The organism is Streptomyces altiplanensis, assembly GCF_053591575.1.
Genome location: NZ_JBSFUB010000042.1, coordinates 1 through 57,671 on the forward strand (window position 1 = coordinate 1; position 57,671 = coordinate 57,671).

Annotated in this window: 47 protein-coding genes and 2 tRNA genes (1 of these 49 running past the window's edge); 29 read left to right on the top strand and 20 right to left on the bottom strand. The window is 72.1% G+C overall.

Annotation, left to right across the window (positions count from 1 at the left end; genetic code table 11):
• The 7 genes from ACWD0Y_RS19435 to ACWD0Y_RS19465 all read right to left on the bottom strand — a co-directional run.
• The coding region (locus tag ACWD0Y_RS19435; RefSeq protein ID WP_450261565.1) for a hypothetical protein at window positions 1-210 on the bottom strand (210 nt) is incomplete at its 3' end.
• Window positions 207-1,799: an alpha/beta hydrolase gene (locus ACWD0Y_RS19440; protein ID WP_450261566.1), complete on the bottom strand. Its 1,593-nt coding sequence runs from the start codon at window positions 1,797-1,799 to the stop codon at window positions 207-209. The genes ACWD0Y_RS19435 and ACWD0Y_RS19440, both read right to left, overlap by 4 nt.
• A gap of 126 nt (window positions 1,800-1,925) precedes the next feature.
• Window positions 1,926-3,488, bottom strand: coding sequence for an alpha/beta hydrolase (locus ACWD0Y_RS19445; RefSeq protein ID WP_450261567.1), 1,563 nt, complete (start codon window positions 3,486-3,488; stop codon window positions 1,926-1,928).
• A gap of 97 nt (window positions 3,489-3,585) precedes the next feature.
• Window positions 3,586-5,550: an ABC transporter permease gene (locus tag ACWD0Y_RS19450; RefSeq protein WP_450261568.1), complete on the bottom strand. Its 1,965-nt coding sequence runs from the start codon at window positions 5,548-5,550 to the stop codon at window positions 3,586-3,588.
• The gene (modA, locus tag ACWD0Y_RS19455; protein WP_450261569.1) at window positions 5,547-6,323 is read right to left on the bottom strand and encodes a molybdate ABC transporter substrate-binding protein; all 777 of its coding nucleotides are present in this window, start codon (window positions 6,321-6,323) and stop codon (window positions 5,547-5,549) included. Before modA ends, ACWD0Y_RS19450 begins: the two co-directional genes overlap by 4 nt.
• 46 nt (window positions 6,324-6,369) lie before the next feature.
• Window positions 6,370-6,765: a TOBE domain-containing protein gene (locus ACWD0Y_RS19460; RefSeq protein ID WP_450261570.1), complete on the bottom strand. Its 396-nt coding sequence runs from the start codon at window positions 6,763-6,765 to the stop codon at window positions 6,370-6,372.
• A 118-nt stretch (window positions 6,766-6,883) separates the two neighbouring features.
• Window positions 6,884-9,592, bottom strand: coding sequence for a lysylphosphatidylglycerol synthase transmembrane domain-containing protein (locus tag ACWD0Y_RS19465; RefSeq protein ID WP_450261571.1), 2,709 nt, complete (start codon window positions 9,590-9,592; stop codon window positions 6,884-6,886).
• A 152-nt stretch (window positions 9,593-9,744) separates the two neighbouring features.
• Between ACWD0Y_RS19465 and ACWD0Y_RS19470 the strand changes: the two genes are divergently transcribed.
• The 5 genes from ACWD0Y_RS19470 (at window position 9,745) to nudC (ending at window position 20,086) form a co-directional block, all read left to right on the top strand.
• Window positions 9,745-10,146, top strand: coding sequence for an MGMT family protein (locus ACWD0Y_RS19470; protein ID WP_450261572.1), 402 nt, complete (start codon window positions 9,745-9,747; stop codon window positions 10,144-10,146).
• 227 nt (window positions 10,147-10,373) lie between these two features.
• Window positions 10,374-13,901 carry a UvrD-helicase domain-containing protein gene (locus tag ACWD0Y_RS19475; RefSeq protein WP_450261573.1) on the top strand — a complete coding sequence of 1,176 codons (3,528 nt, stop codon included), beginning with the start codon at window positions 10,374-10,376 and terminating at the stop codon, window positions 13,899-13,901.
• 51 nt (window positions 13,902-13,952) lie between these two features.
• The gene (locus ACWD0Y_RS19480; RefSeq protein WP_450261574.1) at window positions 13,953-17,660 is read left to right on the top strand and encodes a UvrD-helicase domain-containing protein; all 3,708 of its coding nucleotides are present in this window, start codon (window positions 13,953-13,955) and stop codon (window positions 17,658-17,660) included.
• Between the two features lie 10 nt (window positions 17,661-17,670).
• Window positions 17,671-19,071, top strand: a complete 1,401-nt coding sequence (locus tag ACWD0Y_RS19485; RefSeq protein WP_450261575.1) for a dipeptidase — start codon at window positions 17,671-17,673, stop codon at window positions 19,069-19,071.
• Between the two features lie 70 nt (window positions 19,072-19,141).
• On the top strand, window positions 19,142-20,086 hold the full coding sequence (gene nudC / locus ACWD0Y_RS19490) for an NAD(+) diphosphatase (protein WP_450261605.1): 945 nt from the start codon (window positions 19,142-19,144) through the stop codon (window positions 20,084-20,086).
• A 134-nt stretch (window positions 20,087-20,220) separates the two neighbouring features.
• Here nudC and ACWD0Y_RS19495 read toward each other — a convergent pair whose 3' ends face one another.
• Window positions 20,221-20,475, bottom strand: a complete 255-nt coding sequence (locus ACWD0Y_RS19495) for a glutaredoxin family protein (protein ID WP_093799160.1) — start codon at window positions 20,473-20,475, stop codon at window positions 20,221-20,223.
• Window positions 20,476-20,648: 173 nt separating this feature from the next.
• On the opposite strand from ACWD0Y_RS19495, the gene ACWD0Y_RS19500 reads away from it, so the two are divergent.
• From ACWD0Y_RS19500 to ACWD0Y_RS19515, 4 genes are all read left to right on the top strand, one after another.
• Window positions 20,649-22,853, top strand: coding sequence for an ATP-dependent DNA helicase UvrD2 (locus ACWD0Y_RS19500; protein WP_450261576.1), 2,205 nt, complete (start codon window positions 20,649-20,651; stop codon window positions 22,851-22,853).
• A gap of 182 nt (window positions 22,854-23,035) precedes the next feature.
• Entirely contained in the window at window positions 23,036-23,329 is a 294-nt protein-coding gene (locus ACWD0Y_RS19505) for a hypothetical protein (protein ID WP_450261606.1), read from the top strand.
• A 157-nt stretch (window positions 23,330-23,486) separates the two neighbouring features.
• Complete coding sequence (locus tag ACWD0Y_RS19510) at window positions 23,487-23,876, top strand: WhiB family transcriptional regulator (protein WP_093799158.1); 390 nt, start codon at window positions 23,487-23,489, stop codon at window positions 23,874-23,876.
• On the top strand, window positions 23,873-24,196 hold the full coding sequence (locus ACWD0Y_RS19515) for a hypothetical protein (protein WP_450261577.1): 324 nt from the start codon (window positions 23,873-23,875) through the stop codon (window positions 24,194-24,196). The genes ACWD0Y_RS19510 and ACWD0Y_RS19515 overlap by 4 nt, the downstream gene beginning before the upstream one ends.
• A gap of 140 nt (window positions 24,197-24,336) precedes the next feature.
• Here ACWD0Y_RS19515 and ACWD0Y_RS19520 read toward each other — a convergent pair whose 3' ends face one another.
• Together ACWD0Y_RS19520 and ACWD0Y_RS19525 are read right to left on the bottom strand one after the other, a co-directional pair.
• Window positions 24,337-25,746 (bottom strand): ABC1 kinase family protein, encoded by a 1,410-nt coding sequence (locus ACWD0Y_RS19520; RefSeq protein ID WP_450261578.1) that lies wholly within the window; start codon window positions 25,744-25,746, stop codon window positions 24,337-24,339.
• A 42-nt stretch (window positions 25,747-25,788) separates the two neighbouring features.
• Complete coding sequence (locus tag ACWD0Y_RS19525; protein WP_450261579.1) at window positions 25,789-26,952, bottom strand: ThiF family adenylyltransferase; 1,164 nt, start codon at window positions 26,950-26,952, stop codon at window positions 25,789-25,791.
• A 231-nt stretch (window positions 26,953-27,183) separates the two neighbouring features.
• Between ACWD0Y_RS19525 and ACWD0Y_RS19530 the strand changes: the two genes are divergently transcribed.
• From ACWD0Y_RS19530 to ACWD0Y_RS19545, 4 genes are all read left to right on the top strand, one after another.
• Entirely contained in the window at window positions 27,184-27,759 is a 576-nt protein-coding gene (locus tag ACWD0Y_RS19530) for a M48 metallopeptidase family protein (RefSeq protein ID WP_450261580.1), read from the top strand.
• 106 nt (window positions 27,760-27,865) lie between these two features.
• Window positions 27,866-29,494, top strand: coding sequence for a TerD family protein (locus ACWD0Y_RS19535; RefSeq protein WP_450261581.1), 1,629 nt, complete (start codon window positions 27,866-27,868; stop codon window positions 29,492-29,494).
• Between the two features lie 11 nt (window positions 29,495-29,505).
• Entirely contained in the window at window positions 29,506-30,186 is a 681-nt protein-coding gene (locus tag ACWD0Y_RS19540; RefSeq protein ID WP_450261582.1) for an AIM24 family protein, read from the top strand.
• Window positions 30,187-30,205: 19 nt separating this feature from the next.
• A complete protein-coding gene (locus ACWD0Y_RS19545) occupies window positions 30,206-30,961 on the top strand; it encodes an AIM24 family protein (protein WP_450261583.1) in 756 nt (251 codons plus the stop codon).
• A gap of 71 nt (window positions 30,962-31,032) precedes the next feature.
• Here ACWD0Y_RS19545 and ACWD0Y_RS19550 read toward each other — a convergent pair whose 3' ends face one another.
• The gene (locus ACWD0Y_RS19550; RefSeq protein ID WP_450261584.1) at window positions 31,033-31,641 is read right to left on the bottom strand and encodes an NUDIX hydrolase; all 609 of its coding nucleotides are present in this window, start codon (window positions 31,639-31,641) and stop codon (window positions 31,033-31,035) included.
• The gene (locus ACWD0Y_RS19555; RefSeq protein WP_450261585.1) at window positions 31,638-33,083 is read right to left on the bottom strand and encodes a zinc-dependent metalloprotease; all 1,446 of its coding nucleotides are present in this window, start codon (window positions 33,081-33,083) and stop codon (window positions 31,638-31,640) included. Before ACWD0Y_RS19555 ends, ACWD0Y_RS19550 begins: the two co-directional genes overlap by 4 nt.
• A gap of 191 nt (window positions 33,084-33,274) precedes the next feature.
• Here ACWD0Y_RS19555 and ACWD0Y_RS19560 point away from each other — a divergent pair, with 191 nt between their 5' ends.
• The 3 genes from ACWD0Y_RS19560 to ACWD0Y_RS19570 all read left to right on the top strand — a co-directional run bounded on the left by ACWD0Y_RS19560 (window position 33,275) and on the right by ACWD0Y_RS19570 (window position 36,447).
• Window positions 33,275-34,408 (top strand): SDR family oxidoreductase, encoded by a 1,134-nt coding sequence (locus tag ACWD0Y_RS19560; protein WP_450261586.1) that lies wholly within the window; start codon window positions 33,275-33,277, stop codon window positions 34,406-34,408.
• Window positions 34,409-34,488: 80 nt separating this feature from the next.
• Window positions 34,489-34,950 (top strand): molybdenum cofactor biosynthesis protein MoaE, encoded by a 462-nt coding sequence (locus ACWD0Y_RS19565; protein WP_450261587.1) that lies wholly within the window; start codon window positions 34,489-34,491, stop codon window positions 34,948-34,950.
• Between the two features lie 408 nt (window positions 34,951-35,358).
• Entirely contained in the window at window positions 35,359-36,447 is a 1,089-nt protein-coding gene (locus ACWD0Y_RS19570) for a YlbL family protein (RefSeq protein ID WP_450261588.1), read from the top strand.
• A 42-nt stretch (window positions 36,448-36,489) separates the two neighbouring features.
• Here ACWD0Y_RS19570 and ACWD0Y_RS19575 read toward each other — a convergent pair whose 3' ends face one another.
• Window positions 36,490-37,056: a PPA1309 family protein gene (locus tag ACWD0Y_RS19575; RefSeq protein ID WP_450261589.1), complete on the bottom strand. Its 567-nt coding sequence runs from the start codon at window positions 37,054-37,056 to the stop codon at window positions 36,490-36,492.
• 127 nt (window positions 37,057-37,183) lie between these two features.
• On the opposite strand from ACWD0Y_RS19575, the gene ACWD0Y_RS19580 reads away from it, so the two are divergent.
• From ACWD0Y_RS19580 to ACWD0Y_RS19595, 4 genes are all read left to right on the top strand, one after another.
• Window positions 37,184-40,123 carry a UPF0182 family membrane protein gene (locus ACWD0Y_RS19580; RefSeq protein ID WP_450261607.1) on the top strand — a complete coding sequence of 980 codons (2,940 nt, stop codon included), beginning with the start codon at window positions 37,184-37,186 and terminating at the stop codon, window positions 40,121-40,123.
• Window positions 40,124-40,165: 42 nt separating this feature from the next.
• Window positions 40,166-40,239 (top strand) — tRNA-Met (locus ACWD0Y_RS19585).
• A 213-nt stretch (window positions 40,240-40,452) separates the two neighbouring features.
• On the top strand, window positions 40,453-42,558 hold the full coding sequence (locus ACWD0Y_RS19590) for a sel1 repeat family protein (RefSeq protein WP_450261590.1): 2,106 nt from the start codon (window positions 40,453-40,455) through the stop codon (window positions 42,556-42,558).
• A gap of 109 nt (window positions 42,559-42,667) precedes the next feature.
• Window positions 42,668-42,741, top strand: a tRNA-Met gene (locus ACWD0Y_RS19595).
• Window positions 42,742-42,892: 151 nt separating this feature from the next.
• Here the strand turns inward: ACWD0Y_RS19595 and ACWD0Y_RS19600 are convergent.
• Window positions 42,893-43,309, bottom strand: coding sequence for a Fur family transcriptional regulator (locus ACWD0Y_RS19600; RefSeq protein ID WP_450261591.1), 417 nt, complete (start codon window positions 43,307-43,309; stop codon window positions 42,893-42,895).
• Between the two features lie 126 nt (window positions 43,310-43,435).
• Here ACWD0Y_RS19600 and ACWD0Y_RS19605 point away from each other — a divergent pair, with 126 nt between their 5' ends.
• Entirely contained in the window at window positions 43,436-44,905 is a 1,470-nt protein-coding gene (locus ACWD0Y_RS19605; protein ID WP_450261592.1) for a catalase, read from the top strand.
• An 80-nt stretch (window positions 44,906-44,985) separates the two neighbouring features.
• Here ACWD0Y_RS19605 and ACWD0Y_RS19610 read toward each other — a convergent pair whose 3' ends face one another.
• From ACWD0Y_RS19610 to ACWD0Y_RS19635, 6 genes are all read right to left on the bottom strand, one after another.
• Window positions 44,986-45,393 (bottom strand): CBS domain-containing protein, encoded by a 408-nt coding sequence (locus ACWD0Y_RS19610; RefSeq protein ID WP_450261593.1) that lies wholly within the window; start codon window positions 45,391-45,393, stop codon window positions 44,986-44,988.
• A 226-nt stretch (window positions 45,394-45,619) separates the two neighbouring features.
• Window positions 45,620-46,414, bottom strand: coding sequence for a histidinol-phosphatase (hisN, locus tag ACWD0Y_RS19615; RefSeq protein ID WP_450261594.1), 795 nt, complete (start codon window positions 46,412-46,414; stop codon window positions 45,620-45,622).
• 134 nt (window positions 46,415-46,548) lie between these two features.
• Complete coding sequence (locus ACWD0Y_RS19620) at window positions 46,549-46,872, bottom strand: DMT family transporter (RefSeq protein ID WP_450261595.1); 324 nt, start codon at window positions 46,870-46,872, stop codon at window positions 46,549-46,551.
• A 93-nt stretch (window positions 46,873-46,965) separates the two neighbouring features.
• The gene (gene rsgA / locus ACWD0Y_RS19625) at window positions 46,966-47,976 is read right to left on the bottom strand and encodes a ribosome small subunit-dependent GTPase A (protein WP_450261596.1); all 1,011 of its coding nucleotides are present in this window, start codon (window positions 47,974-47,976) and stop codon (window positions 46,966-46,968) included.
• A gap of 14 nt (window positions 47,977-47,990) precedes the next feature.
• Window positions 47,991-49,334, bottom strand: a complete 1,344-nt coding sequence (aroA, locus tag ACWD0Y_RS19630) for a 3-phosphoshikimate 1-carboxyvinyltransferase (RefSeq protein WP_450261597.1) — start codon at window positions 49,332-49,334, stop codon at window positions 47,991-47,993.
• A gap of 128 nt (window positions 49,335-49,462) precedes the next feature.
• The gene (locus ACWD0Y_RS19635) at window positions 49,463-50,176 is read right to left on the bottom strand and encodes a M50 family metallopeptidase (RefSeq protein ID WP_450261598.1); all 714 of its coding nucleotides are present in this window, start codon (window positions 50,174-50,176) and stop codon (window positions 49,463-49,465) included.
• Between the two features lie 56 nt (window positions 50,177-50,232).
• Here ACWD0Y_RS19635 and ACWD0Y_RS19640 point away from each other — a divergent pair, with 56 nt between their 5' ends.
• From ACWD0Y_RS19640 to def, 8 genes are all read left to right on the top strand, one after another.
• Entirely contained in the window at window positions 50,233-51,048 is an 816-nt protein-coding gene (locus ACWD0Y_RS19640) for an SOS response-associated peptidase (protein ID WP_450261599.1), read from the top strand.
• A 22-nt stretch (window positions 51,049-51,070) separates the two neighbouring features.
• A complete protein-coding gene (locus ACWD0Y_RS19645; RefSeq protein WP_450261600.1) occupies window positions 51,071-51,715 on the top strand; it encodes an alpha/beta hydrolase family protein in 645 nt (214 codons plus the stop codon).
• Window positions 51,716-51,949: 234 nt separating this feature from the next.
• Complete coding sequence (locus tag ACWD0Y_RS19650; RefSeq protein WP_167518243.1) at window positions 51,950-52,609, top strand: sigma-70 family RNA polymerase sigma factor; 660 nt, start codon at window positions 51,950-51,952, stop codon at window positions 52,607-52,609.
• A complete protein-coding gene (rsrA, locus tag ACWD0Y_RS19655; protein WP_093799134.1) occupies window positions 52,606-52,932 on the top strand; it encodes a mycothiol system anti-sigma-R factor in 327 nt (108 codons plus the stop codon). Before ACWD0Y_RS19650 ends, rsrA begins: the two co-directional genes overlap by 4 nt.
• 160 nt (window positions 52,933-53,092) lie before the next feature.
• Window positions 53,093-54,514, top strand: a complete 1,422-nt coding sequence (locus ACWD0Y_RS19660) for an HD-GYP domain-containing protein (protein ID WP_450261601.1) — start codon at window positions 53,093-53,095, stop codon at window positions 54,512-54,514.
• Window positions 54,515-54,563: 49 nt separating this feature from the next.
• Complete coding sequence (locus ACWD0Y_RS19665) at window positions 54,564-55,856, top strand: HD domain-containing protein (RefSeq protein ID WP_450261602.1); 1,293 nt, start codon at window positions 54,564-54,566, stop codon at window positions 55,854-55,856.
• A gap of 117 nt (window positions 55,857-55,973) precedes the next feature.
• The gene (locus ACWD0Y_RS19670; RefSeq protein WP_093803323.1) at window positions 55,974-56,960 is read left to right on the top strand and encodes a tetratricopeptide repeat protein; all 987 of its coding nucleotides are present in this window, start codon (window positions 55,974-55,976) and stop codon (window positions 56,958-56,960) included.
• Window positions 56,961-57,039: 79 nt separating this feature from the next.
• Window positions 57,040-57,671, top strand: the 5' portion of a protein-coding gene (gene def, locus ACWD0Y_RS19675) for a peptide deformylase (RefSeq protein WP_450261603.1). The gene runs 1 nt beyond the window's last position; only the first 632 of its 633 coding nucleotides appear in the window; its start codon is at window positions 57,040-57,042; only part of the stop codon is in view: it crosses the right edge, with 2 bases visible at window positions 57,670-57,671.

The following is a 57,671-nucleotide window of genomic DNA, read 5'->3' on the forward strand; positions in this document are numbered from 1 at the left end:
GGTCTGCTGCGCGAGGAACTCGGCTACGACGGGCTGATCATCACCGACGGCATGGAGATGCAGGCCATCTCCGCGACGTACGGCATCGAGCTCCGGCCCCTTCCGTTCCTGCCCGTCGGTGCGAGCCGGATCCCGCGCGTCCGCCTCGCCCGCCGCGTCCGCCGCGTCCGTTCCGTACCGGGGCCGGCGCTTCGCGCGGCTGCTGGTCACGCGGCGCAGGTGGTGCCGTCCGCCGGGACCCTGCCGTCCAGGAAGTACGGGTCGACGGCGCGCGCGATGCATCCGTTGGCCGTGAGGTACGCGCCGTGGCCCTCGCCCTCGTACGTGATCTGCACGCCGACGTCCCTGCCCAGCTCCTCGACCATCCGCAGCGAACCCTCGTACGGCGTGGCCGGATCGCCCTTGCCGCCGATGACGAGGACGGGAGCCGCGCCCTCCGCGCCGACCTCCGGGGTCTCGTGCTCCCCGTCGACCGGCCAGGAGGCGCACCAGCCGGCCAGGTCCCAGGCGAGGTACGGGCCGAAGACGGGCGAGACCTTCCGGAAGTCGGCCAGGTGGACCGCCCTGACCCGCTCGCCGCTCACACGGCCCTTGGCGTCGGCGCAGGAGATGGCGCGCTGGGCGTGGTGCGCCGTGCCGTAACGCCCCTCCTCGTCCCGGTCGTTGTACGACTCGGCGAGCGTCAGCAGCGCCGTGCCGTCGCCGTTCTCGGCTTCGCGCAGGGCCTTGGCCAGTGCCGGCCAGCCGTCCTCGCCGTACAGCGGGGCGATGATGCCGGTGACCGCGAGGCTCTGTGTGAGCGGGCGGCCGGTGCCGGTGGTCAGCTGCTCCTTGTCGAGCCGGTCGAGCAGTCGCACGACGCGCGCGGTACCCGCCTCTGCCGTGGTGCCGGTGCTCCTGAAGTAGTTCTCCAGCGCGCGCTGGAAGCCCAGGGCCTGGTTGCGCGCGTGGCGGACGAAGTCCGCGGACGGGTCGACGACCGCGTCCAGCGCCATGCGGCCGACGTTCTCCGGGAACAGGTGGGCGTAGGTGCCGCCCAGCTCCGTGCCGTAGGAGAAGCCGAAGTAGTTCAGCTTCTTGTCACCGAGGACGTGGCGGATCAGGTCCATGTCGCGGGCGGCGCTGCTCGTGCCGACGTACGGCAGGACCTTTCCGGAACGCCTGGCGCAGCCCGCGCCGAAGGCGGCCGAGTCGTCGAGGTAGGCCTTCTCCTCGGCGGGGGTGTCGGGGGTGGAGTCCAGCCGGAAGGATGCTTCGGCCTGCTTGTCGTCCTGGCAGACCACGGCGGAGCTCTCCGCGACGCCGCGCGGGTCGAAACCGACCAGGTCGTAGCGGGTGTGCAGGGTGTCGAACGCCGGTGCCGCGCCGGGCAGCCCCGCCACGCCGGAGCCGCCGGGCCCGCCGAAGTTGAACAGGAGCGAACCGATGCGCCGGTCGCCGTCGGTGGCCTGGGAGCGGATCAGCGCGATGCCGATCGTCCCGCCGTCCGGCTTGCGGTAGTCCAGCGGGGCGGTGAGGGTGGCGCACTGCCAGTCGCCGCCGGGGGCCCGGGCGGCGCTGCCGGCCGCCTTGCGGGGCGCGGCGCACCGCTTCCAGTCGAGCTGCTGGCCGGTGAGCGCGGCGGGGAGGGCGGGCTGCTCGCCGGCGTCGTGGCCGCCCCGCGGGGCGGTGGAGGTGGCCGTCGCGGGCGTGGGGGACTTGTCCCCGCCGCCCGTGGAGCCGCTGCCGCAGCCGGTGGCGGCTCCCGCGGTGAGCAGCGCGGCGGCCGCCAGGGCGACTGCCCGTACAAGATGCGCCACCGCGACCCCCACAGACACCGGTACTCGAAAGCGGATTCGTCATCCTAGGCGGAGCCACTGACAGGACCACTGACAGGGCCACTGGCAGGACTCCGGCCAGGAGCACCGGCAGCACCGGCGGCAGGCTTACGGGCAGACGGTCCCGGACGCCGGGACCCTGCCCCTCAGCAGGTACGCGTCCACCGCTCTCTGCACGCACCGGTCGCCGCTGTTGTACGCGCCGTGGCCCTGTCCCTTGTACGTCAGCTCGATGCCGACGCCTTCGCCCAGCTCGCCGGCCATCCTCTTCGCGCCCTCGTAGGGTGTCGCCGGGTCGCCGGTGTTGCCGATGACGACGATGGGGGCCGAGCCGGGCGCGCTCACGTCGGGGGTGTCCGACTCGCCGGGCACCGGCCACTCGGAGCAGCCCATCAGGCCCCAGCCCAGGAAGTCGCCGAAGACGGGCGAGACCTTGCGGAACTCGGGGAGCTTCGCCTTGGTGTGCGCCATGTCGTGACGCGCCTTGTTGTCCACGCAGCTGATGGCGGCGTTGGCGGCGCCGATATTGCTGTACGAACCGTCGGGGCTGCGGCCGTTCATGGAGTCGGAGAGGGTGAGCAGAAGCTCGCCGCTGCCGCCGTCCGCCTCGTCGAGGCCCTGCTCCAGGTACTTCCAGTACTCCTTGGAGTACAGGGCCTGGAGGATCCCGTTGGCGGCGTGGCTCTGCGTCAGCTCGCGGTCGCCGATGCCCTTGACGGGCTTCTTGTCGAGCCTCTGGAGGAGGCCGGCGACGAAGTCCTCGATCTCCTCCACGGAACCGCCGGGCAGCGCGCACGCGTCACCGCGTTCGACGCAGTCCTCGGCGAAGTTGTCCAGGGCGAGCTGGAACCCCTTGACCTGGCCGAGCAAGCTCTGTTCGGAGGACCGGGTGGGATCGACGACGGCGTCGAAGACCGCCCTGCCGACGTTCTCGGGGAAGAGGTGCGCGTAGACGCCGCCCAGTTCGGTGCCGTACGAGATGCCGAAGTAGTGCAGCTTGTCGTCGCCGAGGACCTGCCTCATCAGGTCCATGTCGCGAGCGGCGTTGGCGGTGCCGACGTACGGGAGCTCGTCGCCCGAGTTCTCCTCGCAGGCGGAGGCGTACGACGCGAGGCTGTCGGTGAAGGCCTTCTCCTCGGCGGCGTCGTCCGGGGTGCCGTCCTGGGCGTAGAACTCGTCGAGTTCCTTGTCGTCCTGGCACTGGATGCCCACACTGCGGCCGACGCCGCGCGGGTCGAAGCTGACGAGGTCGTAACGGGAGCGCAGCCGCTCGTAGTTCGAGGCCAGGGAGGGCAGGCCGGTCACGCCCGAAGCACCGGGGCCGCCGAAGTTGAAGACGAGGGAGCCGATGCGGTTGTCCGTGTCACGGGCCTTCGCGCGGATGAGCGCGATTTCGATCGTCTCGCCGTCGGGCTTCGCGTAGTCGCGCGGGGCGTCCATGAAGGCGCACTGCCAGGCGTCGCCGCCGGGGAGGGGTTCCGGGGAAGCGCCGCCGCCCTCCGCGACGGACGGGGCGGAGCAGTCCGCCCAGTCCAGCTCCTGGACGGCGAGATCCCTGGTCCCGGCGCCGCCCCCGCCCTGGCCGCCGCTGTCGGAACAGCCGGCGAGGGACACGAGAACGGCTGCGGTGGTGAGAACGGCCGCGGCACGCGGGGCGGCGGAAGTCGGCATGGATCCATCGTGCGACGGGACGCGGGAGCGTGCGCTCCGGGAGCGCCATTCGGGACAGCACGGGCAGCCGCGCCGGCCGTGCGCACCGGGGTACGGCTCAGAGCGCGACCAGGGTGACCTCCGTCGCCTTCACGCTCACCCACACCCGCACCCCCTCCGCGAGCCCCAGCTCCGCGGCCGCCGCCGGAGTGACTTCCGCGACGACCTCGGGGGCCGCGTCGATCAGGACGCGCAGGCGGCTCCCGTGCGCCGTCAGCTCGCGGACCGTTCCCGGCCAGTTGTTGCGCGGGCTTCCCGTGGGCCGGTCCCGGTGTACGGACACGGCCTCGGGGCCCACGACGGCGAGGCCCGGGGCGCCGCCGGGGAGCGGTTCCGCGGCGACCAGGTGTGCGCCGCCGCGCAGCTCCAGGCCGTCGGCCGTCGTCGTGCCGGGCCAGGCGTTGCGGCCGAGCATCCGGGCCACCCAGGGGGAACGCGGATGCCGGGCGACCTCCGCCGGAGGGGCGTACTGCACGGCCTCGCCCTCCTCCAGTACGAGGACGTGGTCCGCCAGCGAAACGGCCTCGACCGGATCGTGCGTGACGATCAGACAGACGCCGGGGAAGCCCGCGAGGTGGTCGCGCAGGGCGTGCCGGACGCGGGCCCTGGTCGTCTGGTCCAGTGCGGCGAGCGGCTCGTCCAGGAGGAGGAGGCGGGGGCGTGCGGCGAGGGCGCGGGCGAGGGCGACGCGCTGCGCCTGGCCCCCCGAGAGCTGGCCGGGCCTGCGGTGCGCGAGGTGGCCGACGCCGAGCCGGTCGAGCCACTCCTGGGCCTCCCCGCGCGCGCGTGCCCGGGAAGCGCCCTGGGAGGTTCTCCCGTACGCCGTGTTGGCGAGCGCGGTCATGTGCGGGAACAGCGCGCCGTCCTGCGGCACCCAGGCGATGCCGCGCCGGTGCGGCGGGAGGGAAGCGACGTCCTGTTCACCGAGCCGGAGGGAGAGCGCGGTGGCCCGGTCGGTGAGTCCGAGGAGGGCGCGCAGGAGGGTGGTCTTGCCCGCCCCGTTGGGGCCGACGACGGCGACCGTACGGCCGCCCGCGACATCGAGCCCCACGCGCGCGTGCCCGTCGACCTCGGCGGCCAGCGGCCACCGGGGAACGTCGCCGGACCGGTCACCGGCGTCACCCGCGGAGGGCGCGTTCCCGGGAACGGCGTCCGGGCCCGCAGGCAGGGCACCCGGAGACGGCGCGTCGTCCTCGGGAGCCGGCACCGTCGCCGGCGCGCCGCGGTCCGCGCCCTGCGGGCCCAGCCAGCGGCCCCGCAGGGCGATCAGTACCGCTGTCGCCACCGCGAGCAGCAGCAGGGACACCGCCACGGCGCCGTCCGGGTCGTTCTGCAGCAGCAGGTAGACCTGGAGCGGCAGGGTCTGCGTGGTGCCCGGCAGGTTGCCGGCGAAGGTGATCGTCGCCCCGAACTCGCCCAGTGCCCGCGCCCAGCACAGCGCCGCACCCGCGAGCAGTCCCGGAGCGACCATCGGGACGGTCACCGTGAAGAACGTCCGCAGCGGTGACGCACCGAGCGAAACAGCCGTCTCTTCGTACCGGGGATGCAGCCCGGCCAGTGCCCCCTCCAGACTGATCACCAGGAACGGCATCGAGACGAACGCGGACGCGACGACCGCCCCCGCCGCCGAGAACGGCAGGCTCACCCCGAACCAGTCCGACAGCTGCTCACCGATCAGCCCGCGCCGCCCGTACCCCTGGAGGAGCGCCACACCGGCGACCGTCGGCGGCAGCACCATCGGCAGCATCACCAGAACGCGCACCAGAGCCTTGCCGCGGAAGGGGACCCGTGCCAGCAGCCACGCCAGCGGCACGCCCAGTACGAGCGACAGGAGCAGCGCCCACCCGGAGACCACCAGTGACAGGCCGAGCGCCTCGGTCACGGCGGGCGCGGACAGCCGCCGGGGCAGCGACGACCACGGCGTGCCGGCGAGCACCCCCGCCAGCGGGAGCAGCAGGAAGGCGACAGCCAGCCCCGCCGGGAGCGTGAGCGTGAGCGGCGCACGCCCCTTCACCGGGCTCACGGCGCCTGGAACCCCGCGTCGCGCAGCAGCTTCTGCGCCTTCGGGGAAGTGAGCCACCGCACGAAGTCCGAGGCCTCCTCGCCGTGCTCCGAGCCGTCGAGGACCGCGGCCGGGTACGAGGCGACCGCGTTCTGCGCGTCGGGTACGGCGACCGTGGCGACCTTGCCCCCGGCCGCCGCGGCGTCCGTCACGTACACCAGACCGGCGTCGGCCTCGCCCAGCTCCACCTTGCTCAGTACCGCGCGCACGTTCGGCTCCTGGGAGACGGGCTTCACCTTCACCCCCGCCCCGTCCAGAATCTTCTGGCTGTAGCGGCCGACCGGCACCTCGGGCGCCGCGAGAACCACCTTCAGGCCGCCCCTGGAGAGGTCCTCCAGGCCGCCGATCTTCTCCGGATTGCCCTTCGCGGTGGCGATGGTGAGGCGGTTCCTGGCGATGACGACCGGGTCGCCGGTGTCCTCCTTCAGCCCGTCCATGGTGGTGGTGTCGGCGGTGACCAGCGCGTCGGCGGGCACTCCCTGGCGCACCTGGGAGGCGAGTTCCTGCGAGCCGTTGAAGGAGAAGGTCACCTCCGTGCCGGGGTGCTCCTTCTCGTACGCCGCGCCGGCCGCCTCGAAGACATCGGTGAGCGAGGCCGCGGCCAGCACGGTGATCTCGGCAGTACCCGTCTTCTCGCCGGCCTGCGGCCCCCCGCCGCCGTCCTCGGCGCCACAGGCGGCGAGCAGCGGGACGAGCAGCGAGGCGGCGACGACGGGCAGGACGGTACGGCGCATGGAAACCCCCGGAGTGTCGGTTGTGGTCGGCGGGAACACCGCCGGTTCACGCGCGGTCGATGTGGACATTGGTCGACTTCACGCGGGCCACCGCCTCCATCCCGACCTCCAGGCCGAGCTCCTCGACGGCCTCCCGGGTCAGCAGGGAGACCAGCCGGTGCGGGCCCGCCTGTATCTCGACCTGGGCGGCGACGTCGCCGAGCTTCACCGCGGTGATGATCCCGGCGAAGGCGTTGCGCGCGGTCGTGTACGGGACCTCGCCGTGCTCGTTGGCCTGCTGGGCCAGCTCGACGGCGTACGCCGCGAGAACGGGCCCGTCGATCAGCCGCCGGCCGGTCTCGTCCCTGCGCGTGGTGATCCGGCCGGCGTCGGCCCAGCGGCGGACGGTGTCGGGACTGACGCCGAGGAGCCGCGCCGCCTGTTGAGTGGTGTAGGACCGCATGTGCGGCAATGTAAGGCCGTTCGGCCCGCACCTGCAAGGAAGATCGGGTGATGCTCCCAGCAGATGCGGCGCGGCTCGTACGAAGTGACCAGAGGTGGCCAGAGGTGACCAGAGGTGGCTAGAGCTGTTCCTTGCGCGTCAGGTGGTTGAAGAACAGCCATCCCGGCAGCACCGGCAGCCAGAAGGTCAACAGCCGGTACAGCAGCACCGCCGGGGTCGCGACTGCGGCGGGCAGGCCCGCGAACGTCAGCGCCGTGATGAGCGCGCCCTCGACCGCGCCGATACCGCCGGGCGTCGGCACCGCGGAACCGAGCGCGTTGGCGGTCAGGAAGACGACGGCGACGGTGGCGTAGCTCAGGTGGACCTCGCTGCCGAAGGCGCGGATCGACGCGTCCAGGCACATCACGAACGCCGCGGTCAGCAGGAGCATCCCGCCGATACCGGTGACCAGCTTCTGCGGCCGCTGCAGCACGTCGAGCATGCGCGGCACCACACCCGCGAACAACGACCGCACCCGCGTCACCACGAACCTGCGCAGGATCGGCACGGCCGTCACCACCAGCGCCAGCACCGCCGCCGTCAGCAGCCCCGCGATCACCGTCCGGGACGGGGAGAGCGTGGGGGTGTGTTCGGTGCCCGTCATATAGCCGAAGATCATCAGCAGCGTGATGTGGCTCGCGAGGCCGAAGAGCTGCGAGGCGCCGACACTCGCCACCGCGAGCCCGGGACGCACCCCGGCGCGCTGGAGGAAACGGGCGTTGAGCGCCACACCGCCGATCGCCGCCGGCGCGACCAGCTTCACGAAGGATCCGGCCACCTGTGCTTTGACCGTCCGCCAGAAGGCGACCTTCTCGGGAACGAAGCCGAGCAGGCTCATCGCCGCGGCCGGGTAGCTCAGCGCGGAGAACAGCGCGGCCACCGCGGCCCAGCGCCAGTCCGCCTTCGCGATCGCCTCGGTGATGTCGTTGGCCATCAGCGTCGAGATCAGGAAGTACGCGGCGAACGCGCCGGCGACGACGCTGACGAGCGTACGGAGCCTGATGCGTTCGAGGCGGGCCGGCTCGATCGGCGCCTGCGGCCGGATGAGCAGCACCTGGTGACGGATCTGCGTCAGCAGGTCCTCCTCGCGCGCCTCCTCCAGGGCCTCCTCTATGGCCCCCTTCTCGGCCTTCTTCCCCGCCCGTACGGACTTGCGGCCACCGGCCGCCGCGGCTTCGCCGGTGCCGGGCTCCCCGGCCTCGGCCGCCTTGGCGGCGTGCGACGCCTCGAGCACCGCCTCGCGCTCGCGCTGCGACCGTTCGCGCGCCAGCCTGCGCAGCGTCGCGCGGGTGGAGCGGCTGAGCGCGATCGGCTGGAGCAGCGGCAGGCTGTCGGCGACCGCGTCGGGCCCCAGCACCTTCACGGCGGCGGCCACGGCGCGCTCGGCGCCCGCGCGCAGCCCCAGCGTCGTCAGGAGCTGGGCGACGTCCATGCGCAGGACGACGTCGCCCGCGGCGATCTCACCGCCGCGCAGATCGGTCAGGATGACCTTGCCGGAACGATCCACCAGGATCGCGTCGCCGACGAGTCTGCGGTGCGCGATACGGCGCGACTGGAGGGCCTTCACCTGACGCCAGGCACCGCGCAGCAGCTCGTCGGTGATCTCCTCGTCGGGCAGCGAGTCCAGGGAGCGGCCGCCCAGGTGCTCGTAGACGAGCATCACGGCGTCGGGGCCGAGCTCGGATGTGGCGATCAGCTTCGGCGCGTTGGCCCCGGCGGCGATGGCGGCGTACGCGAGCAGCGCCTCCTGCTCCAGGGCCTGGCGCAGGGACTGGATCGAGCGGCGCTGGGTGATGCCGCGCAGGGTCACCTGGCGCCACACCCGGTAGAAGAACCCCTGCGCCTGCTGCTCGCGGTCGACGACGGTGACGTCGAGGGGCGGCCCGTCCTCCAGGGTGACGAGATAGCGCCGCCCGCGGTCGCCCTGCTCGGCCGAGTCGGGCACGTCCTCGGCGCGCATCGCCGTCACGGGGCGGAAGCCGACGTGCCGCAGGCCCGCGAGGAGGGTCTGTCCGGTGGGCCGTACGTTCGGGGACCCGACGGCGTAGAGCGTCCCGTACGCGACGGTCCAGCCGATCAGCACGGTGACGATGATCGAGAACGGAGTGGTCTGGCGGCCGACCAGTACGGCGAACGAGTTGAGCAGCAGCACCGCCCACAGCGCCACGCGCCAGCGCGGCCTGCGGGCCATGCCGACGGCTGTCATGTAGGCGATGACCGGCGCGAGGTATCCGTGCACGGGATCGGTCAGTCCGCCGTTCTCCGCGGCCTGGGTGAGCGCTTCCCTGATCGTGTCCGGGGCGGCCTCGGAGACCCACAGGTCGGTGGCGAGCGCGACACCGTGCGCGAGCACGGCCGCCAGAACGCCGTCCGCGATCCGCAGTCCGTCGCGCTTGACCAGCCGCTCGATCGCGAAGGCGACCGGGAGGATCAGCACGGCGATGCTGGAGATGAGGCCGGCCAGCTTGATGAAGACGTCCGGGGTCTGGCCCGTGCCCTTGCTGATGTCCTGCTCGAGCCCGGACGCGGTGCCGTGCGCGAAGGCCGCGATGGCCAGTACGCAGATGATGCCCAGTACGCCGACGAGCAGCCGTACCAGGTCGGAGGGGCGGTGCACGCGCGCGGAGAGCAGCGGTTCGTCGCCGGACACTCGGTCGATGTGGCTTCCCGCGGGCCCGCTGTTCATGTTCTTCGTGGGCCTCTCGGGAGCGTTCTCGGAAGCGTCAGGGCGCGACTCGGCGCCAGGGGTGCTCGCCGCCGGGGGAGGCTGCACGCCCTGCTCCTTCATCGCGTCTTCTCGATCTCGTATCACCTGTCACCGCCCGGATGATGGTGGCATGACCGAATGACAGAGGGGGGCATCAGGGTGCATTGCGGGGGCGTGCGGTGTTTTGGGCACGCCCCACGGAGCAGTGCGCACTGTCGGTGCCGTGGTGCAGGATGGGCCGGATGAACGACGAGCCGGAAGCCCCCGCACTCCCCGAGTACGCCGAGCGCGTGCTGGAGGTGGCGGAGATGATTCCGCCCGGACGTGTGATGACGTACGGGGACGTCGCCGAGTGGCTCGAGGAGGGCGGCCCCCGCCAGGTGGGGCGGGTGATGGCGCTCTACGGCGGCGGCGCGCCCTGGTGGCGCGTGGTGCGTTCCGACGGCGCGCTGCTGCCCGGCCACGAACTGCGCGCACTGGGGCACTACCGCGCGGAGGGCACCCCGCTGCGCACGGCCTCCCGGCAGTCCGGGGACCATCTGCCGCGCCTGGACATGAAGCGGGCGCGGTGGGACGGCGCCGCGGCCGGCGGTCCGGTCGGCGGAAGTGGACAAACTCACACGGCTCACACCTGACAGCCTCCAGTATGCGGCGGCGCGGCGGGCGGCGCCGGGAGCGTACGGGGCGCGGGGAGGGACACGGACCGGGGCGCCGGACCGGGTACGAGGCGGATTCGCTGCGTCCCCGCCGCCCACTGGCGTAGCGTCCTCTGGACGCGGCACGCGCAGAGCGCTCATCCCGCACCCACCGCGCTCCGCGCGCGGCAAGTCAACCCGTACACCCACCAGGACCGGCGATCCACGTGAGCTCCTCCACTTCCACAGGTTCCGCCTGGAATCCTCCGCACCGTCAGGCGCGGCAGCGGACCCCGAGCGCGTACCGACTGGTGCGTACCCCGCCGGGCCCGGTGGATCCCCCTCTCCTGGACGCACGGCAGCGCGCTGTGGTTGACCACCCGGGCGGTCCGTTGCTGGTCCTCGCGGGACCGGGCACCGGAAAGACGACGACCCTGGTGGAGGCCGTCGCCGCGCGCGTCGCCAAGGGAGCCGACCCGGCGCGCATCCTGGTGCTCACCTTCAGCCGCAAGGCGGCGGTGGAACTGCGCGACCGGCTGGCGCTGCGGCTCGGCGGCGCGTACGGACCGCAGGCGACCACGTTCCACTCCTTCTGCTACGCCCTGGTCCGCGCCCACCAGAACAGCGACCTCTTCAGCGAACCCCTGCGCCTGCTGTCCGGTCCCGAGCAGGACGTCGCCGTACGCGACCTGCTCGCCGGCCACGTCGAGCTGGAGCACACCGGCCTGCCTTCCCCCGTCCGGTGGCCGGACGAACTGCGCGCCTGTCTCACCACGCGCGGCTTCGCCGACGAGGTCCGCGCGGTGCTGGCGCGCAGCCGGGAGCTGGGGCTCGGCCCCGACGCCCTCGGAGCCTTCGCGGCGCGTACGGGACGGCCCGACTGGAAGGCCGCGGCGGCCTTCCTGGCCGAGTACCTCGACGTACTCGACATGCAGGGCGTCCTGGACTACGCGGAACTGGTCCACCGCGCGGTGCTGCTCGCCGAACGGGCGGAGTCCACGGGGCGGCTCAGCGCGCGGTACGACGCCGTCTTCGTGGACGAGTACCAGGACACGGACCCCGCGCAGGTCCGTCTGCTCCACGCCCTGGCCGGCTCCGGCCGCACCCTGGTGGCCTTCGGCGACCCGGACCAGTCGATCTACGCGTTCCGTGGTGCGGACGTCGGCGGCATCCTCGACTTCCCGGACAGGTTCCGCGCAGCGGACGGCTCCCCTTCTCCGGTGGAGGTGCTGACGACCTCGCGCCGCTCAGGAGCCGGCCTCCTGGCGGCCACCCGCCTGCTCACCCGCCGGATGCCGCTGACGCGCCTGCCGGCCGAGAAGGTACGGGCCCACCGCGACCTGGCTCCGGTACGCGAAGGGGGCCGCGTGGAGGTCTTCACCTACCCCACGGCGGGCACGGAGCTCGACAACATCGCGGACATCCTGCGCCGCGCCCACCTGGAGGAGGGCGTGCCGTGGAAAGAGATGGCGGTACTGGTACGCGCCGGCGGCCGCACGATCCCCGCCGTACGCAGGGCCCTCACGTCCGCGGGCGTCCCCCTGGAGATCGACGGCGACGACCTCGCCCTGCGCCACGAGCCCGCGGTGGCCCCCCTGCTGACGGCCCTGAGGGCAGTGGCCGAGGCGGCGGTCGCCCCGTCCCCCGCCGTGTCGCGGGAATCCGGCTCCGCCACCGGAGAACCGCCCCTCGCGGTGCCGGCGCCGGCCCACGGCAGCGGAACCGACGTTCCTGGCGGACCGGACACGTCCGCCGCGCGACAGGACACCGACGCTGCCGGGGAGCCCGGGGAGCCCGGGGAGCCCGCCCCGCAGTCCGAGGAAGAGCAAGAGGAAGAGAGGGACCGGACAAGCCCCGCCCCGCCCGCTGCCGCCACCACCTGGCTCAGCACGGAAGCCGCCGCCGAGCTGCTCGCCTCGCCGCTCGCCGGCATGGACACCGCGGACCTCCGCCGTCTCGGCCGCGCCCTGCGCGACGAGGAGCGTGCCGCCGGCAACCGGCTCCCGCCGCCCTCCGACGAACTGCTCGCCCGCGCTCTCGCCGAACCCGAGCGCCTGGCCGCGCACGATCCGGCGTACGCCCGTGGCGCCCAGCGCCTCGGCACGCTCCTGCGCAAGGCCCGCACCCTCCTCGAAGCCGGCGGCACCGCCGAAGAGGCCCTCTGGGAGCTGTGGAACGGCACCCCCTGGCCAGGACGCCTCGAACGCGCCGCCCTGCGCGGCGGACCGGCCGGCCGCAACGCCGACCGCGACCTCGACGCCGTGTGCGCGCTGTTCGACACCGCCGCCCGCGCCGAGGAGCGCTCCGGCGGCCGCGGCGCCCTGAACTTCCTGGAAGAGCTCGACGCCCAGGACATCGCCGCCGACACCCTCAGCAAGCGCGCCGTACGCCCCGACGCCGTACGCCTGATGACCGCGCACCGCTCGAAAGGGCTGGAGTGGCGCCTGGTCGTCGTGGCGGGCGTGCAGGAGGGCCTGTGGCCGGACCTGCGCCGCCGCGGTTCGCTCCTCGAAGCAGACCGGATCGGCTGCGACGGCCTCGCCGAGCCCCTCACCCCCGGCGCCCTCCTCGCCGAGGAACGCCGCCTCTTCTACGTCGCCGCGACCCGCGCGCGCGAGCGGCTCGTCGTCACCGCCGTCAAGGCCCCCGCCGACGACGGCGACCAGCCCTCCCGCTTCCTCACCGAACTCGGCGTCGAGCCCAGGGACGTCACCGGCCGCCCCCGCCGCCCGCTCGCCGTGGCCGCCCTCGTCGCCGAACTGCGCGCCACCACCGTCGACCCGGCGGCGACCCCCGCCCTGCGCGACGCCGCCGCCCGCAGGCTGGCCCGCCTCGCCGCCCTCGCCGACGAGGACGGCCAGCCGCTGGTCCCTTCCGCGCACCCGTACCGCTGGTGGGGCCTGTACGACCCGACGCACAGCAGCATCCCCCTGCGCGACCGCGACCAGCCCGTGGCGCTCTCGGGAAGCGCCCTGGACCAGCTCGCGAACACCTGCTCCCTGCAGTGGTTCCTGGGACGCGAGGTGAAAGCGGACGCACCCGCGACCGCCGCGCAGGGCTTCGGCAACGTCGTGCACGTCCTGGCCGACGAGGTCGCGTCCGGCCGTACACCCGCCGATCTCGCCGTACTCATGGAACGCCTCGACTCCGTCTGGGACGCCCTCGCCTTCGACGCCCCCTGGAAGTCCCAGCAGGAGAAGGAGCACGCGCGCGTGGCGCTCGAACGCTTCCTCCAGTGGCACGTCATGGACCGCGGCGGCCGCACCCCGGTGGCGACCGAGCACGACTTCGACGTGACCCTGGAGGCGGGCGGCGAGTACGAGGTGCGCATCCGCGGTTCCATGGACCGCGTCGAGGCGGACGCCGAGGGACGGGCGTACGTCGTCGACTTCAAGACGGGGAAAGCGGCCCCCACGCGCGAGGAGGTCGCCCACCACCCCCAGCTGGCCGTCTACCAGCTCGCCGTACGGGAAGGCGCGGTGGACGACGTCTTCGGCGGGACGCGCCCCGAGCCGGGCGGCGCCGAACTCGTACAGCTGCGGCAGCCGGCCGCCAAGAAGGACGGCGGGGAGGCCCTCCCCAAGATCCAGGCGCAGGAGCCGCTCGCCGGGGAGTGGGTCGGCGATCTGCTCGCCACCGCCGCGGGCCGCGTACTCGACGAACGCTTCAGCCCGGCCACCGGCCAGCACTGCACGCACTGCGCGTTCCGCGCCGCGTGCAGCGCGCAGCCGGAGGGCCGCCACATCGTCGAGTAGCGCCGGCGTCACGGAACGTCGCTGTCAGTGGGGCCGGATAGCCTCTCTCGGGTGTCAGCTCGAATCACCGACCCCGAGGAGCTCAAAGAGCTCCTCGGCATCCCGTTCACCCCGGAGCAGATGGCGTGCATCACCGCACCGCCCGCCCCGCAGGTCATCGTGGCCGGAGCCGGTTCGGGCAAGACGACGGTCATGGCCGCGCGCGTGGTGTGGCTGGTCGGCACCGGGCAGGTCGCCCCCGAGCAGGTGCTGGGCCTGACCTTCACCAACAAGGCCGCCGGTGAACTCGCCGAGCGCGTGCGCAAGGCGCTGGTGCGCGCCGGGGTGACCGACCCCGACGTCATCGACCCCGACAACCCTCCCGGCGAGCCCCGGATCTCGACGTACCACGCCTTCGCCGGGCAGCTCCTCGCCGACCACGGCCTGCGCATCGGCCTCGAACCCACCGCCCGCCTCCTCGCCGACGCCACCCGCTACCAGCTCGCCGCCCGCGTGCTGCGCGAGGCCCCCGGCCCGTACCCCGCGCTGACCAGGTCGTTCCCGTCCCTGGTCAGCGACCTGCTGGCGCTGGACGCCGAGCTGGCCGAGCACCTCGTGAAGCCGGCCCGCCTCGCGGCGTACGACACCGGACTGCTGAGCACCCTCGCGTCCGTCAAGCTCTCCAACGCCGACCTGCGCAAGGTCCCCGAGGCGGCCTCCGCCCGCCTCGAACTGCTCGACCTCACCACCCGCTACCGCGAGGCCAAGCGCAGCCGCGACCTCCTCGACTTCGGCGACCAGATCGCGCTCTCCGCCGAGCTCGCACTCACCAGCGAGGAGACCGGCCGGATCCTGCGCGACGAATTCCGGGTGGTCCTCCTCGACGAGTACCAGGACACGTCGGTCGCGCAGCGCCTCCTCCTCTCCGGCCTGTTCGGCGGCGGCACCGGGCACGCCGTGACGGCGGTCGGCGACCCCTGCCAGGCGATCTACGGCTGGCGCGGTGCCTCCGTCGCCAACCTCGACGACTTCCCCGCCCACTTCCCGTACGCCGACGGAAGCCCCGCGTCCCGCTTCTCGCTCAGCGAGAACCGCCGCAGCGGCGGTCGCCTCCTCGACCTCGCCAACGGCCTGGCCGTCCCCCTGCGCGCCATGCACGAGGGCGTGGAGGCACTGCGCCCGGCCCCCGGCGCGGAGCGCGACGGCATCGTCCGCTGCGCCCTCCTGCCCACCCACGCGGAGGAGATCGAGTGGCTGGCCGACTCGATCGCCCACCTCGTCCGCACGGGCAAGGAGCCGGGCGAGATCGCCGTCCTGTGCCGTACGGCGGGGGACTTCGCCGAGATCCAGGGCGCGCTGGTGGCCCGCGACGTACCGGTCGAGGTCGTCGGCCTCTCCGGGCTGCTCCACCTCCCCGAGGTGGCCGACCTCGTCGCGGTCTGCGAGGTCCTCCAGGACCCGGGCGCCAACGCCTCGCTCGTCCGCATCCTCACCGGCCCGCGCTGGCGCATCGGCCCGCGCGACCTGGCGCTGCTGGGGCGCCGGGCGCGCCTGCTCGTCCACCGCGCGCCGGGAGCCGACCCGGAGACCGACCCCGACGGGAGACTGGCCGAGGCCGTCGAGGGCGTGGACCCGGCGGAGGTCGTCTCCCTCGCCGACGCGCTCGACACCTTCCTGGAGTCCGGCGGTACGGACGACGGCCTGCCCTTCTCGGCGGACGCCCGGATCCGATTCGCGCGCCTCGCGGCCGAGCTGCGCGACCTGCGCCGCTCGCTCGCCGACCCGCTCATGGACGTACTGCACCGGGTGCTCGCCACGACGGGCCTCGAAGTGGAACTGTCCGCCTCACCGCACGCCCTGGCCGCCCGCCGGCGCGAGACGCTGAGCAACTTCCTGGACACGGCGGCGGGATTCGCGGCGCTCGACGGCGAGGCGAACCTGCTGGCCTTCCTCGGCTTCCTGCGGACCGCCGCCCAGTACGAGAAGGGCCTGGACAACGCCCTGCCCGGCGGGGAGAACACCGTCAAGGTGCTCACCGCGCACAAGTCCAAGGGCCTGGAGTGGGACGTCGTGGCGGTGCCGGGCCTGGTGACGGGCCACTTCCCGAGCGAGCAGTCCCGCGACTCCTGGACGTCCCAGGCCAAGGTGCTGCCGCACGCGCTGCGCGGTGACGCGGCGACCCTGCCGGACGTGGGGGAGTGGGACAGCAAGGGCATCAAGGCGTTCAAGGACGACATGAAGGCCCACCAGCACACCGAGGAACTCCGCCTCGGGTACGTCACCTTCACGCGCCCGCGTTCGCTGCTGCTCGGCTCGGGCCACTGGTGGGGCCCGACCCAGAAGAAACCGCGCGGCCCTTCCGGCTTCCTGCGGGCGCTGTACGACCACTGCGCGGCCGGCTTCGGGGAGATCGAGGCATGGGCGGACGAGCCGGCGGAGGACGAGGAGAACCCCTCCCTGCGCGAATCGGCGGCGGACCGCGCCTGGCCCCTGCCGCTGGACCCGACGTCCATGGCCCGCCGCCGCCGGGCGGCGGAGACGGTCATGGCGCACCTGGAGGACCTGGCCGCGGACCGGGCCGACGAGGAGCCCGCCGGCGCGGACGAAGACTCCGACGCCGGTCCGGCGGACTGGGACACCCTCCTCACGGAACGCCCCACGGCGGCCGGCGCCGGCGCCGGTGCCGACGGTCCTCCCGACGCGTTCTACGAGTCCGACGGCCCTCCCGATGCGTTCTACGAAGGCGAAGGCGAAGGCGATCCCGGCCCGGCGGACTGGGACAACTGGTCCACCCTGCGCCCCGGCGCCATACCCGCACCCCGGACCCCCCCGGCCCCCGAGCACCCCGGCGCCGCCCCGGAGCACGCCCACCCCGCCTCCGGCGCCCGGGGCCACGACGCCACGCCCGCACGCCCCCACCCGACGGACCCGACGGACGCGACGGACCCGACGGACGCGACGGACGCGACGGACCCGACGGACCCGGCGGACGCGACGCGCCTCACCGGGACCCGAGGGCCCGCAGGGTTCGTTCCGCAGCCCCGGGAAGAGGCGGGCCGAAGCGCGGGCTCCCTCACCCCCGAGGAAGCCCGCGCCATCGCCTCCTGGGACCGCGACCTCGACGCCCTCGCCGGTGAGCTCCGCCGCGCCCGCGCCACCACCCGCGATGTCCACGTCCCCCCTTCCCTGACCGCATCCCAGCTCCTGCGGCTCGCCGCCGACCCCGACGGCTTCGCCCACGAGCTCGCCCGCCCCATGCCGCGCCCGCCCCAGCCCGCCGCCCGCCGCGGCACCCGGTTCCACGCGTGGGTGGAGTCACGTTTCGAGGAGCTGCCGCTGCCCATGCTCGGCCCCGACGAGCTGCCCGGCGGCGACGGGACCGAGGCCGAGATCGCGGACGAGCGCGACCTGGCCGCCCTCAAGGAGGCGTTCGAGCGCACCCCGTACGCCCGCCGCACCCCGTACCGCATCGAGGTGCCCTTCCACCTCACCCTCGCGGGCCGGGTGATCCGGGGCCGCATGGACGCGGTGTACCGCGACGAGGACACCGGCGCGTACGAGATCATCGACTGGAAGACGGGCCGTACGCACACCGCCGACCCCCTCCAGCTCGCGCTCTACCGTCTGGCCTGGGCCGAGCAGCACGACCTGCCGCTCGACTCCGTGGCCGCCGCCTTCCTCTACGTACGCACCGGCGAAATCGCGCGCCCCGCCCGCCTTCCCGGCCGCGCCGAGCTCGAACGGATCCTGCTGGACGAGCCCCCACCGGCGGGCGGATAGGCTCAAGGACATGAGCGACACCCCGGACAGCGTCGTCCGTACGTACATCGACACGCACCGCGCGGCCTTCCTCGGCGACCTCGCCGACTGGCTGCGCATCCCGTCCGTGTCGGCGCAGCCCGTCCACGCGGCCGATGTGCGCCGCAGCGCCGAATGGCTCTCCGCGAAGCTCGGGGAGACCGGCTTCCCGGTCACCGAGGTATGGCCCACGGCGGGCGCCCCGGCGGTCTTCGCCGAGTGGCCGAGCGGCGATCCGGCCGCCCCCACCGTCCTCGTCTACGGACACCACGACGTGCAGCCCGCCGCCCGCGCGGACGGCTGGCACACCGACCCCTTCGAGCCGGAGATCGTCGACGGCAGGCTCTACGCCCGCGGCGCCGCCGACGACAAGGGCCAGGTGTTCTTCCACACCCTCGGGGTACGCGCCCACCTCGCCGCCACCGGCCGCACCGCCCCCGCCGTCAACCTCAAGCTCCTTGTCGAGGGCGAGGAGGAGTCCGGTTCCCCGCACTTCCGCGCCCTCGTCGAGGAGCGCGCCGAGCGCCTCGCCGCCGATGCCGTGATCGTCTCCGACACCGGCATGTGGTCCGAGGACACCCCGACCGTGTGCACGGGCATGCGCGGCGTGGCCGACTGCGAGATCGAGCTGTACGGCCCCGACCAGGACATCCACTCGGGATCCTTCGGCGGCGCCGTCCCCAACCCCGCCACCGTCGCCGCCCGCCTGGTCGCCGCTCTCCACGACGAGGACGAGCGCATCGCGATCCCCGGTTTCTACGACGGCGTCGTGGAGCTCACGGACCGCGAGCGCGAACTGTTCGCCGAGCTTCCCTTCGACGAGGCCGAGTGGCTGCGTACGGCCAAGTCCCGCGCCACCCTCGGCGAGGCGGGCCACACCACCCTGGAGCGCGTCTGGGCCCGCCCGACCGCCGAGGTCAACGGCATCGGCGGCGGCTACCAGGGCCCCGGCGGCAAGACGATCGTGCCGTCCTCCGCCCACCTGAAGCTGTCTTTCCGTCTGGTCGCAGGCCAGGACCCGGACAAGATCGAGCAGGCCGTACGCGACTGGACCGCATCCCGTGTCCCGGCCGGCATCCGCCACGAGATCACGTTCGGCGCCGCCACCCGCCCGTGCCTGACGCCGCTGGACCACCCCGCCCTCCAGTCCGTCGTACGGGCCATGGGCCGCGCCTTCGGCCAGAAGATCCGCTTCACGCGCGAGGGCGGCTCGGGACCCGCGGCCGACCTCCAGGACGTACTCGGTGCACCGGTGCTCTTCCTGGGTATCTCCGTACCGTCCGACGGCTGGCACGCACCCGACGAGAAGGTCGAACTCGACCTGCTCTTCAAGGGCGTCGAGACCGCCGCGTACCTGTGGGGCGACTTCGCGGCGCACTGGCGCGCCTCCTGAACCTGACACCGTCCGAATCCACCAGGGGGAGTTGGAAGCACCTGTGAGCACCTCGACCGACCACACGGGCCTGACCACGGAGACCGCGCGGACCACGGAGCGGCCGATCGGGCTCACCGCCCCGAGCGGCATCGACCGCGCCGCGCACCACCGCCTCGACGAGGCCTGGCTGGCCGCGGCATGGAGCCACCCGACGACCCGCGTCTTCGTGGTCTCCGGTGGCCAGGCCCTGATCGACGACACCCCGGACGGCCGCACCGAACTCGTCATGACCCCGGCCTTCGAGGCCCCGGTCACCGAGACGCACCGCTATTTCCTCGGTACGGACGAGGACGGCGTCAGCTACTTCGCGCTCCAGAAGGACTCCCTGCCCGGCCGGATGGACCAGTCCGCGCGGCCGGCGGGCCTGCGCGAAGCCGGGCTCCTGCTCTCCCCGCGCGACGCGGGTCTGATGGTCCACGCGGTGGCCCTGGAGAACTGGCAGCGGCTGCACCGTTTCTGTTCGCGCTGCGGCGAGCGCACCGTCATCGCGGCGGCCGGGCACATCCGCCGCTGCCAGGCGTGCGGCGCCGAGCACTACCCGCGTACCGACCCCGCTGTGATCATGCTGGTCACGGACGAGGAGGACCGCGCGCTGCTCGGCCGCCAGGTGCACTGGCCGGAAGGCCGGTTCTCGACGCTCGCGGGCTTCGTGGAGCCCGGCGAGTCGATCGAGGAGTCGGTGGCCCGTGAGGTCTTCGAGGAGGCGGGCGTCACCGTCGGCAGCGTCGAGTACGTCGCCAGCCAGCCGTGGCCGTTCCCGTCCAGCCTGATGCTGGGCTTCATGGCACGCGCCATATCGTCGGAGATCAACGTGGACGGCGAGGAGATCGAAGAGGCGCGCTGGTTCTCCAGGGACGACCTGCGGAGCGCCATCGAGTCCGGCGAGATCGTGTCCCCCTCGGGCATCTCCATCGCGGCCCGCCTGGTGGAGCTCTGGTACGGCAAGCCCCTGCCGAAGCCGCTGAACCCGTAGTCCCCGCGGCCTCCCGCGACATACGGAAGGGCCCCCGCGCTGCCGCGCTGTCCGGGGGCCCTTCCGTACGTGTTCCGGGTCCGAGCGCTCTGTGCTGCTCCGAGCTGCCCTGTGCTGCTCTGTGTACGCGCGCCTCAGACCGCCAGCGCCTGCTTGACCTGGGCGAGGCTCGGGTTGGTCATGACCGTCTGCTCACCGGAGGCGGGGACCACGAGGACGGTCGGGACCGTCTGGTTTCCGCCATTCGCCTTCTCCACGAAGGCCGCCGACTCAGGGTCCAGTTCGATGTTGATCTCGGTGTACGCGATGCCCTCACGGTCCATCTGGCTCTTGAGCCGACGGCAGTAGCCGCACCACGTGGTGCTGTACATCGTCACAGTGCCCTGCATGTCGTATGCGCTCCTCTGGTTCGCCGGGGCGTGTCCCCGGTGAGTCGGAAATGCCAGTGTGTGAACGTACGCGGCCCGACCGCCATTCCCGCATCCCGCATTAGTACGACCGGCGCCCGGCCCCTGTGGACAACGGGCCGCATCCACCTCGTGCGACCTGGCAGCATGGCGGGGTGACAGCAGCAACGCACCTCTCTCCTTTCCCGCAGGTCCCCGACTCGGCAGACGCGGTGCTCGAAGGGCTCGACCCCGAGCAGCGCGCGGTCGCCACGGCCCTGCACGGTCCGGTGTGCGTGCTGGCGGGAGCGGGCACCGGCAAGACGCGCGCCATCACGCACCGCATTGCGTATGGCGTACGCGCCGGGATCCTGCAGCCCGCCAGTGTGCTTGCCGTCACGTTCACCAACCGCGCCGCCGGCGAGATGCGCGGCCGGCTCCGCCAGCTCGGCGCGGGCGGCGTCCAGGCCCGGACGTTCCACTCCGCCGCGCTGCGCCAGCTCCATTACTTCTGGCCGAAAGCAGTCGGTGGCGACCTGCCCCGCCTCGTCGAGCGCAAGGTCCAGCTGGTCGCCGAGGCCGCCGCCCGCTGCCGCGTCCGTCTCGACCGCAACGAGCTGCGGGACGTGACGGGCGAGATCGAGTGGGCGAAGGTCACGCAGGCCGTCCCCGGCGACTATCCGGCCGCGGCTGCCAAGTCCGGCCGTGACACCCCCAGGGACGCGGCGGAGATCTCCCAGATCTACGCGATGTACGAGCAGCTCAAGCGCGACCGCGCCGTGATCGACTTCGAGGACGTGCTGCTGCTCACCGTCGGCATCCTCCAGGACCGGGACGACATCGCCGACCACGTGCGCAGCCAGTACCAGCACTTCGTGGTGGACGAGTACCAGGACGTCAGCCCGCTCCAGCAGCGGCTGCTCGAACTGTGGCTCGGCGACCGGCAGAGCCTGTGCGTCGTCGGCGACGCCAGCCAGACGATCTACTCCTTCACCGGTGCCACCCCCGACCACCTGCTGAACTTCCGCACCAAGCACCCGGACGCCACCGTGGTGAAGCTGGTCCGTGACTACCGTTCGACGCCACAGGTCGTCCACCTGGCCAACGGCCTGCTGAGCCAGGCGCGGGGCCGGGCCGCCGAGCACCGTCTGGAGCTGGTCTCCCAGCGCGAAGCGGGCCCCGAGCCCGTCTACACGGAGTACGCGGACGAGCCCACCGAGGCCGAGGGCACCGCCCGCCGCATCCGCGACCTCATCGCCGCGGGCGTCCCGGCCGGCGAGATCGCCGTGCTGTACCGCATCAACGCCCAGTCGGAGGTCTACGAACAGGCTCTGGCCGACGCCGGCGTGCCCTACCAGCTCCGCGGCGCGGAGCGGTTCTTCGAACGCCAGGAGGTGCGGAAGGCCATCCACGGCCTGCGCAGCGCCGCCCGGTTCGGCAACAACGACCCCCTGCTCGACGACGTCGTGGACCTCCCCTCCCAGACCCGCGCCGTCCTCAGCGGCAACGGCTGGACCACGCAGCCCCCCGCGGGCTCCGGGGCGGTACGCGACCAGTGGGAGTCACTGGCCGCGCTGGTGCGCCTCGCGGAGGACTTCGCGAAGGCCAGGCCCGCCGCGACGCTCTCCGATCTCGTCACGGAGCTCGACGAGCGCGCGGCCGCCCAGCACGCGCCCACCGTCCAGGGCGTCACCCTCGCTTCGCTGCACTCGGCGAAGGGCCTGGAGTGGGACGCCGTGTTCCTGGTCGGTCTCACCGAGGGCATGATGCCGATCACCTACGCCAAGACCGACGAGCAGATCGAGGAGGAGCGGCGCCTGCTGTACGTCGGCGTCACGCGCGCCCGGCTGCATCTTGGTCTGTCCTGGGCCCTGTCCCGTTCACCGGGCGGCCGGGCCTCCCGCCGTCCGAGCCGTTTTCTGGGCGGGCTGCGCCCCGGCTCCGCGTCCTCTGGCAGCCGTGGCGCGGGCGGTGGCGGTGGCGTCGAGCACGGCGGCAGCGGCAGCGGCAGCAGGGGCACCGGTGGCGTGACCAGACCCAGGCGCCGCAGCTCGGCCCTGTGCCGGGTGTGCGGAAAGACGCTCACCGACGCGGGAGAGGTGAAGCTGATGCGCTGCGAGGACTGCCCGTCCGACATGGACGAGGCGCTGTACGAACGGCTGCGCGACTGGCGGGCCGGTCAGGCGCAGGAGCTGGGCCAGCCCGCGTACTGCGTCTTCACCGACAAGACGCTGATGGCGATCGCCGAGGCGGCGCCGGCCGAGGCGGGGGAACTGGCCGTGATCCCAGGGGTCGGCGCGCGCAAGCTGGCGCGTTTCGGAGCCGATGTGCTCGCTCTTTGCGCAGGCCAGGAGCTTGGTGGGGCCGACGAGGAGGACTGATTCAAACTCGTCGAAAAAATAGTTTGCGCATGCCCTGGGAATCCCCATAGGTTCTTAACCACGGGAACAGCGTCTTCTCTGAAGCCCTGATTCCGTGCTGTACTTATCCGAATACGTAGGGACCGGCCCCGGCCATCAGGTCCCCGAGACGCCGAGAGGAGGCGAGCCCAGTGACCAGCTTCATGACCTTCACCAAAATGACCGATCACTCGGTCGTCGCCCCCTGCCCGCTCGGCTCTTCGCTTCGTGGCACCGGTCTGTCCGGCATTTCCGCCGTCCGTCCGGCGTCTCTCGTGAGCCTTCCCGTTCTGGCGCGCAATGAGCGACCGACCGAGGCACCGGAAGCAGCAGTAGCAGCGGCACAGGCGCAGGCCTATGCCTTTGCGGCAGCCGGTGCCGGATCCAAGAAGCAGACGACGCAGCACCACACGATGTGGGCCTTCCGTGGGCTCGAACCCTGGAGTGATCCAGCCTGATCCAGGATCAGGCAGGCGCCTCAGGGCCGCGGAACCCCACCAGGGATCCGCGGCCCTTCTGTTTTTCCCGAAGTGGAGAGACGGAGCGAAGGGGCCTCGGGACAGCAACCGCCACCCGGCCGACCGGCCGGAACGACTCGACGAGGAACAAACCACCGTGCAACTCGAAACGCACGCCCCGTCCGTACCGCCTTCCCAAACGATCACCTCGCCGCCCGGTCTCACGGAGGACCCCGCCTTGACTGCCCAGACCGCCTTGACCCCCCTCACCGCGCTCACCGCGCTCGACGACGCCATCGAGAACCTCGGTACGCCCGTCCCCTGCCGCTCCTATGACCCGGAAGTCTTCTTCGCCGAGACCCCGGCCGATGTCGAGTACGCCAAGTCGCTCTGCCGCACCTGCCCGCTGGTCGAGGCATGCCTCGCAGGGGCCAAGGAGCGTCGCGAGCCCTGGGGCGTCTGGGGTGGCGAACTCTTCGTCCAGGGCGTGGTGGTCGCCCGCAAGCGGCCGCGTGGCCGCCCGCGCAAGAACCCGGTCGCGGCATGAACGCCATCGGAACCATCGACCGACCCCATACGCACGATCCCAAGAAGCAGGCCCCGATGACCTCTTCCCCCAGCGAGCCCTTCGGCACCGCAACCCACGACGTGACCATCACCGGCGCGAACGACTCGCGTCAGAACAGGACCCGCGAGATGCAACTCATCCCAGAAGCCCTGGCCCGTGCCCATATGCAAGAACGCCGGCGGGAAGCCGAGGCGGAACACCAGGCCGTGCGCCTGGTCGCCGCCCGGCGGATGCAGCGCCGCGCCGAGCGCGTGTCACTGCGCGCCCGCCGCGCCCTGGCCATGGCCGTCATGCAGTAACAGGCGCCGGCAGGCCGGCACATGAAGGCCCTCCGCGGGGGTCGGTCCGAACGGACCGGCCCCCGCGGTGCGTTGACCGGCCGCCGAGAGCCATTCGGCACCCTGAAGGGAACACCGTCACAAGGGGAAGCCCGGCCCGGCTACGCCCCGGCCGTCGCCGCTTCCTCCGCTTCGGTGCGGTCATCGGCGAGGAAACCGGGCAGCCACTCCTCCAGCTCATGCCGCAGCCGTACGGTCGCACCCAGCTGGCAGAGCACTCCGATGGTGCTCAAGGTCACCCGGTGTATCAGCAGGTAGGACGGCGGCAGATTGAGCTGCTTGCCCAACTGGTGGGCCGGGGAGCGGACATCGGCTATCCGCGCCGCCTGCCCGCGCATCCAGCCCCGGGAGAACGTGAACTCGTCTGCCTGCGCCGGCTCGATGATCGGCAGCAGGTAGTCCAGCACCGCGTCCGGGTCGAGGTCGATGGTCTCCTTCACGAAGCCTTCCTCGCGGAGCAGCTCGTACACTGCCTCGGCCTCGCCGTCGATCGTCATCCGCAGCGATTCACCGATCGTCGCGGGCAGCCCGCCGGGCAGCCGGTCCACGGTGCCGAAGTCCAGCACGCCGAGCCGCCATGGCGCGACCGCCCCGCTCCCGTCGTCCCCGCCGTCGGAGTCCGCGTCCGCGCCTCCCGCCGGCACCAGCCGGAAGTTGCCCGGATGCGGATCCGCGTGCAGCAGCCCTGTGCGGGCCGGCCCGGAGAAGAGGAAGCGGGCCAGCAACTGCCCCGCCCTGTCCCGCTGCTCCGCCGTACCGTCCGAGATCACGTCGGCCAGCGGGATCCCGTCGATCCACTCCGTCACCAGGACTTGATCGCTCTGGTGCACCACACCGGGCACCAGTACGTCCGGGTCGTCCGCGAACTCCTCCGCGTGCTCCCGCTGGGCCCGGGCCTCCAGCTCGTAGTCGAGCTCCTCCGACACCCGGTCGCGCAGCTCGGTGATGAGCGGCTTGATGTCCATCCCCGGGACGAGCGGGCCGAGCAGCCGTGCGAAGCGGCTCAGTTGATTCAGGTCGGAGAGCAGGGCCTCCCCGGCCCCCGGGTACTGCACCTTGACGGCCACTTCACGGCCGTCGTGCCACACGGCCCGGTGCACCTGGCCGATGGAGGCCGCCGCCGACGGCTTGTCCTCGAACTCCAGGAACAGGTCGCGCCATTCCTCTCCGAGCCGCTCCTCCAGCACCGAATGCACCGTGCGGGCCGGCATCGGCGGAGCGGCTTCCTGGAGCTTCGTCAGCGCCGCCCGGTAGGGGCCCGCGACTTCCTCGGGAAGCGCGGACTCGAAGACCGACAGGGCCTGCCCCAGCTTCATCGCGCCCCCCTTCAGCTCACCGAGGACCTTGAACAGCTGGTCTGCCGTGCGCTGTTGAATCTCGCGGCCCACCATCTCGGCCGACTTGCCGCCGATCCGCTTGCCCAGGCCCCAGGTGGCTCGGCCGGCGAAGCCCAGTGGCAGTGCTGCCAGCTTGGCGGTACGGGTGACCGCCTTCCGGGGAAGATCAGACATGCGCCCCTCCAAATCCCAGACACCCGTGGCCGCCTACGACGGTCACCCGGCCATTGTGTCCTGTGGCTTTCCGGCGCCCGAGGCGCACTCCCCCTCAGTCTGCCCACCGGCGCCGCAGGAGCAGTCGCGGTGCGGCTCCATCCGTTCCTGCCGCCAGTCCAGCAGGGGCATCGAGGTCTCCCACCGGACCCCGGTGGTGGCGGGCAGCTCACCGTCCAGGAAAGACAGGGCGTGGGCCGCCGCCAGTCCCGCCACCGCGGTCGCCAGACCGATGTCGCAGGCCGGTACGGGCCCGCCGCGGCCGGAGCGCCACTGCGCCAGCATCCGCAGCCACCCCGGATCCCGCTCCTCGCGCCCCAGCGCCATACAGCCCGCGCACGCACTGCCGCCCGGCAGTACCAGCGGCCCCACCACCCCCGTCGCCTCGGCGACCCCCGCGTAGAGGTGGGGCGTCCCCGAACGCAGCCAGGGCTCGGCGGCGAGGGGATCGGGAGCGTACGCGGCGGTTCCGTCCCGGGGCGCCACGATCACCAGCGACAGCCCGGGCTCACCACCGGCCGCGGACCCGGCGGTCCCAGCCGGGCCCGCGATCTCCGCCGCGCGCGGAGGCCGGCCGGGCGCGGCCCGCCGCACCAGCTGCCGTGCCGCCACGTCCCGCCGGCCGCCCACCGACTCCGCGGACAGTCCGCCCGGCGCGACGTCCCAGAGTTCCGTGCACCCGCCGTCCAGGACCTCGACGCGTCCCACCCCGCCGGCGGCCAGCACCGACGCGATCGTCGCGCCGACCCGCCCGGCGCCCCGTACCTGCACCCGTATGGCGCGCCGTGCCGCCAGGCGCCGTGCCCCGCCACCCGGTTCGGCATGGACCACGGAGAGCGACGCCAGATCAGGGCGCAGCCGGTCGAACACCTCGGCGCGTCCCCGCAGGGCGTCCGCCCCCGCGCCGCCCGCCGTCGCGTCGTCGATCAGACCTGCCGCGGTCAGCCGCGCCACCAGGTCGTCCACCCGCCCGTCGGGCAGTCCCATCGTCCGCGCCTCCTCCCGCAACAGCGGAAGGCCGCGTGTCCCGTCGAGCAGCCCGAGGAAACTGCCCGTCGCCGTGTCCACCGGGCCCACCGTCACCGCGTGCGCGGACGTCATGCCGAACTGCACGGTCTGCCGGTCCCGCCATGCGCGCCGCAGCGCGGGCTTCACCATCGGATGCATCTCGTCGTCCCCCGTCGGTCCGTCGGCCTGGCGGTCTGCGGTCTGTCGCAGAATCCGCTCTCGGATCTCAGAATGCACGGCGCGACCGAAGAGGGCTGAAAGTTGTCCACAGGTGCTGCGCGTCAGTCATATGAATCGCGTCGGTCGTTCGTATGCCGTGCCAGGGAGCGGATCGCGTTCGAACCACCCGGAGGCGGGACTTCCACCACTGGCAACGGGTAACGTCGTGGCGTGGCCGTCGACCCTCTGCACAGTGCGACAAACCCGCCGTCCCGCGGCTCACGGCCGAACGCCGTCGAGGTCCGCAGGAGCGCCCGCCGCAGCAGGACGGTCTCCGCGTACCGCGAGGGCGACCGCACCATCGTGCTCATCCCCGACCGGATGTCGGAGGCCGAGGAGCAACGCTGGGTGACCGTGATGCTCGACAAGCTCGCCGCCCAGGAGAGCAAGCGCCTCTTCGGCGACGCCGAGCTCGCCGAGCGCGCCCTGCGGCTCTCCGCCCAGTACTTCGGCGGCAGGGCGCGCCCGGTCTCGGTGCGCTGGGTGACGAACCAGAACACCCGCTGGGGGTCGTGCACTCCGGCCGAGGGCAGCATCCGTCTTTCGCACCGCCTCCAGGGCATGCCGGAGTACGTCGTCGACTACGTGCTCGTCCACGAGCTCGCCCATCTGCTCGTACCCGGACACGGTCCGCGTTTCTGGCAGCTCCTGGAGGCGTACCCGCGCACCGAGCGAGCCCGCGGCTATCTCGAAGGAGTGGTCGCCGCCGGGCGGCTGCCGCACCTGCCGGGCGCACGCGGCGAGTGACCCCGAGTGACTCTGTACCGACTGTGTACCGGCTTGGCCGGATGTCGGCATTTGCGGTTAGCCTGACGCGACGCATTCACCTCGGGATGGGGGACGGTCGTTACGCATGGCCAGGGAATTCCAACGCGGCCACAAGGCCAAGATCAGTGACCTCACAGCGGGTACGGATCTGTACGTAGGCATACAGATCGCGGGGCCCGGGCTGTCCTTCGACATCAGCTGCTTCGGGCTCGACGCCAACGAACAGCTCTCGGACGACCGGTACTTCATCTTCTTCAACCAGCCGAAGTCGCCCGAGGAGTCGATCCAGCAACTCGGTGCGCAATCGGGGGACACCGAGTCGTTCCGCGTCACGCTGGACCGCGTCCCGGCGAACATCCACCGGCTCTCCTTCACCGCGACCATCGACGGTGCGGGGCAGATGTCGCAGGTGGGGCCCGGTTACATCCGGATCGTCGCGGGTGGTGAAGAGGTCGTCAGGTACGCCTTCGACGGCTCGGAGTTCACCACCGAGCGCGCGGTGATGCTGGGCGACTTCTACCTCAAGGACGTGTGGCGGTTCGCCGCCGTCGGCCAGGGGTTCGACGGCGGGCTCGAGGCCCTGCTGAAGAACTTCGGCGGTGAGGTGGCCGAGGAGGAACCGGCCGCCCAGCCGCAGGCCGCGGCACCCTCCTTCGCCCCGCCGCCCCAGGCGGCGCAGCCCGCACCGTCCTTCGGCGCACCCACCGCTCCGCCGGCCCCCGCGCCCCCGCCGCCCCCCGCGCAGGGCTTCGCCCCGCCGCCGCATCCCGCCCCGCAGGCGTACGCCGCCCCGGCCGTGGCGGCGCCGATGCCCATGCCGCCGCAGGGTGGCGCCGTACCGCCGGCCCCTCCGTCGCCGTACGGACAGCCGCCCCAGCAGCCGCAGTTCGGCCAGGTACCGGGCCAGATGCCGGGGCAGATCCCCGGACAGGCCCAGCCGCCGGGTGCGCCGGCCCCCTACGGCCAGCCGGCCCCCTACGGTCAGCCGACTCCGTACGGCCAGCCCCAGGGAGTACCGCAAGGCGGTGTGCCCCAAGGCGCCCCGCAGGGCGGCGGCGGCCTCAAGGCCGCCCTCCAGCCGTACCGCGAGGCAGCCACCGGCCAGCGCTGGACCTCGCAGAACCAGCAGCTCATGCGGGCCGACCTCACCATGGGCGGTACGCCGGTCCTGGCCCGCCAGGGCAGCATGGTGATGTACCAGGGCAAGGTCGACTTCAGCCACAAGGGCGCGGGCTTCACCGGCCGCATCGTGGGCAACGCGACCGGCCAGGAGATGCAGTTGATGCGTTGCACCGGACGCGGCCAGGTCTTCCTCGCGGAGGACGGCGCGAACCTGCACCCCATCGAGCTCCAGGGCGACGGCATCTGCGTCTCCGCCGAGAACGTTCTCGCGTTCGACGAGTCGCTCCAGTACGAGGTCCGCCGCATCGAGGGCCACGGCATCCCCGGCGGCGCCCTGTTCACCATGCAGTTCCAGGGCACGGGCACCGTGGTCGTGAAGACCCACGGCATCCCGGTCGTCCTGCCGGTCACGCCCACCACGTTCGCCGACGCCAACGCCGTCGTCGCGTGGTCCTCGGCGTCCCAGGTGATCCTTTCCAGCCAGGTGCGGCTGCGGCGCAACGCCTACCCGGGCCACAGCGGAGAGACCGTCAACCTGCAGTTCCGGGGAGCGCCCGGCAACTTCATCGTCGTCCAGCCCTACGAGGTCTGAGGGAGCCCGTCATGAATCAGCAACTCGCGGGCTACGCCCCGACCCCGATCGCGGCCCGCATGGAGAACCACGGGCGTTCGATGCTCAAGGTCGCCATGGCCACCGGCCAGGACCTCTACGCGCGCACCGGCTCGATGGTGGCGTACGAGGGCTTCATCCAGTACGAGCCGAACCCGCCCGCGGTACGCCAGATCGCGTCCCAGTGGGCCACCGGTGAGGGTGCGCCCGTCATGAAGTGCGCGGGCGACGGCCTGCTCTACCTCGCCGACTACGGCGCGGACGTCGTCGTCATCAACCTCAACAACGACTCGCTCTCGGTCAACGGCAGCAATGTGCTCGCCTTCGACGCGAACCTCCAGTGGGGCGTGGAGAAGGTCAAGGGCATGGCGAAGTTCGCCGGCCAGGGCCTGTGGAACGTCGAGATCGCGGGCACCGGCTGGGTCGCCGTGACCTCGCGCGGTACGCCGATCGTCGTCGAATGCGGACGCGGCGAGGACGAGACGTACGTCGACCCCGACGCCCTGGTCGCCTGGTCCCCGAACCTCAAGGTGAAGGGCAAGCGCAGCTTCAAGGCGTCCGCCCTGGTCGGACGGGGCAGCGGAGAGGCGTACCAGATGGCCTTCTCCGGCGAGGGAATCGTCGTCGTACAGCCGAGCGAGGACAGCACCGACCGCCTGCGGATCCGGGGCTGAGGGGGAGCGAGAACACACCATGCAGAGCCCGCTTTTCAGTCACATCGAACAGCAGTCCCAGGACCGGTACACCGTGCAGAATCCGCAGCTCCTGCGGGTCTCGCTGACCGGCCACGACGACGTCCTGGCCCGCAAGGGCGCCATGGTCGCCTACCAGGGCCTGATCGATTTCGACGGCGAATACCAGTCGAGCGGCCAGCGCCGTTCCCGCGCCAACACCGGTGAGGGCCTCGACCTGATGCGCTGCTCCGGGCAGGGCACCGTCTACTTCGCCAACCTCGCGCAGTACGTCCACCTCGTGGACGTCGACCGCGAGGGCATGACGGTCGACAGCGCCTACGTCCTCGCGCTGGACTCCTCGCTCCACACCGAGGTCATCGCCGTCGACAGCCAGTACGGCATCTCCGGCACCGGCAAGTACCAGCTCAACATCTCGGGGCAGGGCAAGGTCGCGCTGATGACCTCCGGCCAGCCGCTGATGCTCCAGGTGACGCCGGAGAAGTACGTCAACGCCGACGCCGACGCGATCGTCGCCTGGTCCAGCTCCCTGCGCGTGCAGATGCAGGCCCAGACGCACTCGTCGAACGTGCGCCGGCGGCGCGGCAACACCGGCGAGGGCTGGGAACTCAGCTTCCTCGGCCAGGGCTTCGCACTCGTGCAGCCCAGCGAGGTGATGCCGCCGCAGAACGCGCAGCTGGGGGAGGGCGCCGCCGCGCAGTTCGGCGTGGGCCAGCAGGGCGCCCGCAGCCAGAACCAGAACAACGCCTGGAACTGAGCGCCCCCGGGGCACAGGTAAGGGGCGGGCTCCTGGAAGCCCGCCCCTTACTCACCTGCGGTCAGCCGCGGTCAGCCGCGACGCTCACCCGCGGCGCGTACGCCCGTCTGCAGCGCCGCACGCGTCCGTTCCATCAGCCGCACGACCGACGTGTCGGCCACGTCCGCCACCTCGTCGTACGCGAACCAGCGCAGGTCCAGCGACTCCTCACTGATCGCCTCGACCGCACCACTCGGCGCCAGCGCCGCGTACTGCACGTCCAGGTGCCAGTTGCAGGGCGCCGGAATCGGATGCCGGTCCAGTCGCACCGGCCCACCCGTCACCCGGCCGCCGCCCCTCGTCGAAGCGCTGCGCGCTGCCCCTGCTGGGGGCAGCAGCGTCAGCCCCGGGATGCCGGACTCCTCCGTGGCCTCGCGCAGCGCCGCTTCCCCGAGCGTCGCGTCGCCCGGCTCGCAGTGGCCGCCCATCTGGAGCCACATGTTCAGCTTCTTGTGCAGCGTGAGCAGCACCCGGCCGCGCTCCGGATCGACGACCAGTGCACTCGCCGTGACGTGCCCGGCCTCGCATGCCTTCCACATCCCGTCCGGGTGCGCCGCCAGGTGATCCAGGTACGTCCGGCGCAGCTCGTCCTGGCCCTCGTAGCTCTTCAGTACGAGGACCGCGTCGTCGTGCAGGCTCACTTGTCGCTGTCGCCCTCTGCGTCGCCGCCCTCGCCGTCGTCCTTCTTCAGGTCCGGCTTCCCCGGGCCGCCGCCGGCCGCCTCGCCGAGCATCTTGTCGAGCTCGGAGAAGTCCATCTGCTCGCGGTGCACGAACCCGTCCGGGTCGTCCAGGTCCTCTGCCGTCGGCAGCATGTCCGGGTGCTCCCACAGCGCGTCGCGCCCGTCCAGGCCGCGCGCGTCCGTGAGCGAGGCCCACAGCCGCGCCGCGTCCCGCAGCCGCCGCGGACGCAGCTCAAGACCGATCAGCGTCGCGAAGGTCTGCTCGGCGGGACCACCGGAGGCCCGGCGCCTGCGCAGCGTCTCGCGCAGCGCGTCCGCCGACGTGAGCCGCGGCTTGGCCGCCTCGTGCACCACGGCGTCCACCCAGCCCTCGACGAGCGCGAGCGCCGTCTCCAGACGGGCCAGCGCCGCCTTCTGCGCCGGGGTGTCCTCCGGCTGGAACATGCCCTGCTGGAGCGCCTCCTGAAGCTGCTCCGGGTGCGACGGGTCGAGCTGGCCGACCACGTCCTCCAGCTTCGAGGTGTCGACCTGGATGCCGCGCGCGTATCCCTCGACCGCGCCGAACAGGTGCGAGCGCAGCCACGGCACATGGGCGAAGAGACGCTGGTGGGCGGCCTCGCGCAGCGCCAGGTACAGCCGCACCTCGTTCTTCTCGACGCCCAGGTCCTTGCCGAACGTCTCGATGTTCAGCGGCAGCAGCGCGGCCTTGCCGGCCGGGCCCAGCGGCAGGCCGATGTCGGTCGAGCCGACCACCTCGCCCGCCAGCACGCCCACGGCCTGCCCGATCTGCTGGCCGAACATCGCCCCGCCCATGGAGCGCATCATCCCGAGCAGCGGGCCCGCCATGGCCTGCATCTCCTCGGGCAGCACGTCGCCCATGGCCGCGCCGACGCGCTCGGCGACGGGGTCCACCAGCTGCTTCCACGCGGGCAGGGTCGCCTCGACCCACTCGGCGCGGCTCCACGCCACCGAGGTGCTCGCGCCGGAGGGCAGCGAGGTCACGCCGTCCAGCCACAGATCGGCGAGACGCACCGCCTCCTCGACCGCGGACCGCTCACCGGGGCTCACACTGGAGTCCTTGGTGCCGTCGGCGGTGCCCTGCGAGACCGTCTGGCGCGCGATGTCCTTGGCCATGTCCCAGTTCACGGGACCGCCCTCGTAGCTGAGCATCTGCCCGAGCTGCTGGAAGGCCGCGCCCAGGTCGTTCGGGTTCAGCGAGCCGAACATCGCGGCGAACGGATTGTCTCCGCCCGAGCCGCCCGGCAGACCGCCGAACCCGCTGAACGGGTTCGCCGGACCCTGGCCACCCTGGCCACCGCCCTCGCTGCCCTTCTTCTTGCCATCGTCGCCGTCCTCCGGCTCCTCCGGCGGAAGGCCGAATCCGAATGGGGTGTCACTCACGGGTTTCCTCGGCTCGTAAGGCCGCCGGCTCCGGCCGGCGGCGGCTGCCCGACATCACCACCCAGCGTAGACACCCGAGCCGGAGATGGGCTCGGTGCTCCGCCGACTCGTTGCCTGCGGCAGGATGGACGCCACCTGGTACGTACGCGCCACAGCGTGCACGTACTGAAGACAACCGCTGGAGACGCCTGGTGAGTTCCCCAGATCCGCAGGTTCGCGCATCACAGAGCGCTGAAGTTCGCCAGAGGCGAAACGACGCGGCCCCGCCGGCCCGCGGCATTGTCGTCGCGGTCACGGGTGCCGCCTCGGGCATCGGCGCGCTGCTCACCCGGAGCCTCGCCGCGTCCGAGGAGATCAAGAAGGTCGTCGCGATCGACGAGCGCCGCGGCGAGGTGGCCGAGGCGCAGTGGCACATCCTGGACGTGCGCGACCCGGCCATCGCGGAGAAGCTGCGGGGCGCCGACGTCGTGGTGCACCTCGCGCTCGACCTCGACCTGGAGTCCGACCCCGCGGCCCGTACGGCGTACAACGTACGGGGCACCCAGACGGTGCTCACCGCCGCCGCGGCCGCCGGTGTCCACCGCGTCGTGCTCTGCACGTCGGCCATGGTCTACGGCGCCCTGCCCGACAACGACATCCCGCTGTCCGAGGACGCGGAACTGCGCGCCACCGCGGAGGCCGCCGGTGTCGGCGACCTCCTGGAGATCGAGCGCCTCGGCCGCCGGGCGCCCCGCGCGCACCCCGGCCTCAACGTCACCGTGGTCCGCCCCGCCGTCCTGGTCGGCGGTACGGACACCGCGCTGACCCGGTACTTCGAGTCGCCCCGACTCCTGGTCGTCGCCGGGTCCCGTCCCACCTGGCAGTTCTGCCACGTCGAGGACCTGGTCAGCGCGCTGGAGTACGCCGTGCTGGAGAAGGTCGACGGCGAGATCGCGGTCGGCTGCGACGGCTGGCTGGAGCAGGAGGAGGTCGAGAAGCTCAGCGGCATCCGCCGCATGGAGCTGCCGTCCGCGGTCGCCCTGGGCGCCGCGGCCCGGCTGCACCGGATCGGCCTCACACCCTCACCGGCCGGGGACCTCGCCTACACGATGCACCCCTGGGTGGTGAGCGTCAGCAGGCTCCACGAAGCGGGCTGGCGGCCCCGGTGGACCAACGAGGAGGTGCTCGCGGAGCTGCTGGAGGAGGTCGAGGGCCGGCACACCGTGGTGGGCCGCCGCCTCGGCCGCAAGGACGCCACGGCGGCGGGCGCGGCGGGCGCCACGGTCGCCCTGCTGGGCACGGCCGCACTGGTGCGCCGTGTGCGCAAGGCGCGGGGCCGCATGTAGGACCCTCCATACGCGGGCCCCGTACAGCCGGTCGAAAGCGCTATTCCGCAATGCCGGTGCGGTACGGCACGATGGGCGTCATGGCAGGTACGTACTCCCACCCGGGCGAGCAGGCGGCACAGGACCCCATCCGGCTGCTGGCGATCCGCGACACCCCGCTCTCCGTCGACGAGGTCTTCGCCGCCGTGGGCGACGACGCCGCGGGCGGAACGGCGCTGTTCGTCGGCACCGTGCGCAACCACGACGGGGGTGCCGACGTCGACCGGCTCGGCTACTCCTGTCACCCCTCGGCCCAGGACGAGCTGCGCCGGGTGGCCGAAAAGGTCGCCGCGGATTTCCCCGTGCGCGCACTGGCGGCCGTCCACCGTGTGGGTGACCTGGAAGTCGGTGACCTCGCGGTCGTCGTGGCGGTCTCCTGCCCGCACCGGGGCGAGGCGTTCGAGGCGTGCCGCAGGCTGATCGACGATCTCAAGCACGAAGTGCCGATCTGGAAGCACCAGACGTTCTCCGACGGAACGGAGGAGTGGGTCGGAGCGTGCTGACGGATCCCCGTTGAAACCTGGGGAGCGTTCATGCGCCCCGATTTGCGTAACCGGGCCCCTGCCGTGAGCGTTGGACTGACCGGTGGTTAATCTGCTGATCGGCCGATAGTGGTCGGTCCCTGGGGTCGGGAGGTCGGGATGGCGGCACTCGCGTGGTTGCTGATTCCGCTGTTCGCCGCACTTGGCGCTTCGATATGGGGAACCTGGGCAACGCGTAGTCGAACAGCCGGTGACGTCTCGGAACTCGCCGGCTACGCCCGGTTCCGTGAGGCGATGGAGAAATCCCCTCCCGGTTCCGACGCCGCCTGAGGCCCCGTGAAGCGGCCCCGCCCGTACGCCCGGGCCCGGCGGCCCCGTACGGACCGGCCCCAGCGGTGTACTGACAGGCCTGTCCCGTACTGTCGTTCCATGCCACGCCGCACAGCGACGATGCTCGCCTCCACCCTCATCATGATCGCGCTGCTGTGCGCGGGCGTCCTCATCACTCCTCCGTACTCGGAGATGTCCCCCGGCCCGACGGTGAACACCCTCGGTGAGGCCGACGGCGAGCCGGTACTGCAGATCTCCGGTCACAAGACATACCCGACGACCGGTCATCTCAACATGACGACGGTCAGAGTCACCGGCGCGGACTACCGGATGAACCTCGCCGAGGCGGTCTACGGCTGGCTGGCGCACGACAGTGTGGTGGTACCGCACGACACGCTCTATCCGGACGGCAAGACGGAAGAGCAGTCGACCCAGGAGAACGCCGAGGAGTTCAGCCAGTCCCAGGAGACCGCCAAGACCGCGGCGCTGAGGGAACTGGGCATTCCGGTGAAGACACGGGTCGTGGTCTCCACCGTTCTCAAGAACAGCCCCGCCGAGAGCAAGCTGCACGCGGGCGACGTCATCAAGGCCGTGGACGGCACGGCCGTCAAGGCCCCCGGGGACGTCGCCGAGCTCGTCACCCGGCACAAGCCCACGGAGAAGGTCGTCTTCACGGTCGTCCCGGCCAAGGAGGCGGTCGCGGCGGAGAAGGCGGGCAAGGAGCCGATGGGCAGCGAGGACGTCGTCATCACCACGGAGAAGGCCGATGACGACGACCGCGCGATCGTCGGCATCCAGGCGGGCCCCGACCACACCTTCCCGTTCGACATCGACATCAAGCTGGCGGACGTCGGCGGCCCCAGCGCGGGCCTGATGTTCTCGCTCGGCATCGTCGACAAGCTCACGCCCGGCGACCTGACCGGCGGAAAGTTCGTGGCGGGCACCGGCACGATCGACGAGGACGGCAAGGTCGGCCCGATCGGCGGCATCGAGATGAAGACCGTCGGCGCGCGCAACGCGGGCGCCGAGTACTTCCTGACGCCCAGCGAGAACTGCGCGTCCGCCGTCTCGGACATCCCCGACGGCCTCACCCTGGTGAAGGTCAAGACGATCGACGACGCGAAGAAGTCGCTGGAGAAGATCGCCGAGGGGGACACGGCCGGCCTGCCGCAGTGCACGACGGGCTGACGGCCGCGCCCCCGGGGGGAGGGCGGTGACGCCTTGCGGCGCCTACGCCTCGAAGGTCGCGGCCAGGGCCTCGGCGAGACCGGGAACGAGCATGGAGCCGGTGAGCACCTCGGTCGGGGAGTCCTTCTCCCGCAGCCGCAGCGCGGACTCGCGCGCGCCGTCGCGCAGCACGGCCACCGTCATGCGGACCTCCTGACGGTCCGGGTGCTTCGCGACCCACTTCGCCAGCTGGGCCTCGTTCAGCCCTTCGGGTACGGACGTCTCGGCAGACGGCGGCAGCATCAGCCGCTCCACCGTCAGCGCGCAGCCGGCCACCGCGTCGGGCCAGGCGATCGTGGCGAGGAACTCGTCGAGCGCGGTGCCCGCCGGGATCTCTTCCTGCTCGACGGGGGTGAGCGTGGCCGTCGACTGGCCGTCGGCGAGACCGAGCTGGGCGGCGAGGCCCGGCTCCTGAGCACGCAACTGGGCGGTGTCGACGAGGGCGAACAGCCTGGCGGGCTGGTCCCAGCCGAGGCCGGAGGTGTATTCGTCGATTTCGAGCACGGCGCGGGTGAGCGGGCTCGTGGCCATGGGGGGCCCGGAGGGGGAGACGTTGGACATGCTTGACATCCTGCCTCCTTCGGACCCCAAAGCGGGAACTGAGTAAAGCTTCAGTAAGTTGCATGAGTGGGCTCTACGATCGCGGAGCCTGCTCCTACGACAGCGAACTTTCGAGGTGCGCACCTTGGCTTTCCAGATGCCGGACCGCGGCGGAGGCCCGACAGGGCCACGGATCAGAGTCGGCCGGCCCTCCCGGCGTGCCAGGACCCTGCTCATGACCTTGGGCGTCCTGGCCGTGCTGGCCATGGCGTTCGTCATGTTCGCCGGGTTCTGGACGGACTGGCTCTGGTACCGCTCGGTCAGATATTCGTCCGTTTTCACCACCACCCTGTGGACCAAGATCGGGCTCTTTGCCGTCTTCGGCCTGCTGATGGCCCTGGCCGTCGGCGTGAACATCTGGCTCGCGCACCGGCTCAGGCCGCCGCTGAGCGCGATGTCGCTGGAGCAGCAGAACCTGGACCGCTACCGGATGGGCGTCGCCCCGTACAAGAAGTGGGTGCTTCTCGCGGTCACCGCCCTGGTCGGGCTGATCGCCGGAGCGTCCGCGTCCGGTCAGTGGCGCACGTGGCTGATGTGGGTCAACGGTGTCTCCTTCGGACAGAAGGACCCGCAGTTCCAGCTGGACGTGTCGTTCTTCGCGTTCGACCTGCCCTGGTACCGCTTCCTGCTCGGCTTCGGCTTCGCGGCCACCGTGCTGTCCCTGATCGCCGCCGCGCTGGTGCACTACCTGTACGGCGGCCTGCGCATCACCAGCCCGGGGGCCAGGGCGACCGCCGCGGCGACCGGCCACCTGTCGGTGCTGCTCGGCCTCTTCGTGGCGCTCAAGGCCGTCGCGTACTGGCTCGACCGGTACGGCCTGGCGGTGAAGTCCAGTGACTTCAAGGCCACGGGCAACTGGGCCGGCCTGCGGTACGTCGACGCGAACGCCTACCTGCCGGCGAAGACGATCCTCTTCTGCATCGCCGTCATCTGCGCGCTGCTGTTCTTCGCGACGCTGTGGCGCCGCACCTGGCAGCTGCCCGTCATCGGCTTCGGCCTGATGGTGCTCTCGGCGATCCTCATCGGCGGGCTCTACCCGGCGATCGTGCAGAAGTTCCAGGTCCAGCCGAACGAGCAGGCCAAGGAAGCGCCGTACATCAAGAAGAACATCGACGCGACGCGTGAGGCGTACGACATCGACGACGCGAAGGTGGACGACTACCAGGGCGTCGGCGACAGCAAGGACAACGCCCAGCTGCGCGAGGACGCCGACACGGCGGCCAGCTACCGGCTGATCGACCCGAACGTCGTCCCGCCGACCTTCGACCAGCTCCAGCAGGAACGCAAGTACTACCAGTTCCCCACGACGCTGGACGTGGACCGGTACAAGGGCCAGGACACGGTCGTCGGTCTGCGCGAACTCGACCTCAAGGGCATCCCCAAGCGCAACTGGATCAACGACCACTTCACCTACACCCACGGATACGGCGTGGTCGCCGCCAAGGGCACCGCGGTCAAGCCGGACACCGAGGGCGCCCCGGACTTCGTCGAGTCCGGCCTGCCGTCCCAGGGCATGCTCGGCGAGTACGAGCAGCGGATCTACTACGGCGAGAAGACCGAGCAGTACTCGATCGTGGGCGGCCCGCAGAAGGAGCTCGACTACGAGAAGAACGGCGAGCCCACCAAGACCACGAGCTACGAGGGCAAGAGCGGGGTCAACCTGTCGAACCCGCTGAACCGCGCCGCGTACGCCGCGGCCTTCAGCGAGCCGCAGATCCTCTACTCGGGAGCCATCGGCGAGGGCTCGCGGATCCTGTACAACCGCACGCCCAAGGAGCGCGTGGAGGCGGTCGCGCCCTGGCTGTCCCTCGACGGCGACGCCTACCCGGCGGTCGTGAACGGACGCATCCAGTGGATCGTCGACGCGTACACCACCACCAACGGCTACCCCTACGCCTCGCGCACGACGCTGGGGGACACGACGGCCGACTCGCTGTCGCAGACCGACAGCCAGCGCGCGGTGATCGCCCAGCAGAACCAGGTCAACTACATCCGCAACTCGGTGAAGGCCACCGTCGACGCGTACGACGGCACGGTCAAGCTGTACCAGTGGGACACCGAGGACCCCGTCCTCAAGACCTGGATGAAGGCGTTCCCGGGCACGGTGAAGGCGAAGGGCGAGATCGCCCCGGCGCTGATGGAGCACCTGCGCTACCCGCAGGACCTCTTCAAGGTGCAGCGCGAGCTGCTCACCCGCTACCACGTCGAGAGCCCGTCGCAGTTCTACAGCGGCAGTGACGCGTGGCAGGTGCCGGACGACCCGACGACCGGCGAGAAGAGCTCGGTGCCGCCGTACTACCTGAGCCTGAAGATGCCGCAGGAGCAGGACCGGAAGTTCTCGCTGACGACGACGTTCACCCCCAACGGGCGCCCGAACCTCGGCGCGTTCATGGCGGTCGACGCCGACGCGTCGAGCAAGGACTACGGCACGATAAGGCTGTTGAGAGTCACGGGCGACGTACCGGGACCGCAACAGGTGCAGAACCGGCTCAACAGCAACGCCGAGGTCGCCGAGTTCGTCAGGAACATGAAGGGCGCCAACTCGGACATCGAGTACGGAAACCTGCTGACGATCCCGCTGAACGACGGCTTCCTGTACGTCGAGCCGGTGTACGCCCAGGGCAACAACGCCTACCCGCTCCTGAAGAAGGTCGCCGTCTCGTACGGCAGGGAGACCGTCTTCAAGAACACGCTCGGTGAGGCGCTGAACGCGGTCTTCGGCGAGGAGGGTGAAACGCCTCCGCCGCCGGGTGACGGTGACGACACCACCAGGCCCCCGTCCGACGGCGACGATTCGCTCCAGAAGGCCATCGAGGACGCCCAGAAGGCGTACGAGGAGGGCGAGGAGGCGCTGAAGGAGCAGGACTGGACCGCATACGGCGAGGCGCAGGAGAAGCTCCAGGACGCGCTGCAGCGGGCCGCCGACGCCGGGGCGGAGACCGAGGCGCCGGCCAGTCCGGGCGCCGGGGACAAGCCCGGCGACAAGCCCGGCACCGAGGCGGAGAAGGACGAGAAGGGCGACCAGAAGGGCAGCTGAGCAGGGACGTCCCCGCGCCGTGGTACTGTTTGAACACAACGGCGCGGGGTGGAGCAGCTCGGTAGCTCGCTGGGCTCATAACCCAGAGGTCGCAGGTTCAAATCCTGTCCCCGCTACTGAAGAAGAAGACGAGGGCCCGGATCTCTTTCGAGATCCGGGCCCTCGTCGTGTGTCCGGGCATCCGTGCACCCGTGCGAACCGTCTTTCTGACGGGGAGAGTTGGGGCCAAGGCGTTTGAAGTGTCTCTCTGTGGGCATGTCGACAAAACGCTGAAGTGACCTCACTGGCTGCGGTATACCAGGTGTACGCGGGTTCCGGGTGGTGCGACGATGGTTTTTATGGGGGACAGGACAACTCTGTTGGAGACAGGGCGGTTTGTGCAGCGACACCAAGAGCACGCTGTTGACACCGTGGACACCGCCGAGGCCGAGTACGAGGCGCGGCACCGGAGCGCCGCCGAGAACGGCGACACCGAGGCCATGAGCGTGCTCGGTTCGCTGCTGCTGCGCCGCGGCGACCTCGACGGCGCCGAGCCCTACCTGCGCGCCGCGACCGCCGACGGCGACCGCGCCGCCGCCAACAACCTGGGAGTCCTCCTCCACCAGCGCGGGTACGCCGACGAGGCGGCCGGCTGGTGGCGCATCGCCGCCGTGGCCGGCTCCGCGGCCGCCGCGCACGCGCTCGGCCGCCACTACCGCGAGCGCGGTGACGAGCCCGCAGCGGAGTACTGGCTGCGCCAGTCCGCCGAGCAGGGGCACGCGCTGGGGGCGTACGCCCTCGCCGACCTCCTGGAGCACCGCAGCGACGTGGGCGCCGAGCGCTGGCTGCGCGCCGCCGCCGAGCAGGGGCACCGCGAGGCGGCGTACCGCCTCGCCCGCACCCTGGACCGCCGCGCCACCGCGGAGGCGCACGCCGGCGCGGCCGACTCCGGCACGGTGCCGGGCGGCACGGACCCGCGTACGGGCGCGGGCGGGCCGCACGCGGGTACGGCTCCCGCCACCGGCCGCACGGACCTCCGCCGGCCCGGCGGCCCCGACACCGGAGCCGCCCTGGGCACCGGCTTCCTCGACTTCGGCACCGGCACCCGCCTCCCCGGCACCGGCACCCGCCTCCCCGGCACCGGCACCCGCCTCCCCGGCACCGGCAGGCCCAGCCACGGGCACCCCGGCGCGGGGCCGTCCGGTACGGGCACCCGGCACGCCGTGAGCGGCGCCGGGGAACTCGACCCCGCCGTCGAGGCCGAGCAGTGGTACCGGCAGGCCGCCGCGCGCGGGCACCGGCGCGCCGCCCTGCACCTCGGCGCCATCCTGGAGGAGCGCGGCGAGCTCAAGGAGGCCGGGCGCTGGTACCTGACCTCCGCAAAGGACGGCGAGCCCCGGGCCGCCTGCGCGCTGGGCTTCCTGCTGCGCGACGCGGGCGACGAGGACAGCGCCGCCGTGTGGTGGCTGCGCGCTGCCCAGGACGGTGACGGCAACGCCGCCAACGCACTGGGCGCCCTGCACGCCGCCCGCGGTGAGCAGCAGACCGCCGAGCGGTGGTACCGCGCGGCCCTGGACGCCGGTGACGTGAACGGGGCGTACAACCTCGGGCTGCTGTGCGCCGCCCAGGGCCGTACCGCCCAGGCCGACCAGTGGTACCGCCGCGCCGCCTACACGGGCCACCGCGAGGCCGCCAACGCACTCGCCATCCTGCTGCTCCAGGGCGGCGACGCGGCCGGCGCCGAGCCGTGGTTCTCCAAGGCCGCCGAGGCCGGCAGCGTCGACGCCGCCTTCAACCTCGGCATCCTCTACGCGGGTCGCGACGACGACCGTACGGCCTTCGTCTGGTACGAGCGCGCGGCCGCCGCCGGGCACACGGAGGCCGCACTCCAGGTCGGCATCGCCCTGCTGCGGGACGGCGAGGAGCAGGAGGCCGAGCGCCATCTGCGCTGCGCCGCGGGCGGCGGCAGCGCCGAAGCGGCCTTCCGCCTCGCCACGCTGCTCGACTGCCGGCAGCCCCCCGCGGGCCCGCCCGCCCTCGGCGAGGCGCTGAACGAGAAGTCCGAGTGCGAGGAGTGGTACGAGCGGGCCGCCGAGCAGGGTCACCGCCGCGCCCAGGTGCGCGTCGGCATGCTCGCCGCGGGCCGCGGCGACCTGGAGGGCGCCGCGCGCTGGTACCGGGAGGCCGCCGAGGCGGGCAGCCGCAACGGCGCCTTCAACCTCGGACTGCTGCTCGCCCGCGAGGGCAGCGAGCCGGAGGCCGCCCTGTGGTGGTCGCGCGCCGCGCACGCCGGTCACGGCCGCGCCGCGCTGCGCCTCGCGCTGCTCGCCGCCCGCCACGGCGAGCTGGACGAGGGCGAGCGGTGGTGCGCGCGGGCGGTGGAGCTCGGGCCCGCCGAGGTCGCCGAGCGCGCGGCGCGGCTGCGTGAGGCGCTGCACCAGGAACTCACCGCCTAGCCGGGCCCGGCCGGACGGGGGGCGGATCGTTTCACCACCTCGCGCGGCCGCCTCGCACGGGAACGGATTTGCGCTGGTCGGCGGGGCGACGTACAGTCGTGTTTACCGACGCGGGGTGGAGCAGCTCGGTAGCTCGCTGGGCTCATAACCCAGAGGTCGCAGGTTCAAATCCTGTCCCCGCTACTGAAGAGGTAGCCGAAGGCCCGGATCTCGAAAGAGATCCGGGCCTTCGTCGTACGTCGTGCACGGGCGCACCGGGCATGCGCGGGCGCACGCGTGAACGGCCGAAGGGCCCGGCACCGGATTCCGGTGCCGGGCCCTTCGTGCGCCGGTGTCAGGCGGAGGCGCAGTTGGGGCAGGTGCCCCGGTAGGTGACCTCTACGTCCGAGATGGTGAAGCCGAAGCGCTCCGAGTCCGGCAGATCCGTGAGCGGATTGCCCGTCGGGTGCACGTCCCGGATGGCGCCGCACTGCGCGCACACCAGGTGCTGGTGCGGCCGGTGCGCGTTCGGGTCGTACCGCTTCGCCCGGCGGTCCGTGGACACCTCGACCACTTCACCGAGGGACACCATCTCGCCCAGGGTGTTGTAGACGGTCGCCCGGGAGATCTCCGGCAGCCTGGCCACAGCGCGCGCGTGCACCTCGTCGGCGGTGAGGTGGATGTGGTCCCCGTCGAGGACTTCGGCCACGACGCGCCGCTGAGCAGTCATACGCCAGCCGCGTCCGCGCAGTCGTTCCAACAGGTCACTCATGAGGTCCAGCCTAACAGTGGTGGGACCCAGGTCCCGAACGGGTGTGACTTTGGATGTTTGCTTGACTTAGACAAAGTCCATTGTAGGATCGACAACGGCAAACGCCAAGGGACAGGACTTGCAGGTATGACGCAGGAGGCGCACGTGACGCAGGGACCGCTCACTACGGAGGCCGGCGCGCCGGTAGCCGACAACCAGAACAGTGAGACCGCGGGCGTCGGGGGTCCGGTCCTGGTTCAGGATCAGGCGCTGCTCGAAAAGCTCGCGCACTTCAACCGTGAGCGCATACCGGAGCGTGTCGTGCACGCGCGCGGCGCCGGCGCGTACGGCACCTTCACGGTGACCCGCGACGTCTCGCAGTGGACGCGTGCGAAGTTCCTTTCCGAGGTCGGCAAGCAGACCGAGACCTTCCTGCGCTTCTCGACGGTCGCGGGCAACCTCGGCTCCGCGGACGCCGTGCGCGACCCCCGTGGCTTCGCGCTGAAGTTCTACACGGAGGAGGGGAACTACGACCTCGTCGGGAACAACACGCCCGTCTTCTTCATCAAGGACGCCATCAAGTTCCCCGACTTCATCCACACCCAGAAGCGCGACCCGTACACCGGTTCGCAGGAAGCCGACAACGTGTGGGACTTCTGGGGCCTGAGCCCCGAGTCGACGCACCAGGTGACCTGGCTGTTCGGTGACCGCGGCATCCCGGCGACGCTGCGCCACATGAACGGGTACGGCTCGCACACGTACCAGTGGAACAACGAGGCCGGCGAGGTCTTCTGGGTCAAGTACCACTTCAAGACCGACCAGGGCATCAAGAACCTCACCACCGACGAGGCCAACCGCCTCTCCGGCGTCGACCCGGACTCGCACCAGCGCGACCTGCGCGAGGCCATCGAGCGCGGTGAGTTCCCGTCCTGGACCGTGCAGGTGCAGATCATGCCGGCGGCCGAGGCGGCGACGTACCGCTTCAACCCGTTCGACCTGACCAAGGTCTGGCCGCACGCGGACTACCCGCCGATCGAGATCGGCAAGCTGGAGCTCAACCGCAACCCGCAGAACATCTTCGCCGAGGTCGAGCAGTCGATCTTCAGCCCCGCGCACTTCGTGCCGGGCATCGGCCCCTCGCCCGACAAGATGCTCCAGGGCCGTCTCTTCGCGTACGGCGACGCCCACCGCTACCGCGTCGGCATCAACGCCGACCACCTGCCGGTGAACCGCCCGCACGCCACCGAGGCGCGGACCAACTCCCGTGACGGCTACCTGTACGACGGCCGCCACAACGGCGCGAAGAACTACGAGCCCAACAGCTTCGGCGGCCCCTTCCAGACGGACAAGCCGCTGTGGCAGCCCGTCCCGGTCGAGGGCGCCACGGGCAACCACGAGGCTCCGCGCCACGCCGAGGACGACGACTTCGTCCAGGCGGGCAACCTCTACCGCCTGATGTCCGAGGACGAGAAGGGCCGTCTCGTCGACAACCTGGCCCAGTTCATCTCCAAGGTGTCGCGCGACGACATCGCGGAGCGCGCGATCAACAACTTCCGTCAGGCCGACGGTGACTTCGGCAAGCGGCTGGAAGCCGCGGTCCAGGCCCTGCGCGGCTAGTACGGACCGCTTGTCGTAGGCGGAGGGCCGGATTCCCCGAGGGGGATCCGGCCCTCTCGCGTACTCGGCTGGTCGGCTGCTCAGCTCGCCAGCGCGGCCGGTTGCGGCTGCTTCCGGGCCGGTGCCCAGCAGCGGATGATGTCGCGTACGGAGACGACGCCCACGGGGCCGTTGCCGTCCAGCACGATCAGGTGCCGGAAGCCGCCGTGCGCCATGGCCTGCGCGGCCTCCTCCAGCGTCCAGGAGGGTGCGGCGAAGACGACGTCGGTGGTGGTGTGGGTGCCGGCCGTTTCGAGGTCGGGGTCCTGGCCCGACCCGACGGAGACGAGGATGTCGCGTTCGGTCAGGATGCCGAGTCCGTCGGCGTCGGTGTCGAGGACGACGGCCGCCCCGACGCGGCGCTCCGCCATCAGCCGGGCTGCCTGGCGGAGTGTGTGGGCGGGACCGATGGTGAGGACCACCGTGCTCATGGCGTCACGGACGAGCATGAAGGAGCCACCTCCTGGGTGAAGCGGACCCACGACTTGTGAGAAACGATTCACAAGTTCACAAGTGGGGGGTTCCCAGAGTGGCAGCCGGGCGGGGCGGCAACAAGAGGGCGTGGGAGGGCGGGACGCGCGGTCACCCGCCTCCGCACGCCGGTTCCGTGAGGGCCGTGGGGGCTGTGAGGGCCGTGACGAAGTACGCCAGGGGCCGTACTTCCCTGCGGGCGAGCTACCCGCGGAGGTAGCCCAGCATCTTCTCGTGGAGCAGGCCGTTGGACGCCGCCGCGTTGCCGCCGTGGGGCCCCGTCACACCGTCGAGGCTGGTGAAGACACCACCCGCCTCCTGGACGATGATCGCGTTCGCGGCCATGTCCCAGAGCGAGAGCTCCGGCTCCGCGCAGATGTCCACCGCCCCCTCGGCGACCATCATGTACGGCCAGAAATCGCCGTACCCGCGCGTCCGCCAGCAGTCGCGGGTCAGGTCCAGGAAGCCGTCGAGGCGCCCCTGCTCCTCCCAGCCGCTGAGCGAGGAGTACGCGAAGGACGCGTTCTCGATCCGGTCGACCTTGGAGACGTGGAGCCGCGTCGCCGAGGTGAGGCTGCGCCCGGTGTACGCGCCGCCGCCCTTCGCCGCCCACCAGCGACGGCCCAGCGCGGGCGCGGACACCACGCCCATCACGGGCTGGAAGCCGTTCTCACCGGCCTCCATGAGCGAGATCAGCGTCGCCCAGACCGGCACGCCGCGCACGTAGTTCTTGGTGCCGTCGATCGGATCGACCACCCAGCGGCGCGGGCCCGAGCCCTGCAGCCCGTACTCCTCGCCCAGGACGGCGTCGCGCGGCCTGCCGCGGTGCAGGTGGCTGCGGATCAGCTCCTCGGCGGCCTTGTCGGCCTCCGTCACCGGAGTCATGTCCGGCTTGGTCTCGACCTTGAGATCCAGAGCCTTGAAGCGCTCCATCGTCGTGGCGTCCGCGGCGTCCGCGAGGACATGGGCGAAGCGCAGATCATCGTGATAGTCGGGCATGACCGAACAGTATCGACCACGTTCTCCGCAAACCACACGGTCCCGGAGTGCGGGCGTGCTCCCCTGCCCGTACGCGGCGGCGCGCGGGCCATGGACAGTGCCCGGCGGCGCGCCGGCCCTGGGCGGGCCGGGTCTCAGTGGGCCGAGCCCGAGAGCTGGAGTCCGATGACGCCGACGATCACCAGCGAGATCGAGACGAGCTTCAGGGTCGAGACCACATCGCCGAGGAAGACCATCCCGTAGATCGCGGTGCCCGCGGCCCCGATACCGGTCCACACCGCGTACGCGGGCCCCACGTCGAGCTTCTTCAGCGCGAGCGTCAGCAGCCCGAAACTGCCCAGCGCGAACGCGGCGAAGGCGATCGTGGGCCACAGCCGGGTGAAGCCGTGGGACAGCTTCAGGCACACCGCGAAGCCGGTCTCCAGGAGCCCCGCCACCATCACCAGCAGCCACGCCATGGCCGGTTCCTCCCGCGTCGGTGACCGCTTCGTCGCGCTTGGTGCGAGTATGCCCTTACCGGGGGCCGGCAGGGGCAAACGCGGCGCGTCCGGTCAGTCGCCCTCGCGCCGCTCCCGCGTCGCCAGCAGCCGCCGCAGCGAGTCCAGCCTGGCCGGATCGGCGTGACCGTCGGCCACCCACTGGTCCAGTGCGCACTCCGGTTCGTCGTGGCTGCAGCCGCGCGGACAGCCCTCCGTCCCCGGTTCCAGGTCCGGGAAGGCGAGGATGACGCGCGACGGGTCCACGTGGTTCAGCCCGAAGGACCGGACGCCGGGCGTGTCGATCACCCAGCCGCGCACGCCCGTGAGCGGCAGGGCGAGCGCCGAGGTGGTGGTGTGCCGGCCGCGGCCCGTGACCGCGTTGACATGACCGGTCGTACGCCGCCGCTCCTCCGGTACGAGCGTGTTGACCAGGGTGGTCTTGCCGACGCCCGAGTGGCCCACGAACGCCGTCACCTTGTCCTCCAGGTGCTTGCGGACCAGTTCGGTCGCCGCCCCGCTCTCCAGCTCCTCGCGGCTGGTCACGAGGTACGGGACGCCGAGAGGACGGTAGGAGGCCAGCAGCTGGTCCGCCGGCGCCAGGTCCGACTTGGTCAGCACCAGGAGCGGGTCCAGCCCGGCGTCGTACGCCGCCACCAGGCAGCGGTCGATCATGCGCGGGCGCGGCTCGGGGTCGGCCAGGGCCGTGACGATCGCCAGCTGGTCGGCGTTGGCGACGACCACCCGCTCGAACGGATCGTCGTCGTCGGCGGTACGGCGCAGCACCGAGCGGCGCGGTTCGACGCGGACGATGCGGGCCAGGGTGTCCTTGTCGCCCGTCAGGTCGCCGACGATGGCGACCCGGTCGCCCACGACGACGGACTTGCGGCCCAGCTCGCGGGCCTTCATCGCGACCACCGTGCGGTCCTCGACGAGGCAGGTGATGCGGCCCCGGTCGACGGTCAGGACGAAGCCCTCGACGGCGTCCTCGTGCTTGGGGCGGGTGTGGGTGCGAGGCCGGTTGCCCTTGCGGTTGGGGCGGATCCGGATGTCGTCCTCGTCGGGGTTCTTGCCGTAGCGGCGCATGTCGTCAGGCCCCGTCAGTTTCCGTCGAGCATTCCGGTCCACATCTGCGGGAAGTCGGGCAGTGTCTTGGCGGTGGTCGCCACGTTCTCGATCAGCACGTCCTTGACCGCGAGACCGATGATCGCGCCCGCGGTCGCCATGCGGTGGTCGTGGTACGTGTGGAAGGTCCCGCCGTGCAGGCGGCGCGGCCGGATGCGCAGGCCGTCCTCGGTCTCGGTGACATCGCCGCCGAGCGCGTTGATCTCCCGGGTGAGGGCGGCCAGCCGGTCGGTCTCGTGCAGCCGCAGATGTGCGACACCGCGCAGTACGGACTCGGAGTCGGCCAGGGCTGCGACCGCCGCGATGCCCGGCGTGAGCTCGCCGACGTCACCGAGGTCCACGTCGATGCCGTGGACCGTGCCGGTGCCGGTGAAGGTCAGGCCCTGCTCGGTGAGCTCGCAGGAGCCGCCCATCGCGGTGAAGATCTCGCGCAGCGCGTCGCCCGGCTGGGTGGTGCGCTCGGGCCAGTCGGGGATGGTGACCCGGCCGCCGGTGATCAGGGCGGCGGCGAGGAACGGCTGCGCGTTGGAGAGGTCGGGCTCGACGGTCAGGTCGCGGCCGAGCAGGGCACCGGGGGAGACCCGCCACACGTTGGGCTCGCCGCCGGACTCGGGGGTGTCCACCTGGGCGCCGACCGCGCGCAGCATGTCGACGGTCATCAGGATGTGCGGCATGGAGGGGAGGGTGGCGCCGGTGTGGCGCACCTCCACGCCCTGGTTGAAGTGCGGGGCGGAGAGCAGGAGCGCGCTGACGAACTGCGAGGACGAGGACGCGTCGATCTCGACCGGGCCGCCGTCCAGCGCGCCGTTGCCGTGCACGGTCAGCGGGAGCGCGCCGCGGCCGTCGTCGTCGATACGGGCGCCGAGGGTGCGCAGCGCGTCGATGACGGCGCCGAGCGGGCGTTCGTACGAACGGGGGTCGCCGTCGAAACGGACGGGGCCGTCGGCGAGCGCCGCGACGGGCGGCAGGAAGCGCATCACGGTGCCCGCGTTGCCGACGTCGACCGTGGCCGGGCCGTGCAGCCCCGCAGGGATCACGCGCCAGGCCTCGCCGGAGCCGTCGAGCTCACCCGTGGCGGACGAGCTGGACGACACGGTCTCCTCGATGCCGACGCCCATCGCGCGCAGCGCGTCGGCCATCAGCAGGGTGTCGCGGGAGCGCAGCGGGCGGCGCAGCCAGCCGGGCTCGGCGGCGAGGGAGGCCAGGACGAGAGCGCGGTTGGTGACCGATTTCGATCCGGGCACGGTGACGGTCGCGTCGACGGCTTCGCCGGTGTGGGGTGCGGGCCAGAGGGCGGGGTGCACGGAGCTTTCGGTCATGGCCTTCACTTTAATGGCTCGCGGCGGGCCCGGATCTTGATCAAATGCCCCGAAACCGGGGCGTAACTCGATGGTGTGGTGCGCCGGCGGTGCGTGACGGCCCGTGGTCGCGGCCACCCCGGCCGCGGTTACAGGCCGAGCAGCCAGCGCCCGCCGCCCAGCAGGGCGCAGACCGACACCGTGTGGAAGAAGAGCAGCCACACCACGGCCGGTACGTGCGTGAGCCGCGACAGCTGGTCGGCGTCCGAGTCGGGGGCACCGCCGTGACGGCGCTTGGACTGGAGCTCGAAGGCGGGACGGACACCGCCGACGAGCATGAACCAGACGGCGGCGTACGCGAAGGCGGCCTGGACCTCCGGGGCCGTGAGCCAGGAGACGAGGAGGAAGGCGGCGCCGGTGACGATCACGGTCAGGGCGCCGTACGCGTTGCGGATCATCACCAGCATCGCCAGCAGCAGGGCCGTCGCTATCCAGAGGAAGAGCGTGATGCGGTCCGCGGCGAGCAGCCAGGCGCCGCCGAGGCCCAGGAGGGAGGGCGCGGTGTAGCCGGCGGCGGCCGTCAGGATCATGCCGATGCCGGTCGGCCTGCCCCGGCTCACGGTCAGGCCGCTCGTGTCGGAGTGGAGGCGGATGCCGTCGAGGCTGCGGCCCGTGAGCAGGGCGATCAGGCCGTGGCCGCCCTCGTGGGCGATGGTGATGGCGTTGCGCGACAGGCGCCACACGGGACGCGGGACGACGACGGCCAGGGCGAGGAGGGCCGCGGCCGCCACGAGCCACTGGCCCGGATCGGGCTGCGTACCGGAGAGGCGGTCCCACAGATCGCCGAGAGGAGTGGTGTCCATGGTCAGGGCGGCTCCTTGAAGTCGGGAAGTCGGGAAGTCGTGGCAGTGTGGCATCTATGTGCGGACGGTATGCAGCGAGCCGGAGTGCCGAGGAACTCGCCGGGCTCTTCGATGTGCAGAAGTGGGAGCCCGAGGAGACGCTCGCCCCGGACTGGAACGTGGCTCCGACGAAGGAGGTCCACGCGGTACTGGAGCGCCCTGTGAAGGACGCGGGCGACGAGCGTCCGGTTCGGCAGTTGAGGAAGCTGAAATGGGGGCTCGTGCCCTCGTGGGCGAAGTCGCCCGACGGCGGGGCCCGGATGATCAACGCGCGGGCGGAGACGGTGCACGAGAAGCCGTCGTTCCGGCGGCCGTTCGTCTCCCGGCGCTGCATCCTCCCCGCCGACGGTTACTACGAGTGGGTCACCGGCGTGGACGAGCGGCAGCTGGAGGAGCAGGGGAAGAAGAAGCGGCCGCGGAAGCAGCCGTACTTCGTGACCCCGGCGGACGGGTCGGTCATGGCGCTGGCCGGGCTGTACGAGTTCTGGCGCGACCGGACGCTGCCGGACGACCACCCGCAGGCGTGGTGGGCGACGTGCTCGGTCATCACCACCGAGGCGGAGACGTCGCCGCTGGCGGTCGCGCCGGCCTCCGGACCGGGCTCGCTGGCCGACATCCACCCCCGGATGCCGCTGATGCTGACGCCGGACCGGTGGGACGCGTGGCTGGATCCGGCCCGTAGGGACGTCGAGGACGTACGGGCGCTGCTGGCTCCGCCGCCGGGCGGGCTGATGCGGGCGTATCCGGTGAGCACGGCGGTGAGCAACGTGCGCAACAACGGTCCGGAGCTGCTGGAGGAGCTGGCGGCCCCGGAGGAGGAAACGCTGTTCTGAGGCGGCACGGGGAGCGGGCAGGATGGGGCATGTGACACGGAGCGAGACGGTGGAGACGGCGGCCGGCGAGGCCCGGATCACCTGGGCCGAGGCCGAGGCGCCGTGGATCGTCCTGGCCGTGAGCCACGGCGCCGGGGGCGGCATCGAGGCGCGGGACCTCCAGGGGCTCGCGGCCGCGCTGCCCGCGCGCGGGGTGAGCGTCGCCCTGGTGGAGCAGCCCTGGCGGGTGGCCGGGAAGAAGCTCGCGCCCGCTCCCAGGACCCTGGACGCCGGGTGGCGCGGGCTGTGGCCCGCCCTGGAGAAGCCCGGACTGCCGGTCGTCTCCGGCGGGCGCAGCGCCGGGGCGCGCGTCGCGTGCCGGACCGCCGCCGGACTGGGCGCGCGCGCCGTACTCGCGCTGAGCTTCCCGCTCCACCCTCCCGGCCGCCCCGAGAAGTCCCGGGCGGAGGAACTTCTGGGCGCCGGGGTCCCCACTCTGGTCGTACAGGGGGGAAACGATCCCTTCGGGAAGCCCGGTGAGTTCCCGGACGGGGCGTACGACCTGGTGGAAGTGGCGTACGCAGACCACGGGTTCGCCGTGCCGAAGAAGGCCGGGACCACCGGCGGACAGGTCGTGGAAGTGATCACGGACGCCGTCGGGAGCTGGATCGGCGGGCTCCGGGAATGATCTGCGCGCGACCTCTGTTGTTCCGTGCGTCGACATACACCGCACGTACGTGGAGAGGGAGTCCGTCGCATGGGATCGACTATCTGCCCGAGCCGCTCGAACACCGCTGACCTGGAGTGGACGGTGCTCACCGCGGCCAAGGCCGCCCCTCGCCGGGCGGCGGACGGGCAGGATCGTCGTCTATCCTCCGTTTCGAGCGGGTCCGCATTCGGCCCCGCCACGGCGTTGGAGGAGGTGGGTCCGGTCACTGGGACCGACACAGGGACCGACGACGGCCAGGCGGCGGAGGAGAGCACCGCCGAGCGCAACGCGCGCTTCGAGCGCGACGCGCTGGGTTTCCTCGACCAGATGTACTCGGCCGCGCTGCGCATGACGCGCAATCCGGCCGACGCGGAGGACCTGGTGCAGGAGACGTACGCCAAGGCGTACGGGTCATTCCACCAGTTCCGTGAGGGTACGAATCTGAAGGCGTGGCTTTACCGCATTCTGACGAACACCTTCATCAACACGTACCGGAAGAAGCAGCGCGAACCGCAGCGCAGCGGCGCCGAGGAGATCGAGGACTGGCAGCTCGCGCGCGCCGAGTCGCACATGTCGACGGGCCTGCGCTCCGCCGAGTCGCAGGCGCTCGACCACCTGCCCGACTCGGACGTCAAGTCCGCGCTGCAGGCGATCCCCGAGGAATTCCGCATCGCGGTCTACCTCGCGGATGTAGAGGGCTTTGCGTACAAGGAGATCGCGGACATCATGGGAACACCCATCGGCACAGTGATGTCCCGGCTGCACCGGGGCCGCCGTCAGCTGCGCGGCATGCTCGAGGACTACGCGCGTGACCGCGGGCTGGTCCCGGCGGGCGCCGGGGAGTCGAACGACGGGAAAGGTTCGGGCTCATGAGCTGCGGAGAGCCGCACGAGACTGATTGCTCTGAGGTCCTGGATCATCTCTACGAGTTCCTCGACCACGAGATGCCGGACAGCGACTGCACCAAGTTCGAGGTGCACTTCGGGGAGTGCTCCCCGTGCCTGGAGAAGTACGGCCTGGAGCAGGCCGTCAAGAAGCTGGTGAAGCGCTGCTGCGGCAGTGACGACGTACCGGCCGACCTGCGGGCCAAGGTCATGGGGCGCATCGATCTGATCCGGTCGGGGCAGGCCGTGCCCGAGCAGGACGTGACGGCCACGACGTCCGCCGACCTGCCGGCCGCCGCCAACGAGGCGTAGCCTCCGCCCTGCCCCGGCCCGGCCGGGCTCCCGCCTCACAAGCGGCTGATTATCACTCGAAGGTGCTAATCAGCCGCTTCGTCGTCTCCGGCTCCGCTCAACTCGCTAGCGTGACGCACGCATTGTGGCGGGCGGACCCGGGACAACAGGAGCGAGGCTGGTGAGAGCCCTTTCGATGGCGGCGCGTGCGTACATCCTGTGTGCGCTGCTGGCGGCCGCCTGCTGCGCGCTCCCCGCCCTGCGGCCCGGCGCCGGCGTCCCCTGGGTCACCGCCGCACTGCTCGCCGTGCTCCACGCCGCCTGCGAACTGCTCGGGCGCCGGCCGTTCCTCGTCAGCGCGCTGCGGGCCGGCGCGGGGACCTTCTTCCCCGTGCTGCTCGCCGCCGTACTGCTGCTGCCGCCGCCGGCCGCCGCCCTCGTCGCCGTGCCCGGGGCCCTCGTCGGCCGTGTCGAGCGGCGCCCGCGCGCCGTGCGGCGGGCCTGGCGGGCGGCGCAGCTCGCGCTCGCCGCGTGGTCCGCGGCCCATGTCTGCACGTTCCTCGGCGGCGGTGCGTCGCTGGGCGGGGCGGCCGGGCCGACGCCCGATTTCCCGTACGTCCTGCTGCCCGCCGGGGCCGCCGTCCTCACCTTCTGCCTGGTCCTGTCCGCCCTCGACGGCGGCATCCTCGCCACCGCCGAGAGGCTGCCCGTGCGCGCCGCCTGGCGCGGGCTGCTGCTGCGCTCCCTGGCACCGCACGGTGTGCAGGGGCTCGCCGGGCTGATGACGGCGGTGCTCTGGCGCAGTTCGTACGGGCCGCTCGCCGCGCTCTTCGTCCTGCTGCCGATGTACATCTCCTGCTGGGTCTTCGCGCAGTACCACCGCGAGCGCGCCGCCCACCAGGCCACCATCCGCGCCCTCGTGCAGGCGGTCGACATCAAGGACCGGTACACGCGCGGGCACAGCGAACGCGTCGGCCGCGCGTCCGTGATGATCGCCCGCGAGCTCGGCATGGACGAGGCCCGCGTCGAGGTCCTGCGGTTCGCCGGCATCCTGCACGACGTCGGCAAGCTCGGCGTCCCGACGCGGCTGCTCCGCAAGGACGGGCCGCTCACCCCAGAGGAACGCCGCGTCATCGAGCTGCATCCCGAGTACGGGCACGAGATGGTCCGCGGCATCGGCTTCCTCGGGGAGGCGCGGGCGGCGATCCTGCACCATCACGAGCGGCTCGACGGCAGCGGCTATCCCTACGGCCTCGCGGGCGGCCGGATCCCGGAGTTCGCGCGGATCGTCGCCGTCGCGGACGCCTTCGACGCGATGACGTCGACGCGCTCGTACCGGCGGGCGCGGCCGGTGGGGGCCGCCCTGCGGGAGCTCGACCGGTGCGCGGGCACGCAGTTCGACCCGCTGATGGTGACTGCGCTGACCCGGGCGCTGGCCCGCCACGGCTGGCACCACCGGGTCACTTCGGACGAACAGTCCGGCCCCGGAGGAAACGTCCCGCCACCGCCCACGGACGGCGTGTCCTCCACCCCCGCCCCGGGCGGGGATCCGGCGTCCACTGTCGTCGCCGCGCCCCGCCACGACCCCGGCCGGCCCGCGTGAGCGCCGTCCCGGCCGCCGGGCCCGAGGGGTGTCCCGCGGAGCGTGCCGCATGAGGGGGCGGCGCGGGGCCGCGCGGCCGGCGCCCGCCCTCGGGCTCGTGTACGGCGCCGCCGCCGCGCTCACCGTCTACGCCCTCGGCGACACCCTCTGGTACGGCGTCACCGAACCCGGCGTCGCCCTCGCCTTCGGCGCGCTCATCACCCTCGGGGAGCTCTCCCGCTGGGGCGTACGGGGCGGCCCCTCCGCCCTGCCCGCCGAGCGCGAACCCGCCCCGCTCGGCGCCGCCGGAGCCCTCGCCTACGCCCTGCTCGGGCAGAACGCCGGACAGCCCACCGTCCACGGCGTCCTCCAAGTCGTCGCCGTCGTGGTCGCCGCCGCCCTCGCCGGCGCGGTACCGCACGTCGCCGCAGGCCACGGGCACGCTCTCGACCACGTCGCCCGCCGTGTCCTCACCGTCGCGTTCGCCGCCGTCTGCTTCCAGCCGCTCTACAACTGCGGCCTGTGGGAGAAGTGGGCCGGCCGCGGCCCGTACCACGCGCTCTTCCTCCTGCTGCTCCTCGTCCTCACCGCCCTCTGCGACGCCGTCCTCGCCGCCGTCATGGCCCGCGCCCGCACCGGTTACCCGTACGGGCCGCTCCTGCGCGACGAGCTGCGGGCGCTCCTCGGGATCGGCTCCGCGGTCTGCGCCACCGGCGCCGTCATGGCGCTCGGCGTCGCCGTCACCGGGCTGTGGGCACTGCCCGTCTTCTGCGTGCCCCTGCTGCTCACCCAGCTGTCCTTCCGCCGGTACGCCGCCGTCCGCACGACGTACCGCCAGACCATCGCCTCGCTCGCCCGCGCCACCGAGATCGCCGGCTGCACCCCGCAGGGCCACGCCCACCGCGTCGCGCTGCTCAGCCGCGCGGTGGGTCGTGAGCTGGGGCTTTCCGAGCCCGACCTCACCGTCCTGGAGTACGCCGCCCTGATGCACGACATCGGACAGCTCTCCCTCCTCGACCCGGTCCCGGCCGGGGCCACCGCCTCCCTCCCGCCCGCCGAACAGCGCCGCATCGCGCTCCTGGGCGGAGCCGTCGTACGCCAGACGGGAGTCCCCGCCGAGGTCGCGGTGGTCGTCGAGCGGCAGGCCGACCCGTACCGGGAGCAGCCGCTGCCCGCCCGCATCGTCCGCGCCGTCAATGCATACGACGATTTCTCGGGGGAAAGCGGAGGGGGACTGGGCGGGCCGCTCAGTGCCCTGGAACGGCTGCGCCTCGGCACCTGCCGCGACTATCAGCCCGAGGTCGTGGAATCCCTGGCGCGTGTTCTGTCCCGGGGCGGTCCGGCCCTGTCCCCACCGGGGTAACCCATGGGTAATGAGCGGCCCTGTGACCCGGCATGGTTGGATGCCAAGAAGAGGAAGAAGAGGGTGTCCGGGGGGCACTGGACCTTCAACGACCGGCAGGCGGGACAGGCGGGAATCGTGAAGATCTTCGGGAAGGTACGGCACAGGCCGTCCGCCTCGTGGCGGCAGGCCACCGACCGCGCGTTCACGCTGATCGGCGACGGTCGGTACGAGGACGCGGGAGCGCTGCTGACGCGCGCGGCGGACCTCGAACCCTGGCTGTCGGAGTCCTGGTTCAACCTCGCGCTGCTGCACAAGTTCCGGCACGACTGGGAGCAGGCACGCTCCGCCGGCCTGCGCGCCGTCGCGCTCCTCGACCGGGAGACCGGCGCTCCCGACTGGTGGAACGTCGGCATCGCGGCCACCGCCCTCCAGGACTGGCCGCTGGCCCGCCGCGCCTGGCAGGCGTACGGCCTGAAGGTGCCCGGCGAGCCCACCGAGAGCGGCGAGCCCCACGGCATGGAGCTGGGCAGCGCCGCCGTCCGCCTCTCGCCGGAGGGCGAGGCCGAGGTGGTGTGGGGCCGCAGGCTCGACCCGGCCCGGATAGAGGTGCTCTCGATCCCGCTGCCGTCCTCCGGGCGCCGCTGGGGCGAGGTCGTCCTGCACGACGGCGTACCGCACGGCGAGCGCGTCACCGCCGCGGGACCGTCCTTCCCCGTCTTCGACGAGATCGAGCTGTGGGCGCCCTCGCCCGTACCCACCTGGGTGGTCCTCCTGGAGGCCGCCACCGAGTCCGACCGGGACGCCCTGGAGCGCCTCGCCGCCGACGCGGGGTTCGCCGCCGAGGACTGGTCGTCGTCCGTACGGCTGCTCTGCCGGGCCTGCTCCGAGTCGCAGATGCCCAGCGACGAGGGCGACGGCGAACACCTCGACCCGCACGACCACAGCGAGCCCGGCCACCCGGGACCGCTCGGACACCGCACGGCCGGTGCCGGCGAGCTGTGGCTGCCGGAGCGCGAGTGCGGCATCGCGGCGCCGGCCGGGCTGGTGCGCGGGCTGCTCGACGGGTGGGTCGCCGACAACCCCGACAGCCGCGAGTGGCGGGATCTCGAAGAAGTCTGCTGAGGAGCCGCCGAAGCCTGCCCGTAGGCTGTACGGGCATCGGATTCGGTATTCGGGGTTTTGAGGAAGGCGTACGGCGGACATGGCGCAGCACGAGACGGACCAGCAGGACATCAACGACGGGTTCGTCGTGGACACGGAGAACACCGAGGAGCGCGAGCAGGCGTACCGCGAGCGCGGTACCGCCCGCCCCATCACCGTCGTCGGGAACCCGGTCCTCCACCGGGAGTGCCAGGACGTCACCGAGTTCGACGACAAGCTCGCGGCGCTGATCGACGACATGTTCGCCAGCCAGCGCGCCGCCGAGGGAGTCGGCCTGGCCGCCAACCAGATCGGCGTCGACCTCAAGGTCTTCGTGTACGACTGCCCGGACGACGACGGCGTGCGCCACGTCGGTGTGGTCTGCAACCCGGTCCTGGAGGAGCTTCCGCAGGAGGAGCGCAACCTCGACGAGGCCAACGAGGGCTGCCTGTCCGTCCCGACGGCGTACGCCGAACTGGCCCGCCCCGACTACGCGGTGGTGCGCGGCCAGGACGCCGAGGGCAACCCGATCAAGGTGCGCGGCACCGGTTACTTCGCGCGGTGCCTCCAGCACGAGACGGACCACCTGTACGGCCGCCTCTACATCGACCGCCTGTCGAAGCGCGACCGCAAGGACGCGCTGAAGCAGATGGCGGAGGGCACGCCGCGCTACGAGACCGTCCCGAACGACTG

Excerpts from the sequence above, each read along its gene's own strand:
- ACWD0Y_RS19485 (WP_450261575.1), top strand. The coding sequence starts at position 17,671 with ATGAGCGACACCCCGGACAGCGTCGTCCGTACGTACATCGACACGCAC.
- ACWD0Y_RS19620 (WP_450261595.1), bottom strand. The coding sequence starts at position 46,872 with ATGGCGTGGCTGCTGGTGATGGTGGCGGGGCTCCTGGAGACCGGCTTC.
- ACWD0Y_RS19445 (WP_450261567.1), bottom strand. The coding sequence starts at position 3,488 with ATGCCGACTTCCGCCGCCCCGCGTGCCGCGGCCGTTCTCACCACCGCA.
- ACWD0Y_RS19640 (WP_450261599.1), top strand. The coding sequence starts at position 50,233 with ATGTGCGGACGGTATGCAGCGAGCCGGAGTGCCGAGGAACTCGCCGGG.
- ACWD0Y_RS19520 (WP_450261578.1), bottom strand. The coding sequence starts at position 25,746 with ATGTCTGATCTTCCCCGGAAGGCGGTCACCCGTACCGCCAAGCTGGCA.
- ACWD0Y_RS19665 (WP_450261602.1), top strand. The coding sequence starts at position 54,564 with ATGAGGGGGCGGCGCGGGGCCGCGCGGCCGGCGCCCGCCCTCGGGCTC.
- ACWD0Y_RS19610 (WP_450261593.1), bottom strand. The coding sequence starts at position 45,393 with ATGCTCGTCCGTGACGCCATGAGCACGGTGGTCCTCACCATCGGTCCC.
- aroA (WP_450261597.1), bottom strand. The coding sequence starts at position 49,334 with ATGACCGAAAGCTCCGTGCACCCCGCCCTCTGGCCCGCACCCCACACC.
- ACWD0Y_RS19580 (WP_450261607.1), top strand. The coding sequence starts at position 37,184 with ATGCCGGACCGCGGCGGAGGCCCGACAGGGCCACGGATCAGAGTCGGC.
- ACWD0Y_RS19495 (WP_093799160.1), bottom strand. The coding sequence starts at position 20,475 with ATGCAGGGCACTGTGACGATGTACAGCACCACGTGGTGCGGCTACTGC.
- ACWD0Y_RS19575 (WP_450261589.1), bottom strand. The coding sequence starts at position 37,056 with ATGTCAAGCATGTCCAACGTCTCCCCCTCCGGGCCCCCCATGGCCACG.
- hisN (WP_450261594.1), bottom strand. The coding sequence starts at position 46,414 with ATGCCCGACTATCACGATGATCTGCGCTTCGCCCATGTCCTCGCGGAC.
- ACWD0Y_RS19525 (WP_450261579.1), bottom strand. The coding sequence starts at position 26,952 with ATGCATCCGATGGTGAAGCCCGCGCTGCGGCGCGCATGGCGGGACCGG.
- ACWD0Y_RS19590 (WP_450261590.1), top strand. The coding sequence starts at position 40,453 with ATGGTTTTTATGGGGGACAGGACAACTCTGTTGGAGACAGGGCGGTTT.
- ACWD0Y_RS19645 (WP_450261600.1), top strand. The coding sequence starts at position 51,071 with ATGGGGCATGTGACACGGAGCGAGACGGTGGAGACGGCGGCCGGCGAG.
- ACWD0Y_RS19600 (WP_450261591.1), bottom strand. The coding sequence starts at position 43,309 with ATGAGTGACCTGTTGGAACGACTGCGCGGACGCGGCTGGCGTATGACT.
- rsrA (WP_093799134.1), top strand. The coding sequence starts at position 52,606 with ATGAGCTGCGGAGAGCCGCACGAGACTGATTGCTCTGAGGTCCTGGAT.
- modA (WP_450261569.1), bottom strand. The coding sequence starts at position 6,323 with ATGCGCCGTACCGTCCTGCCCGTCGTCGCCGCCTCGCTGCTCGTCCCG.
- ACWD0Y_RS19505 (WP_450261606.1), top strand. The coding sequence starts at position 23,036 with ATGACCTTCACCAAAATGACCGATCACTCGGTCGTCGCCCCCTGCCCG.
- ACWD0Y_RS19535 (WP_450261581.1), top strand. The coding sequence starts at position 27,866 with ATGGCCAGGGAATTCCAACGCGGCCACAAGGCCAAGATCAGTGACCTC.
- rsgA (WP_450261596.1), bottom strand. The coding sequence starts at position 47,976 with ATGCGCCGCTACGGCAAGAACCCCGACGAGGACGACATCCGGATCCGC.
- ACWD0Y_RS19540 (WP_450261582.1), top strand. The coding sequence starts at position 29,506 with ATGAATCAGCAACTCGCGGGCTACGCCCCGACCCCGATCGCGGCCCGC.
- ACWD0Y_RS19545 (WP_450261583.1), top strand. The coding sequence starts at position 30,206 with ATGCAGAGCCCGCTTTTCAGTCACATCGAACAGCAGTCCCAGGACCGG.
- ACWD0Y_RS19570 (WP_450261588.1), top strand. The coding sequence starts at position 35,359 with ATGCCACGCCGCACAGCGACGATGCTCGCCTCCACCCTCATCATGATC.
- ACWD0Y_RS19465 (WP_450261571.1), bottom strand. The coding sequence starts at position 9,592 with ATGAAGGAGCAGGGCGTGCAGCCTCCCCCGGCGGCGAGCACCCCTGGC.
- ACWD0Y_RS19635 (WP_450261598.1), bottom strand. The coding sequence starts at position 50,176 with ATGGACACCACTCCTCTCGGCGATCTGTGGGACCGCCTCTCCGGTACG.
- ACWD0Y_RS19565 (WP_450261587.1), top strand. The coding sequence starts at position 34,489 with ATGGCAGGTACGTACTCCCACCCGGGCGAGCAGGCGGCACAGGACCCC.
- ACWD0Y_RS19605 (WP_450261592.1), top strand. The coding sequence starts at position 43,436 with ATGACGCAGGAGGCGCACGTGACGCAGGGACCGCTCACTACGGAGGCC.
- ACWD0Y_RS19515 (WP_450261577.1), top strand. The coding sequence starts at position 23,873 with ATGAACGCCATCGGAACCATCGACCGACCCCATACGCACGATCCCAAG.
- ACWD0Y_RS19470 (WP_450261572.1), top strand. The coding sequence starts at position 9,745 with ATGGGCCGGATGAACGACGAGCCGGAAGCCCCCGCACTCCCCGAGTAC.
- ACWD0Y_RS19460 (WP_450261570.1), bottom strand. The coding sequence starts at position 6,765 with ATGCGGTCCTACACCACTCAACAGGCGGCGCGGCTCCTCGGCGTCAGT.